Genomic DNA, 56,639 nt, shown 5'->3' on the forward strand with positions numbered 1-56,639 from the left:
CTGCGACGCAGGCGCGACGTGCTGCTGCCGTGTTTCCCCGGGCCGGTGCATGTGCTGCCCTACTTGAACCGGGAAGGCGAACGCTTGGCCAGGGACCTGCGCCTGGAAACAGGCCAGTGGTTCAATGTGATGACCGACGGCCATGTACTCAAGGCCCTCGACCAGGCGCACAGCCTGCCGCGTGCCGAAGCGGTGCAGCGCTTATGCACCGCCAGCCAGTTGGACCTCAGTGGCCAGCCACCCTTTGTCACGTTGTTGCTGCAACTCGATGGCCTCTGCGACGGCCAAGCCTGCACCCGCAGCCTGGTCGTCAGCGGCACAGGCAACACGCCTCTGACCGGCGCCATGGCGGCAGTCACGGTGATGAGTGTGCTCAAAGGCGAAATCCGCCCAGGCTGCCATGACGCCGCTTACGCGTTGCCGCCCGCCGCCAGCCTTGAGCGCCTGCAACGCACTCAGGCGATCCGCGCACTGACCCTGCTGGACCACCCACTCGCACACCTGCAACACGCCGAAGAAGGTTGCCTATGAATACCGCCCTTAACGCACTGGAACAACTGAGCCTGGGTGTCATGGCCGACGTGCTCCTGCGTACCCAGGCCTTACCGATGCAGGTCTGGCGAACCGCCGCACAGCTTAACCAAGCGCTGGGCACCGCACCGCGCCACGCCTGGATCGTGCGGCGCTGGTTCGCGGCGTTGTCGCGTACCGAAGCCGTGCAGGTAGACGGCGAGCGGTTGGCCTGGAATGGCACGCCGCCTCAAGCCGCCCTCGGCGATTTGCCAGGGTTGTATGCCGAGCTGGGTTTCCCGTCGAGCATGGCGCAACTCCATGCCCAGGTCATCGAGTGCCTGCCCGAGTTGCTGCGCGACCGCATCGCCCTGGCGCCGTTGTTGGTGCTCGCCGGGGATCCGGTGGCGGTACTCGGTGCGTACCAGCACAACCACTTCACTGCCGCGATCAACCAGACGCTCGCGGCCCGTGCGCGGGAAACCCGCGCCGCCGACGACGTGTTGCAGGTGCTGGAGCTCGGCGGCGGTGCGGGCTGTACCACGCGTGCCGTGCTGGCAGCCCTGGAGGACCGTGAAAAAGCTTATCGCTTCACTGATATCAGCTCACTGTTCACCGGCGTGGCACGGCGCGAATTGCGCCTGGAGCCCGGTATGCAATTCGACCTGCTCGACCTGGACCGCGACTTCAGCGAGCAAGGCATCGCGCCCCGCAGCCAGGACCTGGTGATCGCCGGCAACGTGCTGCACAACGCCTGCGACCTGCCGCGCAGCCTGGCGCGAATCCGCGCCTGCCTGCGCGACGGCGGCACCTTGCTGTTCAGCGAATCCATCGCCGACAACCCGGCGATGCTGACCTTCATGCACCTGTTGCTCTCACCCCCAGCCGGCGCGCCGCTGCGGGTCATCGATGAGGTATTCATGCCACCCGACGCCTGGCGCCAGGCCTTGTACGTCGCAGGCTTTGAGTTGCTCGACGTATGGCCCGCCGCGACCGACCCGCTGGCCGCCGCCGGACAACGCCTGTTCCATGCCACCGGAGTTTCCCGATGAACGTCGACACCCTGTTGATCGACCTGCCCACTGCGCCCTGGCAACTGCCTGCGTTTACCGACCTGGGCGTTCATCAGTTGGCGCCCGCGCGGCTGCTGGCCTTGCTTGAGCGCCAACGCCCGGCTGTGGTGATGATGAGCGCCGAACAGCTGGAGCGCCTGCTGGATTTCCCCGCACTGGCGTTGAGTGATTTGAGCCACCTGCAACAGGTGCTGTTCGTCAGCCACCGCACGGGTGACTGGCAGCTTGCGGAGCGTGCGGCGGCGCAACTCGATTGCCGCGTGCAAGGTTTCACGGAGCAATGGCACGACTTGGCCAGCGTAAAGCTGGCGCATCAACGCTGGCGTGAGCGCGCTTTGGGCCATCCTCAAGTCAATGCCGTTGCCCTGCACGGCCAGACGCTGTTCGTGGTGCCGCATCCTTGCCCGAGCAGGCCGGTGGACGATCACCTGGCCGCAACCGAGGCCGCCCTCGACCAAGCCTTTGAACCCGCGCAACTGGTGGAGGCGGTGCGACTCAATGACCGATTGGGTCACGCCGCGTTGCTCTCCATGCTCAATGGGCTTGAGCAGTGTGGGTTGCTGCCGGCACCGCTCAATGACGTGGCCCACAGCCTGGCACGGGCGGGTATTGCCCCTGGCCACCGGCCGTTGATTGCGCGCTGGCTGGATGTCCTGCAAGCCCAAGGCCTGTTGCGACGCGTCGCCGATCGGTTGCAACCCACCCTCGACGCGAATGCCTGGAGCGATATCGCCCTGGAAGGTATTTGGGCGCAGTTGAGCGTGGACTGGGCGCGCAATACCGGCGGCAACGGCACCCTCGACTACGCGCGGGAGAATGCGCGGCAGTTGCCGTTGTTGATGCGCGGTGAGTGTGCGGCGGTGCACCTGTTGTTTCCCGAAGGCCGCACCGAGCGAGCGGCGGCGCTGTACCGCGAGAGCCTCGCAGCGCAATACCAGCACCGCGCCGTCGCGCACTGGATCGGCGCCTGGGCCGCACGCCAGCCGGCCGGTGTGCTTCTGCGCGTGCTGGAAGTCGGCGCCGGCACCGGGTCCACCACCCAAGCGGTGTTGCCCGCCTTGGCGAATGCCAGCGTGGATTATCTGTGCACCGACGTGTCGCGCTACTTCAGCGAGCAAGCCGCCGAGCGGCTCAAGGACTGGCCATGGGTACGTCACGGCGTGTTCGATATCGACCGCCCGGCCCTGGCCCAGGGTTATCCCAGCCAGAGCTGGGACCTGATCGTTGCCGGGGCGTGCTGAATGCCGCCCGCGACACCGAGCGGTCCCTGGCCACCCTGCTCGCCTTGCTCAAGCCGGGCGGCTGGCTGGTGTTCAGCGAACCGACCCAGGAGGAATTCTGGGTGATGGCCTCCCAGGCTTTCATGCTCAACCAGGCCAGCGACGAACGCCAGCTCAGCAGCGCCACCTTCCTCGACCTGTCGCAGTGGCAAAGCGCATTGGCGCGGGCCGGATTCCACGGCAACCGCAGCCTGCCCGCCGCCACACACCCGCTGGCGCGCCTGGGCCATCGCATATTCGTGGCCCAGGTCCCGGCCCAACGCCTGAGCCGCGCCGCACTGGCGGCCCATCTGGAAGACCCCGAACTGCAGCTTGAGCTGCTCGACCATTTGCCCGACCTCAGCACCGCCAAGGACTTGCCATGACCCCGCTGGCCTACCCGTTCAACCGCTTCACCGACCTCAAGCTGGCGCAACCCTATTGCCATGCCCAACAGGCACCGGGGCTGTTGCGCATCCAGATGCCCATCGGCGCCCCCGCCTGGCTCGCCACCCGCTATGACGATGTGCGCCTGGTGCTCGGTGACCGGCGCTTCAGCCGCAGCGAAGCGTTTCGCCGCGACGATAGCCCGCGTGCCTTCCCACGCATCGCCGGTGGCATCGTGATGATGGATCCGCCGCAACTCACGCGAATCCGCTCGCGCGCCGCCCAGGCTTTCACCCGCCGCCGCGTCGAAGCCCTGCGTCCCCACGCCCGCGACTACGCCCATCAGTTGATCGACCGCATGCTCGCCGCCGGCCCGCCGGCCGATCTGGTCAACGACTACGCCTTGCCGTTGCCTCTGGCGCTGATCTGCGAGCTGCTGGGTGTGCCGGTGCAGGACCGTGACCGTTTCAAGGTGTGGAACGACTCCCTGCAGTCGACCCGCCCTGAAGACGCGGATCAGACCCAACTTCACCTGGGCGAGCTGGCCGCGTACATCAAAGACCTGGTGGCCGGACGTCGACGCGCGCCACGGGATGACTTCATGACTGCCCTGACCCAGGCCGACGAAAAAGGCGAGTCCCTCAACGAGGAGCAATTGCTGCTGTTGTGCATTGCGATCCTGGTCGCCGGTTACGAAGGCAGTGCCTCGCAGATCCCCAACTTTATCCAGGTGCTGTTGGACAACCCCGCGCAGTGGCAACAGCTCAAGGCCGATCCCGAGCAGATACCGCAGGCGGTCGAAGAGCTGCTGCGCTACATCCCGCTGGCCTCGGCGGCGATGTTTGTGCACTACGCGCTGGAAGACATTCAGGTCGGTGAAACCCTGGTGCGCCAGGGCGACGCGGTGCTCGCCTCGATCGGCGCCGCCAACCATGACCCGGCCCGCTTTGAAAACCCACAGGCGCTGGACCTGCAACGGGATGCCAGCGGCCATTTCGGCTTTGGCCACGGCCTGCATCACTGCATCGGCTCAGCCCTGGCGCGGGTCGAATTGCAGGAGGCGCTGCACGCCCTGGTGGTGCGCCTGCCCAGCCTGCAGCGCTGTGGCGACGTGCAATGGAAAACCTCGACGTTCTTTCGCGGCGCCCACTGCCTGCCGGTGACCTGGTCATGAACCGCCCCATTGCACGCAAACGCGTGATCGTCGCCGGCACTGCGTTTGGCCGTATCTACCTGCAAGCCCTGGCACGCGCCCAGGCCGACTATGAACTGGTGGGCATCCTGTCACGCGGCAATGCCTACTCGCGCGCCTGCGCCGCGCACTATGGCGTACCGTTGTACGAGGCGGTGGAGCAAGTGCCGGATGACGTCGACATTGCCTGCGTGGTAGTGCGCTCCGGCGCCACAGGCGGCGCCGGCAGCGAGCTGGCCCAGCAGTTGCTGCGACGCGGCATCCACGTGCTGCAGGAACACCCGGTGCACCACCGCGAAATCGCGGCGTGCATGCAGGCCGCTCGTCAAGGCCAGGCAGCCTACGCGGTGAACACGCTGTACCCGAACATCCTTGCGATCCGGCGTTTTCTCGCCGTGGCCGAGTATCTGCGCGAACAGCAAGGGCTGGCGTACATAGACGCGGCCTGCAACAGCCAGGTGGCCTACCCGCTGCTGGACATTCTCGGGCGCCTGGCCGGTGGCTTGCGGCCCTGGGTGTTCGCAGCGCCGGCCGCCGGGGTCGGAACGCAGCCTTTCACGCGGCTCAACGCGAGCTTCAACGGGGTGCCAATCAGCCTGCGCATCCAGAACCAGGTGCACCCCCAGGACCCGGACAACCACTCCTTCCTGTTGCATCGCCTCGAAGTGGGCTGCGAAGCCGGCGTGCTGAGCCTGGGCGACACCCATGGCCCGGTGCTGTGGAACCCGCGCCTGCATGCCCCACGGGACAACACCGACCGCCTGATCATGGCCGGCACCGGCAGCGAACGCCTTGCCGGGCCGACGATGGTGGTGCTCGACCCGCAGCTCCCCGCGAGCTACCACCAGGTGTTCAACCAGCTCTGGCCCGACGCGGTCAGCCTTGCGCTGGGTGAACTGTGCCGCGATATCGACGACCCCGCACGCCGCCTGCGCAGCGGTGTGTGGGCGACCGAGGTGTCCATGGCCTGGCGCGAAATGAACGGCCTGATCGGCATGCCTGAACTGATCGAGCCACCGGTGCCGCGTGCGCTGCCACTGGCCGAACTCCACGCGTGTGCCGACGCCGTGCGACCCCCTTGCGGTGACGACACCGCCCAACTGCTGGGAGCCCTGCCGTTTTGAACACTGCTCAACCCTCTTCCGCCTGCAGCCATGTGCTGCTGTGGGTGCGTGACTTGCACCAGGCCGTGGCGAATTTTCGCGCCGCCGGCTTCGAGGTCACTTACGCCACCGCCGAAGCCAGCGCGCAACACGCGCACATCTGGTTCAGCCAAGGGCCGATCATCGAACTGTTGACCACGCCGCGTCATGCCTGGCTGTTCAAGTGGCCCATCGACTGCCTGGCCGGCCGGGGGGCCGGGCGACGCATGTTGCGTTGGGCCGCGCAGGGCGAAGGTTTCTGCGACCTGGCCCTGCTGTGCGAAGACCCGGCCCTGGCGCCACGCCTCAAGGGCCTGGCGGCTTGCGGCGTCAGCATGGGACGTACGGTGAACTGGCGGCGCACCTGCGCCGATGGCAGCCAGACGCGCTTTCGTTTCGTGTACCCGCGCCATGATCGCTTGCCCTTCCTGGTCACGCCCTACTCACCGTCCCAGCACCCGGCGCACAGGGTCCACCCCAATGGCGCTACCGGGTTGGCCGCGATTCACTTGGGCGTACACCCCGACGACAGAACCGCCCTCGACCTGCTGACCGGCGATGACCCGCTGTTGCGCCTGCAACCGGCCACGCACACTGGCGTACAGGCGGTGCAAGTCACCGGCCTTGCGCACCCGCTGAATCTGCACGGTGCCCAGTTGCTGGGCTGCCCGACTGCCCAAGGAGATTGCCATGCTTGATGGATGCACTGACTGGCCCGACGACTTTATCCGCCGCTACCGCGAGCAAGGCTACTGGCGCGGCGCGCCCTTGGGCGAACTGCTGCGCGAGCAGGCCCGGCGCACGCCAAACAAGGAGGCGCTGGTAGACGGCTCGCGGCGCTGGAGCTACGCCGAGCTCGACCAGCAGGCCGACCGCCTGGCCGCCGGCCTGGCCGAGCGCGGGCTGGTGGCGGGCCAGCGGGTGCTGGTGCAGTTGCCGAATATCGCCGAGTTCTTCAGCCTGACCTTCGCCCTGCTGCGCCTGGGCGTGATCCCGGTGTTTGCGCTACCGGCCCACCGCGAACATGAACTGGCGCACCTGGCGCACCTCAGCCAGGCAGTGGCCTACGTGATGGTTGATCAGCACCTGGGCTTCGACTATCGCCCGTTGGCGCGCACGCTGCGCGAGCAAGTGCCGAGCCTGCAACAGGTATGGGTGGTCGGTGCCGCCGAGGAATTCGTGCCGCTGGCGCAGTGCGTGGCCAGCCCGCGTGAATGGCCGCAGCCGGATTCGCGGGAGGTGGCGGTGCTGCTGTTGTCCGGCGGCACCACTGGCCTGCCCAAACTGATCCCGCGCACCCATGACGACTACGCGTGCAATGCGCGCCTGGCCGCCCAGGCGTGTGGGTTCGATGCCGATACCCGATACCTCGCCGCACTGCCGGTGGCGCACAACTTCCCCCTCGCCTCTCCCGGTGCTTTGGGCGTGTTCAGTGTCGGCGCCACCCTGGTGCTGGCCCCGGAACCGAGCCCGGACACCGCCTTTGAGCTGATCGAACGCGAACACATCACCCACACCGCCCTGATCCCACCGCTGGTGTTGCTGTGGCTGGAAGTCGCGCAATGGTCCGATAGCGACCTAAGCAGCCTGCAATGCCTGCAGGTCGGCGGCGCCCGGCTCAAGGCCGAGATCGCCGCACGCATCCGTCCGGTCTTGGGCTGCGGCCTGCAACAGGTGTACGGCATGGCCGAGGGTTTGCTGTGCTTCACGCCATTGGATGATCCGCAGGCGCGGGTGTTCGACACCCAGGGGCTGCCGCTGACCGCCGACGACGAGATCCGCATCGTCGACGCCGATGACCAACCGGTCGCCCCTGGTGCCGTCGGTGAATTGCTGGTGCGTGGCCCCTACACCATTCGCGGCTATTACAACGCCGCCGAGCAGAACCAGCGCGCGTTTACCGCCGACGGTTTTTACCGCAGCGGCGACCTGGTGCGGCGCCTGCCTGAAGGGCATTTGATTGTCGAGGGTCGCAGCAAGGATGTGATCAATCGCGGGGGCGAGAAAATCCCCGTGGAAGAGATCGAGAACCTGCTGCTCGGCCATCCGTTGATTCGCGATGTGGCGCTGGTGGCGCTGGCCGACGAGTTGCTCGGGGAGCGCAGTTGCGCCTGTGTGCTGGCCCACGGCGAGCGACTCGACCTGGCCTCGATCAACGCCTGGCTGCGCGAACGTGGGCTGGCCGCCTACAAGTTGCCGGATCGTTTGCAGGTGCTGCGCGAATTCCCATTGACGCGCCTGGGCAAGGTCAACCGCAAGGCCTTGGCGGAACAGGTGTTGGCGCTATGAGCGGCGCGGCATCACCGTGGCTGCGTGTGCTGCGAGAAAGCCACCAGGCACGGGCACGCCTGGTATGCCTGGCCCATGCCGGGGGCAGCGCGAGTTTTTTCCGTCCGTGGCTGGCGCACCTGCCGGGGGATATCGACCTGCTGGCCGTGCAATCTCCGGGACGTGAAGAGCGTTTCAACGAAACGCATATCCCCTGCCTGGACAGGCTCGCCGAACACATTGCCGCAGCACTGCAAAAGTTGCCCGCCCGGCCCTTGCTGCTGTTCGGTCACAGCATGGGCGCCGCCCTCGCCTACGCCGTGGGAGTGCGCCTGCAAGCGGCGGGCTCTGGCGCCGCCCATGTGTTCGTCTCGGGTCACGCGCCTCCACACCGGCAACCAGACAGTGACCTGCACCGCCAGGACGACGCCGCGCTGATCGCCGATATCCTGCGCCAGGACGCCGACGCCGCCGGCCTGTGGGCCAATCCCCAACTGCGTGCGTTGTTCCTGCCAACCCTGCGCAGCGACTACCAGGCCATCGAAACCTGGCGCCCACAGCAGCTTACCCGCTTGTCGGCGCCACTCGACGTGCTGCTGGCCCGCGATGACGCCGAAGTCAGCCTTGAGCAGGCCCGTGCCTGGGCCGACCTCAGCGACCACACCCCGGATATCCGCCTGTTCGACGGCGACCACTTTTACCTCAAGCATCAGCCGCGACCGGTGATCCATCACCTGTTGCAACGCACTGCCTACCTACAGGGAGACTCGGTATGAAAACCCCGGAACACTGCACTGGCCTTTCGGACATTCGTGAAGCCATCAACAGCCTCGACCAGCAGATAATCGAGGCCCTCGGCCTGCGCATGCAGTACGTCAAGGCCGCCTCCGCGTTCAAGCCCGACCAGGCCAGCATCGCCGCCCCGGAACGCGTCGCGGCGATGTTGCCGCAGCGCCGGCAATGGGCGCAGGAGGCTGGGTTGGACGGTGAGTTTATTGAGGGATTGTTCAACCAAATCATCCACTGGTACATCGCAGAGCAGACCGCCTTCTGGCTGCAGAAAAAGAGCAAGGTGATATGAACGTAGACGCGTTGCTCAAGCTGTTCCAGACCGCGCACCAACGTGCGGTGGCGTATCAACGGCCAGTCATCGCCGTTTCTTCACACCCCGCGCCAGCGCTGGAGGCCCTTGCCCTTTACGAAGCCCACCGGCAGGGTTTCTTCTGGCGCGCGCACTCGCCAGACCTGACACTGTTTGGCCTGGGCTGCGCCTGGCAGATCGAGGCCAGCGGCCCTCGGCGCATGCTCGACGTCGACCGCCAATGGTTCGCCCTGTGCGCCGACGCGGTGATCGACGGACCCAAGGCACCACTGCTGCTGGGCGGCATGCGCTTCGATGAACAGCGGCCATGCGCGCCACATTGGGCCGCCTTCGCTGACGCCAGTTTTCAACTGGCCCATTGGTTGCTCAGCGAGGATGCCAACGGCCGCTGGCTGCGTTGCCAGCGTGTGGTCGAACCCGACAGCGATCCGGCCACACTGGCACGCGAAAGCCTGGCCGCCTATGAGCAACTGCTCAACCCGCCCGCCTCGGCGACCGCTGCGCCCGACGTCATCGAACGCAACGCGCTGCCTTCGCACCAATGGCAGGCAAAGGTCGATACGGCGTTGCAGGCCATTAGGCGCTGCGATTTGAACAAAGTGGTGTTGGCGCGGCATATCGAGTACCAGCTGGACGCGGCCCTCGACAGTGGTGCAGTGATGCAGCGGCTGCACGCACGACGCAACGCGTCCCATCTGTTCGCGCTGCACCGTGGCGAGCATTGCTTCATGGGGGCCACCCCCGAACGACTGCTCAGTTGCCAGGAGGGTCGCCTGACCACCCACGCCCTGGCCGGCAGTGCGCGACGTGGCATCACCGCCGACGAGGATCACGCCATCGGTGAACGGTTACTGGCCGATCCCAAGGAACAATATGAACACCAACTGGTGGTGCAGACCATCACCCAGGCCTTGAACGGCAAGGTCAGCGACCTCCAGGCCGCGTCATGCCCCGGCCTGCTGAAACTAGCCACCGTGCAGCACCTGAGCACGCCGATCGCAGCGCAACTCAACCCCGACAAGCGTTTGCTGGATGGTATCCAGGCGCTGCACCCCACGCCGGCGGTCGGTGGTTTGCCAAGAGCGACAGCCATGAGCTTCATCCGTCGCCACGAAGGCTTTGACCGCGGCTGGTATGCGGCACCCGTGGGTTGGCTGGACTCAAAGGGCAATGGAGATTTCCTGGTAGCCCTGCGTTCAGCGCTGATCACCCCTCAACACTGTCATTTGTTCGCAGGGTGCGGGATTGTTCACGGCTCTTGGCCTGCCGATGAGTATGAGGAAACTCAAATCAAGCTTGCCAGCATGGAACATGCTTTACTGCTCTTCCCACGCCGATCAAAAACGTAGGAACGAAGTTTAGCTACAACTGAACGATGCCCCATTCGATAACTACGCAAATCTTTGTGGAGCACCTGTCTAACTTGAGTGAATTTTCTCCTACGTCCTAAAAGCGACTGAACATACTTCAGATTTTTTACTGAATGAGTAATCTGCTCACTTGATGCTGTCTCCAGACTCACACGGGACAGCATCATGCCAATTAAAAATATCCGCAGTTTGTTGCTACTTCCAATAGCATTGGCCTACAGCAGCTATGCCGCATCTGCCCATGAGCAGGATCAGCTCAGTCTAGTCCAGCGGCAACTCGACATTGTCGAACGCGTTGCAATGCAAGCTGAGGCAGCCAGCACTACTGAACCCGACGATCGCTATCGCTTCGACTATCCCCGCCTGTCTCAGGACATCCAACGCATCCGTCACGGTGTGCAGGGTTACCTGTCCCCTTCCCGCGCTCAACCCTGCGATCCCACTGAATTGGTCGGCGATTACTGCCTCGACGCCCTGCCCGTGGAGCCGTCGCCATGAGCATGACTGACGCTCAGACCGCTGCCTTCCAAAACGCCTCCGGCTTCGCACCGCAGAGCAGCTCGACGCTCTGGCTATCACTAGTTCTGGTTCTGGCTTTGCTTTGGTGCGCGTGGGTGACGTGGACGGCTTACCGGGGTTGGGCCACCGGCAGTGTGCGCTTCGGCGCGCTTGGCGGAAGTACCGCACGCGTGCTGCTCACCTTGTTGGTCCTGATGTTCTTCACCCTGTCCTACCGTCCCACGCAAAGTCATGCTCGTGCTGATGATGTTCGTCATGTGCATGACGATGGTCGTGCTGATGATGTTCGTCATGTGCATGACGATGGTCGTGCTCAAGCGGTTCATGTTGATGCTCGTGGGCATGGTTCTCCATCAGGTGAATCCACACACCGAAGGCCATCAGCGCAGCAGCGAGCAGGAACATCAGGGATACCGATTCCCCCAGCACCATGATCGAGATCACCGCGCCCAGAAAAGGCGCTGTGGAAAAGTAAGCCCCGGTGCGAGCGCTACCGAGCCCGCGAAGGGCGAGAACGAACAGCACCAGGCTGACGCCGTAGCCGAGTAATCCCACCAGCATGATTGAGACCAACGGGCCCGGCGCTGGCAGTTGCGTACCGATACCCCATGCGAGGGCGCAATTGACCACACCGGCCGCCAACCCCTTGCTGCCGGCGATAAACAGCGCGTCCGAGGCCGAGACTTTACGGGTCAGGTTGTTGTCGATCGCCCAACACAGGCAGGCGAAAGCCACCGCCAACGGCCCTGTCCAGTCATGAGCCGTCGCGGTGTCTTGCGGCCACGCCAGCACCACACCGCCCAATACAATCGCGATCATGCCGATCACAATTCGGCGATCGGCGTTTTCCTTGAACACCACCCACGCCAGCACCGCCGTCAGCACCGATTCCAGATTAAGCATCAACGAGGCCGTTGCCCCCGTCGTTCGCGTCAGACCGAACATCAAGGCGGTCGGCGCCAGTACACCGCCAAAGACGATGGCACCGATCAGCCACGGCCACTCTTTTGCCGCAAACCCTGACCGTCGCCAACCCTGATCGCGAACAACACGAACAACGGCCAGCCCCAGACCGCTTCCCAGGTAGAGCAGCCCGGCCAACAGAACAGGATTGGTCTGCACGCCCAGAAGTTTGGCGAGTGGCGTGCTGGCACCGAACAATGCCGCAGCCGCCAACGCATAAAGAACATTCAATTTCATTGTGGAGTCGCCCTGCCAGATCCAATGCTCGTGCATGAACAGCATAGCTTTGCCCGCGTGAGCGTTATGTGAACGACTGAGTGTGCGACTCTGCCAACATCATTGATTGGACGCCTGCGCCGCCTCGGATCTATGCTTCGGGCAATCAGACAACTATCCGCAGGACGCTCATGAACATCTGGCTCGGCGCCGCACTGGCAACCCTCGTTTCACTCTCTGCTCACGCAGCCACTACCGACGTCCCGCCGAGAATCCAGCAGGTCGTCTACAAAAGCGGCTATGGCAGCGTGCAGTTCAAACAGTCGATCAAGGGCTATAAGACCGCGGAGTACAAGCTCGACGCCAAGGCCGGGCAGATGCTGACGGTGGACTTCAAACCCTCCAACACCTCGGCCTACTTCAACATCACCGCCAAAGGTGCTGATTACGCGCTGTTCAACGGCTCGATCATGGGTAATCGCTTCCTCGGCTCGATACCCGCCGATGGCGAGTACACGGTGCAGGTCTATCTCATGCGCAATGCAGCACGGCGCAGTGAAGTGGCCAACTACGACATCACCTTGATCCTTTCCAGCGCCGACACTGTGGACAACAGCCAGCCCTTCGAGCAGAACCTTACGCTGCAGGGCATCGACTTTCATGTGCAAGCCGATCAGGTTGATGGCAAACCCGCTCTGCGCATTGAGCCCAAAGGGCTGGAAATCGATAACTCGGCGATCATCCGTCCGCTCACCGGCAACATCGTCCGCGCCGAAGTCGCCGACCTCAATAACGATGGCTCACCGGAAATCTACGTCTCTACCCGCTCCCCCGGTCGCGGCCTGCCGGGCGAGTTGATCGCCTACTCGGCCAACCACAAAAAATCCCTGAGCGAAATCTACCTGCCAGCCGTCAGCGACAACCCGAAGACGGCCGAGGGTTATCAGGGTGAGGATGCGTTTTCAGTGGTGGAAAACAAGCTGGTGCAGCGGTTTCCGGTGTATGACAGCGCGGATGCCAACGCAGGCCGGACGGGAAAGATGCGGCAGATTGAATACAAGCTGATGGCGGGGGAAGCGGGATGGGTCTTGCGCGAGGATAAAGTCTCGGAGCAGTGAAAACCGCTCGGACGTGTTTAGCGGGCGGCTTTCGCTTCCTACATTTCACGTCCTAGGAAATTTCCCTCAACACGTGTCGGCTTTCATGAACTGGTGAACCGTTTTTCAGGGCGCTAACCTCCACGCTTCGCTGCTATCCAGCGGACGGTTAGACAGGCCGCATCCGCAGAGATGTTCACTCACGGAGCTACGTCATGAAAAAAATCACCCGACTTACACTTGTCGGACCGGTACCTGCCGATGGGCAAACGCCCGGCTTGAAACCGCAACCCGACAGCACCGGTTCGAGCCGACGCCCCCGCCGTACGATACCCCTCAAGCAGATGCTCAGCGTGCGCGACGATGTCGACACGCTGACGCTACTGGCACATGCCAGTGATCTCCTGGATTCTCTCGCCGTCATCAGCGCCAACTTTGCCGACGAGTTCGACGGTTCCAAACGTCATGTCGCTGTGGCTATCAAGCAACTGAGCGCATTGGCCGAAATCGTGATCTGCCGGGCTCGGGATCAAGTGATGCAGCAAGGGTCGCCGACTTCATCCGGCCCTGAAGTTCGCCACTGACCAACGAGGCCTGCATCGGCCGACCTCGTTACCGGAGAATTCTTGATGTGCGGATCCAGCGGCCTCGAGGTCGCGCGGCGAGATGAATTTTTCTTCACTGCTGCCGTTCGGCCAAACCGGTAAAGTCCGCTCGCTCATTCAAGAAACTACGGTTCGCCCGCGGCTCTCCCGCGGGCTTTTTTTTGGTTCTTCACGGAATCCCGGGAAACACAGAAACAAGAACGCCGATTTGCTTGATGATGTTCGTGCGAGCAAACACATCTAACAAACCGGCGTTCTTATGCGCGATATTAATACTTTCCTTCCTTTTTGGGAGGGCTTTTCTGTCGTCACGATCAAGCCTGATGGTGATGCCCTCCAGATCGATCTTACACCCCACGCCACCCGATTCCCTTCCTGTGGTGGGTGCCAAAAACCCTGTTCAACCACGCATGAGTATTGCCAGCGAGTCATTCGTGATTTACCCATTCTCGGTCGCGCAGTACGCCTGAGCGTTTTGCTCCGACGCGTTGGTTGCCGCGACTGTGGCAAACGCATGGAGGCCGTCAGTTGGCTGGATCGCTATGCCCGTATGACACGGCGTCTGGCAGAGGCGGTCATTCAAGCCTGTGAACGCCTTCCCACGTTGCACGTAGCGCAGATGTTTGGGCTGCATTGGGAGACCGTTCGGGTGCTGGAGCGTCGAGCCTTGCAAGCAGCATTGAGCGTTTTGCCAAAGGCGCAACCGCGACGTTTGGTGATGGACGAGTTCGCATTGTTCAAAGGTCATCGTTATGCCAGCGTTGTTCTGGATGCGGATACGCGACGGGTGCTGTGGATCGGCGAAGGCCGCAGCCGGGCGGCGGTCAGGCCATTTTTCGAAGAGCTGGGGCCAGAGGGGTGCGCCCGAATCGAAGCGGTGGCAATGGACATGAACACCGCTTTTGATCTGGAGGTTCGTCAGCACTGCCCAAAAGCGCGAGTGGTCTACGATCTTTTCCATGTGGTGGCCAAATATGGCCGAGAGGTGATTGATCGGGTTCGCGTCGACGAAGCCAATCGACTGCGTCACGACAAGCCGGCCCGAAAGGTCATCAAGCAAGCGCGTTGGCTGCTCCTGCGCAACCCGCAGAACCTGAAAACACCGGAGCAACAGGTCCGCTTGGAGGATTTGCTGGCGGCCAACCAAGCGTTGATGACGGTCTACTTGATGAAAGCTGAACTCAAAACGCTCTGGACGCCAAGTACCGCCTGGGGCTGGAGATCAGCCTGGAAGCAATGGCTGCGCCACGCTGATGAAAGCGCGATACCGGCTCTGATCCTGTTCGCCAAACGGCTAAAGGGTTACTGGCGGGGAATCGTCAGCCGGGTTCGCTGGCCGATGCACACGGGGCAGTTGGAAGGCATAAACAATCGAATAAAGGTTATCAAACGGATGGCGTACGGTTACCGGGATAGCGAATTCTTTTTCATGAAAATCAAGAGCGTCTTTCCCGGTAATCCGTGAAGAACCTTTTTTTTGCCTGGCGTTCAACGTCACTCGTCTCTCTATCACTTGCCGAACGCCGGGTATTACGCGACTCTGCCAGCAGTCTTCTCGCCCACCGGAGCACCCGATGCCGCTGCTGACCCTGCCCTGCCAACGTCTGACGCTCGCCATCCTTGCCCCGGAGCAGGCAGAACTGGAAAGTGATTTCTACCGACGCAATCAGCGTCACCTGGCGCCGTGGTCGCCGATTCGTACCACCGACTACTTTTCCACCGAGCAGATACGTCGACGCCTCGACATCCAGGCCAGTGCCTTCGACGCCGGGTTGGCGATGCATTTTGCCCTGCTGACAGCGGACGGCCAGCAGATGATCGGTGCGTGCAACTTCAGCGGCATCATTCGCGGGGCGTTTCAGGCGTGTTACCTGGGCTATCACATCGACGAAGCGCATCAGGGCCAGGGCTTGATGCAGGAAGGGCTGGTGGCCGGCATCGGCTATATGTTCGAGACCCAGAACCTGCACCGGATCATGGCCAATTACGTGCCCGGCAACGAGCGCAGTGCTCGCCTGCTTGAGCGACTGGGCTTCGAACAGGAAGGCTACGCCAAGGCGTATCTGAACATTGCCGGGCGCTGGCAGGATCATGTGCTGACGGCACTGGTCAATCCGGGCTTCGAAACACCGGATCAGCGTTGGTCGCGCCGACTGGGGTGATGTTCACAATTTGTTCAGCAATGGCGATTTATGCTCAGGCCTCCCGCCCTTGCCGGTTGCCTGAAACCCATGTCGCGTGCCGCCACTTCGCTGTTTGTGCTTGCTGCCCTGCTGTTTTTCTTCGCGCTAGGCAACCATCAATTGCAAGGCTCCACCGAAGCCCGCGTCGCCGGGATCGCCATGGAGATGCACCTGGACAATGACTGGGTGACGCCCCGTCTGTTCGGCGAGCCGTTTCTGGAAAAACCACCCCTGAGCCTGTGGCTGGATGCCGGCGCCATGCGCGTGTTCGGCGTTTCGCCGTGGGCGGTGCGACTGGCGTCGGCGCTGGCCGGGTTGCTCAGCGTGATGTTGCTCTACGGTATGTTGCGGCGCTTCGAACGGCCCAAGGCAATTGCGTGGACGGCGGGAATTCTGCTGGCAACCATGGCCAGTTATTGGAGTAACGTGCGCGGTGTGGGCGAGGATGCGCTGCTGGCCCTCGGTGTGACGGCGGCGTTGCTGGCATTTTTCCAGGCGCAACGTGCAGCGACCTTCGGCAGTTCGCTGCTGTTTGTCGTCGGCATTGCCATCGCCACGCTGAGTAAAGGCGTGCTGGGCCTGGCGATGCCGGGGGTGGTGATTTTCGCTTATCTGCTAGCCGATAACCTGATGGACAAACGTCTTAAAGTCGGTGACTGGCTGAGGCCGGGATTGCTCACCGTGGTCGGGCTGATTCCACTGCTGATCTGGCTCGTCGTGCTTTATCAGCATGGCGGTGCACAAGCGCTCAAAGAAGTGCTGCTGACCAACAGTGTCGGGCGTTTCAGCGGATCATTCGTCGAGGCAGGGCACTACGAGCCATTCTATTACTACCTGGCGAAACTGCCCGAAGCCTTCCTGCCGTGGAACATTCTGGTGTACCTGGGGCTGTGGCATTTGCGTAAACAGTTGAAGGCCAATCGTTACCTGCTGTTTTTCAGCCTGTGGATCATCGCGCAATTCATCATGCTGACCCTCGCGTCGAGCAAGCGCACGGTGTACCTGATGTCGATGACGCCGGCGGCTGCAGTCATAGCGGCGGAGTATGCGGGGGTGCTTTTCGAGCGATTGAGAAGGCATGAAACCACCAATCGATTTGTCGGACGAATCGCCCGTCATCGTCAGACGCTGGCAATGAGCATCCTCACACTGGTGATCGTCAGTTATCTCGGCGCCGCGCAATGGGCGCTGCCCCAAGCAGATAAAAAGCTCTCGTTCCTGCCGCTGACCGAACACATTCAAACGCTGCAGGCCGAGGGGCAGCAAGTGGCACTGTTTCAAGCCAATGAGCGGGTCGGCGGTGCCAGCGTGTTCTACACCCGGCAGGTGCTCAAAGGCCTGGATACCGAGGCGCAGCTAGGGGAATACCTGGCCGCCGCCTCATCGCATGTTGCGGTGATGGCCGCAGACAAAGAACCCGCCGCTCCGTTGAAAGTGCTCAAGACCTTGATGGTCGGGCGGCAGGCTTATTACTTCGTCAGCTACTAAAACACTGTGGCGAGGGAGCTTGCTGACGCTTGCGCGGCTTTGGAGTAATCGCAGCGCTCGACGTGGCGCACCAGCACGATCATGTCGCCCTTGGCCCACCCAGCCGCCATCGCCTGCGCGCCAGCCGTGTGGGCAGGCCGTGACCCCCCATGTGAAAAAAGTCTTGGGAGCCCTTATTACAAATTCCGTAGGACAAAACCCTTTCAGCTCTCGCATTTGCGGCCGATACAGTGCTGCTAAGACCCTTGCTGGCTCAAAAAAACAACAATCTTCCAGCCAAACCGACGATCAAGATGCACAACGTTTCTGGAGGAATTGTGATGAATAGCTGGTTCGGCAACATCAGCGTGAACATGAAATTGGGGCTGGGCTTTGGCCTTGTCCTGGCTCTGACTTGCGTCCTGGCCCTGACCGGCTGGACGAGCCTGGGCGGCCTGATTGACCGCAGCAACTGGATGAGCGACATCACCCAGCTCAACGCCGGCCTGACCAAACTGCGCGTGGTGCGCCTGCAATACATGCTGACTAACGGCGATGAAACCGCCGCGCAGAATGTGCAGACCACCCTTGAAAGCTTCGCCGCACAGCAGCAAGCGCTAATCAGCAAATTCAAGAGCCCGGAAAACGTCAAACTGCTCAAGGAGCAGGCGGCAACTATCGCCGAATACCAGACGTCGCTGAACAAAATGCGCAACGCGTATCGCACCGGCAACAGCGCGCGCGACGTCATGAACACAAACGCCGAAAGCGCTTACAACCTGATCGAGTCGATCAGTAAGCGTGTTCAGCAGATGCCGCTGAGCGATCAGCGTTTCGAACAGTTCCAGACCATCACTGCCGCCAAGGAAGCGTTCATCCTCGCGCGCTATGAAGTGCGTGGCTACACCGCCAGCACCAATGCCGAAACCGAGCAGAAAGCCGTCGGCCAGATCGACCTGGCCATTGCCAGTCTCAAGCAACTGAACGTGCATTTTGCCGATACCCAGCAAGACGCCTTGCGTCAGCTGGAAACGGCACTGACCAACTACCGCAGCGCATTGATGGCCTATAAAAACGCCAACAGCGAAGCCGTGCAGGCACGTAAGGAAATGACCGATCAGGGCGCAGCGATCGTCACCACCAGCGAGCAGCTGTACCAGATCCAGCTTGATCGTCGTGACATCGAAAGCGCCCAGGCGCGCACCTTCCAGTTGATCAGCACCCTGCTGGCCCTGTTGGTTGGCGTGATTGCCGCCGTGATCATCACCCGTCAGATAACCCGTCCACTGCAAGAAACCCTGGCCGTGGTCGAGCGCATCGCCAGCGGCGACCTGTCGCAAAACGTCGTCGTCACCCGTCGCGACGAACTCGGCGTGCTGCAACAAGGCATCGCCCGCATGGGCGTGACCCTGCGTGACCTGATCAACGGCATCCGCGACGGTGTGACCCAGATCGCCAGCGCCGCCGAAGAACTGTCGGCCGTGACCGAACAGACCAGCGCCGGGGTGAACAGCCAGAAGATCGAGACCGATCAGGTCGCCACCGCCATGCACGAGATGACCGCCACCGTGCAGGAAGTCGCGCGCAACGCCGAAGAAGCCTCGCAAGCTGCGGCCGCCGCTGACGGCGAAGCCCGTGAAGGCGACAAGGTTGTGAATGAGGCCATCGCTCAGATCGAACGTCTGGCCAGCGAAGTGGTGCGCTCCACTGAAGCCATGAGCGTGCTGCAACAGGAAAGCGACAAGATTGGCAGCGTCATGGACGTGATCAAGGCTGTTGCTGAACAGACCAACCTGCTGGCACTCAACGCCGCAATCGAAGCGGCCCGTGCCGGTGAAGCCGGGCGTGGTTTTGCCGTGGTGGCCGACGAAGTCCGTGGTCTGGCCCAGCGCACGCAGAAATCCACCGAAGAAATCGAAGGTCTGGTCGCCGGTCTGCAAAACGGCACCCAGCAAGTCTCGGCCGTAATGAACAACAGCCGCGCCCTGACCGACAGCAGCGTCGCCCTGACCCGCAAGGCCGGGGTATCCCTGGAAAACATCACCCGCACGGTGTCGAACATCCAGTCGATGAACCAGCAGATCGCCGCCGCTGCCGAACAGCAAAGCGCCGTGGCTGAAGAGATCAGCCGCAGCATTATTAATGTGCGCGACGTGTCTGAGCAGACCGCAGCGGCCAGCGACGAAACCGCCGCCTCCAGTGTTGAACTGGCGCGGTTGGGTGGTCAGTTGCAGCAGATGGTGAGCCACTTCCGCGTTTGATCCTGATTTAGCGCTGAAGCTACAACGCATCGCGAGCAGGCGAAGGCCTACAAGAAATGGTGTTGATCACAGATTATGTGAACGACGCCAATCCCCTGTAGGCCTTCGCCTGCTCGCGATTGCGTTAGACCTGTCACGGCATCCCGTCAAACCACACCGTGCATAAAAAACTCGACCGGCACTTTAAAGAACTCGGCGAATCCCTTTATCTGTGCAACGGTCATTTTTCGCTTGTTATTCAATATCTCTGAAACGGCACTCTGGGTCGCAATCTCAGACAAGTCCTTCTGTTTGACGCCTCTTTCCGACAGCAGAAACGCCAGCGCTTCAGATTGGGACGAATAAGCAATCAACACCGTTTCATTTTCGTACTCATAAACCCGATCAGCCACAAACTCCGCAAATCTTGCTGCTGCATGATCTTCGGTGCTTGCGTGGGAATAAAGCTCATCAATCAAGGCCATTCGCACTTGCAGATCGTCATCATTTTTTATCGGATCATGGCAGGCAGACAACAACTTGGACAAAGTCGCTAGCTGATCGCCCAGTCCCTCAAGCATGGGTGAAATATCGGCTATGAAGGAATCCAGTCCTGTCGCTTCGACTTTATTACGCTTCATTGAGATCACCTTTATTTTCGTTAAACATAAATAGCGTATTTCATTCTGGCCAACTACTTGACATCACCCTTCCACCATTTGTCATATCCGGCATGGGGAAGAATGTCTTTGATATAGATAGTGCCAGTCTTCGTGTTGATCCACGTAATGACACGGCACTCGTTTTTCTTGATATCAAAAACGTAAATATCAAGCGGACCTTTCTTGCTCGTCAGCCTCAGTTTCGAGTGAGGGATACGATCGACGTTCCAACCTGAGGCGCTGGCCCAGTCTTGACGAAGCTTCTCAAACGACTCGAAGCGCAGCGATGCTCTGTCGAAGATGGTTAGCCACAAGGTGAGAGGATCTCTCCACTGGCCATGAGTCTCAATGGCCCGCGCAACCGCCGCTTTTGTGATCACTCTCATACAATTATCGGTTCTGGTATCCCTACATGCGGCAAAATTATCTCAAATACATATATCTGTAAAGCAGATATTTTTAGCTCCACAGAACAAACCCGAAGCTAAATGTATCAGTGGCTTCGGGCTTTTTCTGTCAGTGGTGGACCTAGACTTCAGCCATTACCGCGTCCCACGCTGCCGCAACGCCGACGGCATGAAGTACGCGTCCTCAGGCACAGGCTGGGCGAAGTCGACGGTTTCCGATTCTTCGTTGTCGAGGTTCTGCACGTAGTAACGGCGCGCCTGCAAGTCGTGGAAAACGTCGAGCGCACTCCAGGTGGTGGGCAGGTCGTAGAAGTTTTTCAGGTAGGCCATCGACACGCGCCACAACTCCCCTCGCCCGTCGTATTGATCGACCAGCGCAGCCCCCCAGCTGTCCTCATCCAGAAACAGCACGCGCTTGGAATAGATGTGCCGCGAACCGGGTTTGAGGTTGCCTTCCACCACCCACACGCGGTGCAGCTCATAGCGGGTGAATTGCGGGTTGAGGTGACCGGGGGTAAGCAGTTGCGCGTACTTCACGTCGGGGCTGGCGACTTTGTAGTTGTTGTAGGGGATGTAGATTTCCTGCTTGCCCTTGAGCTTCCAGTCGTAGCGATCCGGCGAGCCGTTGAACAGGTCGGTGTCGTCGGCAGTGCGCAGGCCATCGGACGAGGCGATTGGCGTGTCGTACGCAAGGTTCGGCGCGCGGCGCACACGGCGTTGGCCGGCGTCGTAGATCCAGGCCTGGCGCGCATCCTTGAGCTGATCGAGGGTTTCGTGCACCAGTGCGGCGCCGCCGGCCAGCCGTGCCGGGCTTTTCACAAATGCCACGTAGTAGAAGAGGATGTTCTTCAGATCGGCGAACTGCCCGCCGGGACGGTAATAGTTGAACAGCGCTTCCTGCTGCGAGGTCACCAGCGCGAAGCTGCCGTTGCGCTGGACCGGCGCTTCGGAGGCACGCCGTACAACGTAGATGCCGCGATACCGGGTGATGTGATTCCACAGCACTTCGACGCCATACTTGGGCACCGGAAACGGCACGCCGCCATAGGCATCGGAGAACCCGCTGCCACCTTCGAGCAGCTTGGCCGAAGTCGCGTTTTTCAGGGTGTTGTCGTACAGCCATTGCGGCGCCGAACCTGATCGACGCGAAGGATAGACCGGCATCTGGAAGGTGTCGGGGTAGCTGTTGAAGAGCGCAATCTGGCCCGGGCTGAGATGGGATTTGTACTGGTCGAGGTTGGCTTTGGTGATGGTGAACAGCGGTTTGTCCGCCGCAAACGGGTCCGGGTGATGCTGGCCCGGTTTGTAGCCGGCCGGGGCCTGGGTGATGCCGCCGGTCCACGCGGGGATGGTGCCGGCGGCGTTGCCGGCACGCTCGGCGCCCATGGGGGTCAGGGTAGTTTTCAGTTGTTCGGCTTGTTGCGGGGTGATGGCGGCTAGAGCGGTGCTGGCAGCCAGGCCCATAACGAGCGCCAGCGTGGTCTTGGTCAATCGTGAAGTGTGAAACATGATCTTCTCCAGAATGCAGAAACCTGTGGGAGCTGGCTGGCCAGCGATTACGGTGGATCAGCCACCATTGATGTCGAATGTGCTGCCGTCATCGCGGGCAAGCCCGCTCCCACAGGGGGCCGGGGTGCCGCAAGATTTGTTCTGGGCAATCAAAGGAAATACTTGAGGTTGAACCCGACGTTGTCGCGATCGCGAATGCCGTTGTTCTGCCCGCCGCCGTAGAACTCGGTGTATTGCAACTCGGCCTCGAGCTTGTTCTGGTAGTTGGCCTTGATCCCCAGCGTGTAGGCCTTGCGACCTTCGATGGTGTTGCCGGCCTGATAGCTGTTGCCCTTGAAGTCGTCCTTGTAGACGACGTAAGGCGAAACGTTGACCCCGGCATACACGTCGTTCCACGTGCCGTTGAGCATCGCTGTGTAGCTGTAGGAATCGCGGTTGACCTGATCGTCACGCTCACCGCCGGACACATAGGAATAGTTACCGGTGCCGGCGTAATAACGATTGCTGCCGTCGAAAGCGGTGTATTGCAGGTTGCTGCCGCGCAGGTGTTCGGAGGCCAGTTCGAAGATGCCGAACAGCGAGTCGAACGAAGCCGTGGGGCCGAAGTTGTAGATGGTGCCCAGCGAGGTGTTGAACGCTTCGACGCGCTCGGCGTTGTTGATCTGGCTGTCGAGGGTGACCATTTGCCCGCCGACATTGATCGACTGGCCCGTTACCGCCGCAGCCGCACCGTTGGCCAGATCGCCGATCAGGTCGTTGGTGGCCGCAACGCCAATGGGCAAGTTCGGTCGATAAGCCACTTCACCGAACACCGAGGCCTCGCCCAACGTGGTGTTGAAGCTGAAACCGTACATGCGAATGTCTTCGGCATAGCGCCGATGCGCCTGGATATTGCCCATCACATCCGCCGTGGCCAGACCGTTGGCCAACGCCCCGGCCTGACTGCCGGCAACGCCCGTCAGCAGATTGGTCAGCGCATCCATGTCGATGCCGTTGTACCCACCCAGATCCGCCGCGATGGTCGGTTCCTTGGCGTGGTAATTGACCATGTACAACCCAAACTCGGTGCTGTTGAGCTGCTCGGCGATGTAGCGAAAGGCAAAGCCGAACTGGCCATCGTTGCGCGCGTTGTAATCCTTGCCGATGCTCGCCACTTTCAGCGTGTTGCCATACGCCGGCGTCACGCCGTTGGCGTACAGGCCAGTGGTTTGCAGGGCGGAGTTGAGCAACGGGTTGTTGCCCAGCGCGCTGTACAAACCGATGACGTTGCCAAAACCCGGCACCGGAGTATCAAGCGCGGTGCCGCTGAAATTGTTGTAACCGGTGTTGCCACCGTCGGCGAACAGGTCGGTCTGCGAGTAGAACGTGCCGACCGGATCGATGCGGGTTTCCTTCCAGTTGGTCTGGTAGAAACTCTCCAGGGTCAGGCTGTCAGTCAGGCCGATGTTGAAGCTCAGCGCCTCCACCGGTACCAGCACTTCCTTGACCTCGGCGCCGGGCAAACGGTACTTCGCCGCGTCCACCGGATTGGTGGTGTTGATGCCGCCGCGATAGAAAATCCCCTCGCCCCAGTTGAACACCTGACGACCGACGCGCGCCGTCACCGGCATCTGCGCGACGTCCCAACTGCCGTGGACGTAAGCGTCGAGCATCTCGATCCGGCTGCCGGCGATGTCTCGGGTCTGACTGGTGAAGCGGTCGTCCTGCGGGTAGCTCTGACTCGGTTGCGACGGATTGTTGTTGCGGTAGTAATCGTTGCGCTTGTCCATCAGTTGGGTGTCGTAGAACGCGGTGCCGCGCACGAACAAGCCGTAGTTCTGATAGTTGGCCTCAAGCTCGGAGGTGATCTTGTACACCTCGGAAACCAGCCCGGTGTCGAAGTTGCGATTACCGTCGTTGGTATTAACGTCATCGTTGGTTTTGTCGCGACCCTGCACCCGCCATAAGCGACCATAAGACAAGGTCGTGTCGAACGAGCCGGTGACCTGTTTATCCAGCACACTGAACTCGGCGGCCTGCACCCCGTCGACCGCGCAGAATTGCAGCAGCCCTGCCAGGCCGACACCGGGTAGCGCCGCGCCGGACAGGCGCAATCGAGTACTGATCATCTATTCCTCCTTCCCTTTTTTTATTGTTTTTTGTCCTGCCGCGATGGCTAGGGCACGAGTCCCGCACTGACATAAATCCGGCTGTGTGCGCCGAAATGGCCGAGCAGTCTGAACAGTTGTTGATTGAGTGCCGGATGGTCGAAATCTTCGCGGCGTAACTGATTGCCGCTGCTGAAATCACTGGTGACCGGCGCCGTTTCCAGCCACTGGCCGATGGCTTCATCGAACGCGGCGGAGTCATCAACAGACTCGGCGCTGACCACCTCACGCAGGTAGTCCACGGAGTACGGCGGATACTGTTTGTCTTGGGAAAAATCGGTGTAAGCGTCGAGCATCGGATGCGCTTGCCCGGTGCGCAGCAAGCGTCGCAGCCAGGTCGATTGGTATTTCTCGATTTCCATATGTCGGGTGGCAACACGCTCGATTGACGCTTGTTTGTCGCCCGAAAAACCGGCCAGCGCCTTACCTTCCAGCAGCAGAAGACTGGCAAGATCGACGCCGGGTAATGGCTTGGCGTGATAAGGCTGGGTCAGGTCCTGGACGTGGTGCAGGCCCCAGCCGAGAAAGCGATAACCCCAATAAGGATGACCGCTGGCAAACGCCAGTCGCGCCAGGCCCATGTACTGATACGCACGCCAGTCTGGCCAGCTGCGCTCGAGGAAACCGGCAGCCGCATACACCACCGCGCTTTCATGGAAGAAGCCCATATGGAACGGCGCCTGCGAGCTGTACTGGAAACGCGCATCGCCGAACGGTTGCGGGCCGAAACCGTACAGCGCGCCGACGTCGCCAGGGTTGTCGCTGAACAGATTGATGTCGTGGCCGTAATCCGGCTCATCAGCAGCGCTGGCGAGCACCGCAAGAGGCACGACTTTTTCGCCTTCAGCGACAACGATGAAGCGCTGGCGATTCCACGGCGAGAGCGTCTGCTCGACCATGACTTGCTCGGCGCTGAGGTGTTCGCGCTCCGGCAGATCCTTGCCTGGCATTGGCTGGATCACCATCGCCAGATGAATCTGTGGATTGATGCGCAGCGCGGTGAAGAAATCGTGGCGCAGATTGTCCCCCGGCACGGCGGGCAATTGCAGATTGTCGGGGCGCGGAGGGTATTGGGCGAAGTGCTCGCGGGCGAAGCTTTCCTGTTGCTCGAGCAGCGCAACCACGGCCGGATATTGCTGCACAAGAAACTGCTCCAGCGGCTCGACTTCAATGCCTGAAGCGTCACGCAGCGCTGGCAAATCCTGCAACGCCAGGTAGCTGCCCACCGTATGGTTCGACCAGCCCCAAGCAGTCGGGGCCGTTGCAAAAAGCAGCAACAGGAGGAATGTCAGCTTCATTGCTTGTGATTCTTATTGGAGATGCCGAGGGGGATGAGCCTAACAACCGCCCCCGCCGCTGACACTGTCCAATCTCACCAGAAAAGGTCTCCGATGGCGCCATTTACCCGTTATCAAAAACACCACCGTCCCCCTGTGGGAGCGAGCCTGCTCGCGAATGCGGTGGGTCAGTGAAGTCATTAGTGACTGACACTCCGCTTTCGCGAGCAGGCTCGCTCCCACCGGGATTTACAGTGTTCTGTCAGGCGGGGTAACCGGTGATTTTGCGGATGCTCTGATACAGAGGCTTGAGTTGGCGGTACATGCGCAGGTAGACCTCTTTGTACAGTTGCTCGTAGATTTTTTGCGCCTCGGGTTGCGGCATGAACACCGCGCCCACCCGAGTCATCGCCGCGATTGCGGTAGGGAAATCCGCATGCAGCCCCAACCCTACCGCGCAGCAAATCGCCGCGCCCAGGCCGGACGCTTCGTACACGTGCGGACGCTCGGCGGGCAGGCCAAAAATGTTCGCCGTCAGCTGCATCGCCGCATCACTTTGCGAACCGCCGCCAGCAACACGCAGCCGTTTGACCGACACCTTCGAACGCCGCTCGATGTTCTCCAGGCCCTGACGCAACGCATACGCCAGCCCTTCCAGAATCGCCCGGTAAATATGCGCGCGGGTGTGCACATCGCCGAAGCCGATCATCGCGCCTTTCGCCTCGACACCTGGCTCACGAATCCCCGGCGACCAATACGGTTGCAGCATCAAGCCCATCGACCCCGGCGGCACCGCATCAACCAGTGCATCGAACAACTGCTCAGGCTCGATACCCTGCTCTTTCGCCTGCTGCATCTCGCGCAAACCGAACTCGTTCTTGAACCAGCTGACCATCCAGTAACCGCGATAAATCATCACCTCGCAGTTGTACTGATCCGGCACCGCCGATGGATATGGCGGGATCAACGGGACGATTTCCAGATAGCGCGAGCGGGTGCTGGTAATCGTCGCCGTGGTGCCGTAGGACAGGCACACCGTGCTCGCATCGACCACGCCAGAGCCGACCACTTCGCAAGCCTTGTCGGCGCCGGCAGCGATCAGCGGCAGCCCTTCGGGAATCCCGGTGTGGCGGCTGGCTTGCGCGGTGATGTAGCCGAGGGTTTCACCGGGTTTGTGCAGGGTCGGCAGTTGCTCGGGGCGCACGACCAGGGCCTGCCATTTCCAGTCACTCGGCGCAGCCCATTTCAGGCGTTTGAAGTCGAACGGCAGGTAGCCGACGCAGCAACCCACAGAGTCGACAAAACGCCCACACAAGCGATGGGTGAGAAACCCCGAGAGCAGCAAAAACTTGTCGGTCGCCGCCCACACGTCAGGTTGATGCTTGGCGATCCAGTTGGCCTCGGCCTGGGCGCGAAAATGGTCCACGGTGGCCTGCGCACCGACCAGTTTGAACAGCCACCCCCACGGCCCTTTTATTCCACCTTCGACCTCACTCTGGCGTTGATCAAGCCACAGAATCGCCGGGCGCAACGGTTTGCCTTCGGCATCGACATTGATCACGGTGCCGCGCTGTGTGGTCAGGGAAACGCCGGCAATCTCTGAGCGATCAATGCCGGTTTGTTGCCAGACTTGCTGGCAGGCCTCGCCGAGTTTCGCCCAGTAATATTCCGGATCCTGCTCGGCCCAGCCCGGTTGCGTCGAGTAATAGGCCTGCAACTCGACTTTGCCTTTACCGAGCAAATTACCCTGCAGATCGAAGAGCAGCGCGCGCACGCTCTGGGTGCCGTTGTCGATGGCCAGCAGGTAACGCTTGTTCGGGTGGTTATCCATGGAGCTCTCTTCTGGGGGCATCAAGGCGTGACATCCGGCAAACCGTGATGGCGTTGCCACAACGCCCGATAACGCTGTTCTTCCTGCTGCCAGTGTTCGTCGCTCCAGCCCAGTCGAGGCTGGCAGAGTTGGCGGATGGCGGCGAAATATTCTTCGCCACCGCGCGGCAACAGCAGGCCCAGACGCGTGCGGCGCAGCAGCAGATCGTCGAGGTGCAAGACCAGTTCTGCTTCGCAGGCGAAGGCCAGTTCGGCCCACAAGGTGTCGGTGTTGCCGACCGTGTCGTGGCCCAGTTCCGTGAGCCGTTGCGCCAGTCTTGGCAAGTCTCGTCCATGCCGCCCGGCCAGACGCCGCCACTGCTGCGCGCCAAGTCCGGGGATCGCCAGCGGCGGCACGGCGGCGAACACCGGCGCGGCGTCATCATCAAACGGCCGATCAAGTATTGCCGCGCAAGCCTTGAGTACTTCGATGGCTTGCGGGCGAAACGTCGTCAGTTTGCCGCCGGCCAGGGTCACGCAACCCGGTTCCTGCCACAGCACGTGCTCACGGGTTTCGTTAGAGGGTTTGTCTTGATTCGCCCCCACGCCACCGACCACCGGACGCACGCCCGACCAGGTCGAAAGCACATCGGCGGCAACCACTTCGGCGCCGGGGAACTGTTGCGTGCAAGCCGCCAACAAATAGTCGAGTTCTTCAGCGCTGATGCTCGCGCTTTGATCCAGATTTTCGTGATGATCCAGATCCGTGGTGCCGACCACTGTCGCGCCTTCCCACGGAAAAACAAACACCGGTCGCCGATCACGCTCATGCAAAAAGGTGAATGCCTGCGCCACCGGCAGACGCCAGCCCGGCAACAACAAATGACTGCCGCGCAACGGGCGCAATTGCCGTGGTGCCTCGGCGGGTCGTAGGCGTTCAGCCCAAGCGCCGGTGGCCACGGCCAGCACGCCACAGCGCAACTGCAGGGACGCGCCAGCCTCGCAGTCCTCAACCTGAACCCCGCACACGCGCCCGTCTTCACGCAGCAAATGCTCAACGCGCACGCCGTTTAGCATCACCGCGCCGTCGGCCCGCGCCTCGCTCAATACACGCATCACCAGCCGCGCATCATCGGTCAGCGCATCGACAAAACAGGTGCCGCCGAGCAACTCGGGTTCCTTCACGCCCGGCGCCAGATATCGCAGTTGCTGCGCGTCATGAAAACGGTGGCTGCGCCGCCCGGCCAAGGCGTCGTACACCGACAACAAACCACCCAAAACCCGAGGCCCGGGAAAGCCGCCGCGATAGTGCGGCATCATGAAACTCATCGGCTCGACCAGCCCCGGCGCTTCGTCGAGCAAACGCTGACGTTCGCGCACCGAGTCGCGGGTCAGGCGCCACTGGCCTTTGGCGATGTAACGTAAACCACCGTGGACCATTTTCGACGATCGACTGGAGGTGCCCCAGGCAAAATCGCGCTGTTCCAGCAGCAGACAGCGCCAGCCTCGACGCGCCGCTTCGCGCAGGATGCCGGCGCCGCTGATACCGCCGCCGATGACAATCAGATCCCAGGTCTGATCGGCCAGCGTCGGCAAAACCTGCTGGCGCCACGCGGCGTTCCAGTCCGGACTCATGGCCGTCACTCCGGCAACAGCGTGCCGGGGTTGAGGCGCCCAGCCGGATCGAAGTGTTTGCTCAACGCCTGCAAGGTGTCCATCGCCAGTGCGCCCTTCTCACGCAACAGATACGGCGCGTGATCCTTGCCGACACCGTGTTGGTGACTGATGGTGCCGTGGTTGTCGACGATGGTCTGGCTGGCCGCATGCTTGAGCGCCTGCCAGCGCGCCAGCGTCGCGGGGTAATCCGCCGCCGGGCGAAACACGTAGGTGGTGTAGATGCTCGACCCTTCACCGTAAACGTGGGACAGGTGAGTGAACACATGCACCCGCTCGCCTTCAGCGGCCAAGGCCTCGCGCAGGCTGTTTTCAACGAGGTTGAGCAGGTGGTCGACATTGCTCCAGTCGGTGGCGGTTTCGAGGGTGTCGACCACGTAACCGGCGTTCCACAGGTTCTCGCGCAGGTAGGGGAAACGGAAGCGGTTCTGCGCCCATTTCTTGCCGAGCAAGGTGCCAGTGAACACGCCGCCGAAGGCCTTCAAATGTTGCCGTGCCTGTGTCAGCGACAATGCGTTTTGTCGGCGATTGCCGGTCACGCCAAAGGTCAGCAAGCACTTGCCCGCACCGGCGCCGCGCAGCTTCAGGTACTTTTCCAGCCAGGCGATTTGTTGCGGATGACCGGCCAGTGCCAGTTGCGTTTCGGTTTCCACGGCGTTGGACAGGCGCAGCATCGACAGCGGCACGCGCGCCTGAGCCAATTGACGGATGGCTTGCAGTGCCTTGGTCCAAGAGGGCAGAAATACACCGTAGAAACGCTCATCGGCAGGCAGCGCGCTGACCCGCACCTTGACCTCAGAGATGATCCCGAAACGCCCCTCGCAGCCCAGCACCACTTCACGCAGATCGGGGCCGGCGGCCGAGGCCGGGAACGTGGGGATTTGCAGAGGGCCGGCGAACGTTTCCAGCGTGCCCCCGGCGAACAATTGCTCGATCCGCCCATAACGCAGTGATTGCTGACCACTGGAACGGCTGGCAACCCAACCGCCCAACGTCGACAGCTCCCACGACTGCGGAAAATGCCCCAGCGTGTAACCCCGCGCCCGCAGCTGACTTTCCACCTGTGGACCACTGGCACCGGGGCCGAACGTTGCCAGCAAGCTTTGTTCATCAAGGTCGATCAGACGATTCATCCGCGCCAGCGACACCGTCACCACCGGCCGCGCGGAATCCGGCGGGTTGATGTGCCCGACCACCGACGTGCCGCCGCCGTAAGGAATCAGGCACAGGTCTTGTTCATGGGCGAGCACCAGCAATTGGCGGATCTGCTCGGCTGTCTCGGGGAATGCCACCGCATCGGGATAATTGCCCAACGTGCCTTCGCGTAACGCCAGCCAATCCGGCAGGCTCTGGCCGCGAGCGTGCAGTAACCGGTCATGAGCATCGACGCTGTACAACGTGTGAGCCCGCAACCGCGATTCAGGCACGCGGGCCAGCGCCGTTTCCAGCGTCGCATCGGGCAGCGCTCGACCGTCGCCCAACCGTTCGGCGAGAAAACTCGCGCCCTGGGCCGGCAGTTCGACCACCGTGGTTGCATCTCCCCAGCCGTTCCAGCGTCGCATGCGTGTGTCCTTTTTCGGTTCTTATCAGCGATATTTCAGGCGTCCATACTAGTCGGCGGCCGAAAAGTGTCACGGTCGCATCCGGCCAGTTCGTGTAGCCAATTGAGTCAAACGTCGCGCAAGCGTCAGCCATTTACTTTAGCCGTGGTTTCAAATTACCTTTCAGGCATTCATCCGCTCATGCACGCTTTGATCAAGGGAATACGATCATGCAATCGCTCGGCTACACCTCGGTTCCGCCCCTGCTCAAATACCTGCGCCACGCCGAACAACTGGGCATGGCCATCGAGCCGGCGTTGGCAGCAGCGGGTTTGCAGGCGCAGCAGTTGAGCGACAACACCCTGCGTTTGCCCGGTGAGGCGCATGAACGGTTGCTGGAGTATTTCTGCGAGCACTCGGGCGATCCGTTGTTCGGGCTCAACGCGGCGAATTTCGTCCTGCCCAATTCGTGGAGCGTGCTCGGTTACATCACCATGAACTGCGCGACCCTCGGCGATGCGATGAGCCGGATCATGCCGTTCGAGAAACTGGTCGGCGACATGGGCGTCAGCCGCGCCGAGGTTCAGGACGGTCACGTGCATCTGATCTGGACTTGCCGTTATCAGCGCCCGCGCATTCGTCGGCATCTGGTGGAGAACGTGTTGGGGTCATGGCTGCAATATGCGCGCTGGATTGCCGACACGCAGATGTCGCCGGCCGCGGTCTGGCTGGAGCACTCATGCCCGGCGGAGGCCACGCCAGCGCAGTACGAAGCGTTTTTTGATTGCCCGGTGTTGTTCGATCAGCCGTATTCGGCGCTGGTCGTGCCGCTGGCTTATTTGCAGTTGCCGTTGCGCCAGGCCGATGCGCAGTTGCTGCGCACGCTGGAAGAACATGCGCTGGGCTTGATGGCGACACTGGAGGATGCGTCGCTGGAACAGCAGGTGAAGAACATTCTGCGGCAGTTGCTCAAGGAAGGCCTGCCACGCAAGGAACAGGTCGCCGAACAGCTCGCTGTTTCCGTGCGGACGTTGCAGCGGCAGTTGCATCAGGCGGGGACATCGTATCAGCAGATTCTCGATGATTTGCGTCAGGAGCTGGCTGAGCATTACCTGTTGAACAGTACGTTGCCGATTCAGGACATAGCCCTGTATCTGGGGTTTACCGAACCGCGTTCGTTTCATCGTGCGTTCAAGAGTCGGCGCGGGATGCCGCCAGGGGAGTTTCGGCAGACGCATCGGGGGTGATTGTGCGGGCCCCTTCGCGAGCAGGCTCGCTCCCACAGTTGAACTGTAGTGGACTCAGGTTTTGTGGACAGCACAACTCACTGTGGGAGCGAGCCTGCTCGCGAAGGCGTCCGTCGCCGCACCAAAAACCCGACAGGCAAATCCCCAATTTCCGATCGCAATAAACATCTTTTAGCGCAGACGTTTAAGGACACTCAGCGTTACGCGAAACCACCCACAAATCCTTGCGCCGCTGCCTACGCCTAAGCCAGAATCCGCCGGCTTGTGCGCCCTGGCCATGCTGCGTAACTTCAATCGGGTCACTGATTCCCAGTGATCGGGTTTAGTAGCCCGGATTAGTTGACTTACGGTTGCACAAGAAGCATCCAGTCGGGCTTTGGCTTGCACTTGATGGTAGCTGTGCGCATGGCATCTTCGGGTGCGCCGGATCTTGAGTCTTCTACCGGTCTACTAACTTGCGCACAGCTGCCTCCCCTTTCGTTTAGTAGCGAGATGGCTGCAGCTCTTCTGGAGAAAGACTCAATGTTCAAAGTAACGCCAAACCCGCCGGTCACCGACCCGGCCTCGCCCTACGAATCGTCTGATTCAAAGAAATTCCACGAAGCCGCCGAACGCGCCCTCGACCATTACCTAGGCCCACCAACCGCCGAGATCATGGCCGCGCCCTACAAACCCAACGCGCTGTACATGGCACACCCCGAGTCCGATAACGAATCCCTGTTGGTGGATGCCAGTGAAACACTGGGTTCGGCCACCGTCATGATCAACAACCACATCGCGCTGGTTGAAGGCACCCACCGCAAGACCCTGCAAGGCATCGCGCAGGTGGTGATGCTTGCGGAGTTGGCGGTTAATCGCGTGCTGGATCGATTAGTGCCGACCGAGTAACGAAAAAACCCGCAGTCAAACCGTGATGGTTTGGCTGCGGGCTTTTCTGGGCGGCTTGAAACTGCTTCAAACACTGATCGCGTTGGTAAACACCAACCGATTGCCAAAGGGGTCAGCAATGGTCATGTCCTGACTGCCCCACGGCATCGCCTGAATCTGCGGGTGCGAAAACTTGTAATCCTTGGCCACCAACTGCTGCTGAAACGCTTCCAGCTCATCGGTCTCGATGCGCAGCGCCGAACCGGGCGTGGCATCGCCATGGTGCTCAGACAAATGCAGCACACACTCCCCCCGCGACACTTGCAGATACAACGGGAAGTTCGCTTCGAAACGATGCTGCCAGTCGATCTTGAAGCCAAGGAAGTCGACGTAGAATTCTACGGCTTTGGCTTCATCGAAAATCCGCAGGATCGGAGTGGTTTTGCCGAAGCTCATGGGGTGCTCCCTGACTGGTTGGCCCAAGAGTGTAGCCGGGCTGGATGTCAGCAATTCGGCCTGTTGATGACTTTCTTTAATCTCAGAGTGCCACTATGAGACGTGAATCAAAAGATCGCAGCCTTCGGCAGCTCCTACAGGGATATACGTTCCACTGTAGGAGCTGCCGAAGGCTGCGATCTTTTGGCGCCATCAGAATCAATGAAACCCTTGGCGCAAATCACCTTCGCGTGCCAGAAAACGCCCCTCCCTCCGGCCATTCGCCTGACCATCGTGATAACTCAACACGCCGTTAATCCACACGCCATCAATACCCTGTGCCGCGCGTTGCGGATCACTGAAATCCGCCACATCACGCACGGTCGCCGGATCGAACAACACCAGATCAGCCCAATGTCCTTCACGGATCTCGCCCCTTTCCTTCAAGCCAAATCGCGCTGCCGACAGACCGGTCATCTTGTGTACGGCGGTGTGCAGCGGAAACAGCCCGACGTCGCGACTGAAATGTCCGAGCACCCGTGGGAAAGCGCCCCACAGGCGTGGGTGCGGGAACGGGTCTTCCGGCAGTCCGTCAGAGCCCACCATCGACAACGGGTGCGCGAGGATTCTTCGTACGTCCGCCTCGTCCATGCCGTAGTACACCGCGCCCGCCGGTTGCAGGCGTTTGGCGGCGTCGAGCAGCGGCATGTTCCATTCGGCGGCGATGTCGATCAGGTCGCGGCCGCTGACTTCCGGGTGCGGCGTCGACCAGGTGATGGTGATGCGGTGGGCATCGGTGACTTGCTTCAGATCCAGCGTCGAGGAGCTCGCCGCATACGGATAGCAGTCGCAGCCGACCGGATGGGTTTTCGCCGCTTCTTCGAGTGAGGCGAGCAACTGCGGACTACGCCCCCAGTTACCGACACCGGCGCATTTGAGGTGGGAAATGATCACTGGTGACTGTGCGTGTTTTCCGATGCGAAACGCCTCATCCATCGCTTCCAGCACCGGGGCGAATTCGCTGCGCAGGTGGGTCGTGTACACCGCGCCGAATGCCGTGAGTTCTTCGGTCAGTTGCATGACTTCATCGGTGGAAGCGTTGTAGGCGCTGGCGTAGGCCAGACCTGTGGATAACCCCAGTGCACCGGCCTCTAGACTTTCGCGCAACTGCTCGCGCATGGCGGCAATTTCGGCAGGCGTCGCGGTGCGGAACAAGTCATCGAGGTGATTGCTGCGCAGCGCCGTATGCCCGACCAACGCTGCCACATTCAACGTGGTGTTGGCCGCTTCGACTGCGGCGCGGTAATCGCTGAAGCGTGGATAAACGAATGCCGCTGCCGTACCGAGCAGATTCATCGGATCCGGCGGATTGCCTTTCAGACTGACCGGCGACGCGCTGATCCCACAGTTGCCGACAATCACCGTGGTCACGCCCTGGCTGAGCTTGGGCAGCATCTCGGGTTGGCGGATGACCACGGTGTCGTCGTGGGTGTGCACGTCGATAAAACCCGGCGCCAGCACACGCCCGGCGGCGTCGATTTCTTCTTTGGCGGTGGCGTCATGCAAGTCGCCGATCCGTTCGATGCGACCGTTGAAAATCGCCACATCGGCGCAGTAGCCGGGCGTGTTGCTGCCGTCGATGATCAGGGCGTTGCGAATCAGCGTGTCGTACAGCATGTCAGTCTCCCAGCGGCAGGTGATCGTCGCCGCCACGGTATTCGTCGAGGGCGAGTTTAATCCGCCGAAGACGTTCTTGATTGTCTTCAGGATTGGCCAGCGCCAGCTCGGTCGCGAGCACGTCGATGGCAAGCAACATGCCGTAACGCGCCGCCGTCGGTTTGTAGATGAACGATGTCTCTGCGCCTTGCAGCGGCAGGACGATGTCGGCCAGTTCCGCCAGCGGCGAGTCGGCACGAGTGATGGCGAGGATGCGCGCGCCGTAGTTGCGCGCCAGCTCGACAGTCTCCAGCAATTCCGGGGTGATGCCGGTCAGCGAGCAGACGATCAGCACCTGTTCGGCGTTGAGGCTGGCGGCAGTGACACGCATCATCACCGCGTCGTGACACACCGCAATCGGGTAGCCGAGGCGCACCAGACGTACCTGCAATTCATCGCTGCACAGGGTCGAGCAACCGCCCATGCCGAACGCGTGAATCATCCGCGCCTGGCCGAGCAATTTCACCGCATCGGCGAAGCGTGATTCGTCGAACCCGGCCAAGTGCTGACGCAACGTGGTTTCGATATCGCCGACAATCTGCCCGTAAAACGCCGACTGTTCAGGCGTGCCCGCCGGGTCGAGAAAACGACTGCCGACGCCGCTGGCCTGGGCCAGTTGCAGACGCAGATCGCGCAGGTCACGACAGCCGACGGTGCGGGCAAACCGCGACAGTGTGGCGGTGCTGACTTCGGCGCGTTGCGCCAGATCTTCGAGGCTGGCGGAGGCGGCAAAGCCGACGTCGTCGAGCATCAGCCGGGCGATGCGCCCTTCGCCGGCGCTGAAGGAATCCTGGCGGGCGCGGATCTGGTAGAGGATGTCCATGGCGGCGGGCTCCGGTTACAGCAGGTAAGAAAGGCCGACGGTCAGACCGAAAGCGACCAGCGAGATCAGCGTCTCAAGCACGGTCCAGGTCTTGAACGTCTGCGCGACCGTCATGTTGAAGTATTCCTTGATCAACCAGAAGCCGCCGTCGTTGACGTGGGAAAAGATAACCGACCCGGCACCGGTCGCCAGCACCAACAGTTCGGGGTGTGGATAACCCAGACCGATGGCAACGGGCGCGACCACGCCAGACGCCGTGGTCATCGCCACCGTGGCCGAACCGGTGGCGACCCGCATTAGCGCCGCAAACAGCCAGCCCATGATCAGCGGCGACAGGTGAAATTCGTGGGCGAGGCCGACAATCTGATCGGTCACACCGGCATCGACCAGAATCCGGTTCAGACCACCGCCCGCGCCGACCAGCAAAGTAATGCTGGCGGTCGGCGCCAGACATTCGTTGGTGAACTTGAGGATCGATTCACGGTTGAAACCCTGCGCAATCCCAAGCGTCCAGAAGCTCAGCAATGTCGCCAGCAAAAGCGCAATCACCGAGTTGCCGATGAACAACAGGAACTGGTTGAAACCGCTGCCCGGTGTGGATATCAGGTTGGCCCAACCGCCGATCAGCATCAACACCACCGGCAACAGAATGGTCGCCATGGTGATGCCAAAACCCGGCAGTTTGTCGCGCGGTTCGCGGTCGAGGAATTGTTTTTCCAGCGGGTTATCCGCCGGCAATTGAATACGCGGCACGATGAATTTGGCGTACAGCGGGCCAGCGATGATTGCGGTCGGAATGCCGATGGCAATCGCATACAACAACGTCTGCCCGACCGACGCCTGATAGGCCTGCACCGCCAGCATCGCCGCCGGGTGCGGCGGTACCAGCGCATGCACCACCGACAGCCCCGCGACCATCGGCAAACCGACCATCAGAATCGACACGCCGACGCGCCGCGCCACGGTAAAGGCAATCGGCACCAGCAACACGAAACCGACTTCGAAGAACAGCGGCAGCCCCACCAGAAACGCGATGCAGACCATCGCCCAGTGCGCGTTCTTTTCACCAAACTTATCGATCAACGTGCGCGCCATCTGATCCGCGCCACCGGACTCGGCCATCATCTTGCCGAGCATCGTCCCCAGCGCCACCACCAGCGCAATGTGCCCGAGCGTCTTGCCGACCCCGGCCTCATACGCCCCCACCACACCCGACGGCGGCATCCCCGCCACCAGTGCCAGACCAATGGAAATCAGCGTGATGACAATGAACGGATTGAGCCGGTAACGGGCGATCAGCACGATCAAAGCAATGATGGCGACGGCGGCGTAGACCAGCAGCCAATAGCCGAAGGAAGGCGTCATGCGGTACTCCTCGCAAGGGTCACGTTCGAATGGGTTGTGAAACTCATAAATCATTTCGAGATCGAGATTTCAAACCACATGAAAGTAATTTTCGTGGAGAGGCAAGGCGTGTCGCGGATGGATATGTCTTGTCGTGATTAATGAAAATCGTAGGCCGGGATTTACATGGCTTTTCGGTGAACGAGAAACCAATGTGGGAGCGAGCCTGCTCGCGAAGGCGACTTCACATTCAACATCTTTGCCGACTGATCCACCGCTTTCGCGAGCAAGCTCGCTCCCACAGTTTTGATCGCAGTCCTCCAGACAGGATGCGCAAAACCTGCGGGAGCTGGCTTGCCAGCGATGATGGCTGCACATTCAACTTAAATGCTGACTGACCGACCGCTATCGCTGGCAAGCCAGCTCCCACCGGTTCGGTGTCCAGCCATACGTTATATTTTTCAAATCCAGCCAAGCGCTATACTCGCCTGACAACCTCCGCGGAGTCCCTGCCATGAGCCCCACACCTCGCACCAAAAAAAAACTGACAACCGAAACGTTGATCCGCGCAGTTGCCAGTTCGACAGCCATCGAGACGGGTCAAAGCGTGGAGACCATTGAGCGCAAACTCAAACTCAGATCCAGTAAATTTCTGCATTTGTCCCTGGCCAAGTAGCCCCGCCTCAAGTCCACAACGCCTGTCGTACCCAATACTCCATGGGTTCGTAGTTGCATTTCAGCCCTTGGTTGATGGCTGCAGAATAAGCCTCTTTATTCCGCTCCCAACTGCTGTAGTCCAGCGGCACGTAGCCCGCCTGCACGGCCATGACATCCGCCAGTAATCGCGACAAGCGTCCGTTACCTTCACGAAAGGGATGAATCAGGATGAACTCGACGTGCGTGACAGCAATGGCGCGAATCAGGTTCTCGTCCAGATCGGGCCGACATGGCGTGTATTTGGCAAGACAGTCCCTTTCAAATACGTCGAGCAACCGAGGAATTTGCGGCGCAGCGGCGAAGAAAAATCCATCCTTGCCCAAATTTACCGCACGGACATCGCCCGCCCATGGATAGATGTTCCCGAGCCAGTGTCGATGCCAATCCTTCAGATCCTGAACAGTGATTGACCGATCAGGCAAATGCTCGATGAGCACAGATTGGTAGAGCTTTTCCAACAAAACCAGCTCTGCATCATCCATGTCTTCGGGTTCGATAACTCCCAGTTTATTGCTCAGCACTTGCTCATTCGAGCCGGGCTGAAAGCTGCTTTGCGCCCCTTCTGCGTCATAACGGTTAATCATCCTTGTACCTGCTGAACTGGCAATGTTCAGAGCACCATAGGTCTGACGTGACACAAGCGCAAAGCCCGAAACGAAAACGGCTGCACGATGGCAGCCGTTCTAAAGGGTGATCACAAAGCCCGGCGGGGCTCAAACTGCAATCACACCATTTCGTTACGAATCCATTCAACCACCGAGGTGCGCTTCGGCACCCAACCCAGCAGTTCGCGGGCGTGTTTGCCGCGCACTCGGCTGTTGGAGCCTAGGCCGTAGTTGGCCATTTCGTAGCCCCACTCCGCTTCGGCGTCTTTCAGTGGCCAGTCTTGTGGTTGGCCCAGGTTCAGGGCTTCGGCCATGGCGGTGGTCATGTCGATGAACGAGGCTTCGCCGCTTTCGACAAAGTAGAACGTGCCCGGGACGTTTTTGGTCAGCGCCAGCAGGTAGAGGGCGACGACGTCTTCGATGTGCACGTTGGACCAGATGTTCTGGCCTGTGCCGACATGGCGCACTACGCCGCTTTTGCGTGCTTGTTTGAGCAGTCGCGGCAATTGCACGCTGTCGCGATTGACGCCTAGACTGTGACCATAGATCAGCGTGTTGCAGATCACTGCCGAATTCACGCCGTCCTGCGCCGCGGCGAGGATCAGGTTGTCGATGGCCACGCGGGCGGCCTTGTCGACGGTCGGCTCCGGCAGGTTGTCTTCGAAATAGATGACGTCGCTGGACTTGCCGCCGGATGCATCGCCAACAATGCTCGAACCGCTGGTGTGCAGGAATACTTTGTTGGAACCGCGCAAGGCATCAAGCAACGCTTCAACTGCACCGCGATGGTCGCTGCTGGCGGCGTTGATCACCGCATCGGCAGCGCGGGCCTGTTCGGCGAGCAGGGCTTTGTCATCAAGGGTGCCGATGAGCGCAGTCATGCCGAGCGCTTTCAGTTCTTCAGCCTGTTCGACGCTGCGCACCAGGCCTGTGACTTTGTGCCCGGCCTTGACCAGACCGGTAGCGATCGAGCCGCCGATAAAACCGGCAGCGCCGGTGACGAATACGTTCATGGAATAACTCCCTGCGTGAATAAGTGATGGGACGAGTATCGGCCTGTGGATCCGAGGGAAAAACCCGCCCTCGCCCAATTCACTCTTGCGCAGAGATCACGAATCAGCCCTTGAAGTCGGCGCTGGCGTAGGCCGCGAGTTTGCTCTGGATGAAGTCGAGGAAGCACTGAATGCGCAGCGCCAGTTGCGAATTACGGTAGTACACGGCGTTGATCGGTTGGCGATAACCGCTGTTGAATTCCGCCAACACGACCTGCAAACGCCCGGCGCGAATGTCGTCGATGGTCATGAAGTGCGACAGGCAGGCGATGCCTTGCCCTTCCAGCGCCAGGTGCCGCACGGTCTCGCCGCTGGAGGCGCTGATGGCCGCGGTGATCGGCCAGCGATCACCGTGCACATAGCGCAGCGGCCATTGGTTGAGGCCTTCGTTCTGGGTGAAGCCGAGCAAGGTGTGTTCGCTGAGGTCAGCCACTTGCTGCGGCGTGCCGTGTTTTTTCAGATACGCGGGACTGGCGACGATCAGCAGCGGACTGCAACCGAGCGAACGTGCGTGCAACGTGGAATCGGCGAGGGTGCCGATACGGATGGCGATATCGGTGCTTTGTTCCAGCAAGTCAATGATCAGGTCATTGCTGTTGAGTTCGAGCTGGATGTCCGGGTAGAGCCGGCGGAATTCGTCGATGTACGGGACAACGGCGTGGAGCATGAATGGCGATGCGGCGTTGATCCGCAAGCGCCCGGACGGGGTTTGCTGGCGCGAGGACAGCCGCTCTTCGAGTTGCTCCATCTGGTCGAGAATCAGCTTGGCCTGTTCGAAGAAATACTTGCCCTCCTCGGTCAGGTCCATGCGCCGCGTGGTGCGGTTGATCAGCGTGGTATCAAGCTTGGCTTCCAGCCGCGACAGCGTGCGACTGACCGCCGACGGCGTCTGCCCGACCTGCTCGGCAGCAGCGGAAATCGAACCGCACTCGATCACACAGACGAAAATCTGCAACTCATCGGATCTGGCTTTCACGGGTGTCCTCTTTGAAATCGCCAAGATCGCAGCCTTCGGCAGCTCCTACAGTGAAATGCGTTCCCCTGTAGGAGCTGCCGAAGGCTGCGATCTTTTGCTGTTACAACCGATAGTAGCCCGAAACCACTCAAGCCTTGAGGCCAAACACCTCGCTCAAATGCTGCTCGTAGCGCGCCACATCATTTTCGATGTTCGGGCGTTTCATCACGTCCACACAGAGGAAGGTCGGCAAAGCAGTCATGCCCAAAAATTCATTAGCCTTGTGAAACGGGAAGTACACCGCGTCGACGCCTTTGGCTTCGAAGAAATCATTCGGATCATCGAAGGCTTGCTGCGGCGCGTTCCAGGTCAGCGACAGCATGTATTGCTTGCCCTGAATCAGACCGCCGCTGCCGTACTTCTGCGAGGCATCGGAACGGGTACGACCATCGCTGGCATAGAGGCTGCCGTGGCCTTCGGTGAAGACTTCGTCGAGGTACTTTTTTACCGTCCACGGCGCGCCCATCCACCAGCCCGGCATCTGATAAATGATCACGTCGGCCCAGAGAAATTTCGCCACTTCTGCGGCGACGTCATAGCCCTCGTCGATGAAAGTGGTTTTGACGTCGACACCGCCACGATCCAGCACGCTCAGCGCGGCCTCATGCAGGGTGGTGTTGTAGCGACCGTCGGAGTGGGCGAACTTTTTACCGCCATTGAGCAACAGCACTTTTTTCATGAGAAAGCCTCGGCGCAGCCCTTGGGCTGGATGGAGAAGGGAAAATTGAATGGCCGCAGATTAACGATCCGCCTCACGCGGAATAAGCCAGGGTTGCGCAAAATACATTTGAGTAAAACGCACGAATCGACAGTGGATTGTTGCCGTAGCATCCGCAGCCATCTGAATCCGAGGAGTTGTTGTGATGAGTGAACGCCAGGGTTTCATCCTGCACGCCAAGACCCGCCCGGAAAAAGCCGAGGCTTTCGAAGCGCTGTTTCGCGCCTATGTCGAGCCGAGTCGCGCCGAACCGGGCTGCATCGAGTACCACATGCTGCGCGATAAAGAAGATCCGACGCTGTTCATCTTCTACGAGATCTGGGAATCCCAGGCCCATCTCGATGTGCATTCGGCGCTGCCGCACATGAAGCAGTTTTTCGAGCAGCGCATGGACTATCTGGAGCGCGACTTCGATATCCGCCTGATCGACATGCTCAGCGAAGCATCGGCTAACCGCTGATCAGCAAGTGGGCGCCGAGCGCGCCCAGACCGACGAAGAACACGCGCTTGAATAGGATGGCGCTGATTCGCTGCCGCAGCCATTGGCCGAGCAGCATGCCGAGTACGGCCGGAATCAGCGCCAGCAGCGAGGCACTCAACTCGCCGCCACCAAGGGCGTCGCGCCAGAACAGGCCGCCGGCCAGCGCCAGGGTCGAAACGGTGAAGGACAGGCCGAGCGCTTGCACCAGTTCATCGCGACTTAAATTGAGCGCCTGCATATACGGCACGGCCGGGATGACAAACACGCCAGTGGCCGACGTAATAGCGCCAGTGATGACACCGCAGACCGGGCCAAGCCAGGGTTCATGGCGAGGCTTGATGTGCAGCGTCGGCAGGAACAATCCGCTCAACGCATACAGCAACAGCGCCGCGCCCAGTCCGCGCACCACCCAATGTCCGCCCGCCATGCCGATCCACAATGTGCCGACGCCGGTGCCGAGGAAGATCATCAGCAGCATCGGCCACAGGCGTTTGATCAGCCCTTTCAAATGACCACCGAATGCCAGTTGCCACAGGTTGGTCAGTGTTGCCGGGATGATCAGTAACGCCGCTGCCTGCGAAGGTGCCATAGCCAGACCGAGCAGGCCCATGGCAACGGTGGGCAGGCCGAGGCCGATGATGCCTTTGACCAGACCGGCCAGGATGAAAGTGGCGATCACCAGTAACGAAAGGGCCAGGCCGAGGTTTTGGTAGAAATCTGCGAGTGTGTTCATGGCGCTAATGTGCGCCGGTCGAGGGCGGTTGAAAATCTGCCATATACTGAGGAAGCCTCTCTTTTAACAAGAGGCTGATATTTTCATTAGGCGACTGCCCCCTTCGCGAGCAGGCTCGCTCCCACATTGGATGGGTGTCGTACACAATTCCCCTGTGGGAGCGAGCCTGCTCGCGAAGGGGCCAGCCCAAACCCACTAAAACCAGAGGCCACCCTCATGCACTTCGACCTCACCGACCTGCGCCTCTACCTGCACATCCTCGACACCGGCAACATCACCGCCGGCGCAGCCCGCAGCCATTTATCCCTGGCCGCCGCCAGCGCCAGAATCCGCGCCATGGAAGCCTCGCTTGGCGTCGATTTTCTTGAGCGCGGCCGCCGTGGCGTCACACCGACGGCCGCCGGAAAGGCGCTGGCCCAGCACGCGCGCATCCTCCTGCAACAGGCCGAGCGCCTGCAGCAGGATCTGGCCGACTATGCCCAAGGCGTCAAAGGTCAGGTGCGTTTGCTGTGCAACACCACGGCGATCACCGAATACCTGCCGGAAGTACTCGCGGACTTCCTGCGCGATCATCCCAATCTCGACATCGACTTGCAGGAACTGCCCAGCGCGCGCATCACTCACGCCTTGCGCCAGGGCGCGGCGGACCTGGGGATCGTCTCCGATGCGGTCGACACCCACGGCCTGCAAACCCGACCCTTTCGCGACGATCCATTGGTGCTGATCCTGCCCCCCGAGCATGTTTTGGCGAGTCAGGCGTCGCTGACGTTTGGTGAAACCCTGGCGCACGACTACGTGGCGCTTGGCAGCCACAGCGCGCTGGCGATTCACTTGGAGGAACAAGCGCTGCACATCGGCCAGCGCATGTCGATCCGGATCCGTGCCGATGGCTTCGAGGCCGTCATGCGCATGGTGGCGCGAGGTGCGGGGCTGGCCATCGTGCCCAAGGTGGCCATCGAGCGCTGGGCGGCGGTGCACTCGATAACGTGCCGGCCGCTGGACGAAGTCTGGGCGCATCGCACTCTGCAATTGTGCGCGCGGGACTTCGACCACCTGCCCGGTTACGCCCGGGCCTTGTTTGATGCGCTGGTGCCTTGACTCTACCGCTAGGGGCAGACTCTATCCTGTGCGCTTCATTTCAGGAGTACACACAATGAGCAAACGAATGCTCGTGATACTGGGTCACCCCTCCACCGACAGCTTTTGCGGGGCATTGAGTGAGACTTACGTTCAGGCCGCCAAGGACGCCGGGCATGACGTGCGGCTGCTGCGTCTGGATGCGCTGGAGTTCGACCCGGTCCTGCACGAAGGCTACAACAAGGTGCAGCCACTGGAGCCGGACCTGCTGCAAGCGCAGGCCGATATCACCTGGGCCGAGCACCTGACATTCGTCTATCCGATCTGGTGGGGCGGGATTCCGGCGCTGTTGAAAGGCTTCGTCGACCGGATTTTCCTGCCGGGTTTCGCCTTCAAATATCGCGAAGGCAAAGCCTTCCCCGACAAGCTGCTCAAGGGCCGCACCGCGCATTTGCTGGTGACCATGGACACGCCGTACTGGTACTACAAATGGATCTATGGGATGCCGGGGCTGAATCAGATGCGCAAGACCACGCTGGAATTCTGCGGCATCAAGCCACTGAAGACGCTGACCTTCGGGCCGATCCTTGGCTCCAAGCCAAACCAGCGCGATGCCTGGCTGGAAAAGGCGCGCGTGACCGCCGCCGTCTAGGGTTTTCCAGCCGCCTCAACTGACGGCGCACCCGCCGCCGTCAGTGCCTCTTCGGGTTCCCTTCACGAGCCCGTCCGTCGCCTGTGCACGTCATTTACGCGCAGTTGCAATTTTCCGATGGTATTGGACATATAATCGCCGCCGATCCGGCATGACGCCTGATCGCGCTACGCTATGTTTGACCATCGAGACGGACCTTATGTATATCGGCAAAGCCGCCCAGCTGTCGGGCACCACAGTCAAAAGCATTCGCCATTACGAAGAAATCGGCCTGTTGCCAGAGCCCAAGCGTGAAGGCAAATACCGCATCTACAGCCAGCAAAGTGTCGAGGTGTTGACGTTCATCAAGTGCGCCCAGCAACTGGGTTTCAAGCTCAAAGAGCTGCAGGTGATCCTCAACAACTACCGCGGCGACGAATTCCCATGGGACATGGCGCAACGAGCCATTGCCGAAAAAAAAGCCGAACTGGTGACCCAGATCGGCGATTTGCAGCAGTTGCACGACGGCCTCGAAGCGTTCGAAAACAACCTCAACGATGCGCGACAGGAATGTCAGTTCGAGCGCATTGCCCGTTATGGCGAAAAAAACCCGGGCACTACCCTGAACTGAAAACCCTGCTGCGCCGCATGACCGGGTTCGCCTGTCGTCTCAGGGCAGGCGCGCCCGGTCGTTGGCGAGTCAGCCCGGCACCGCCTCCCCTTCTGTGCGCAGCGCTTGAACCGGCGCATGCACCGGCGTAATCGCCGCAAAGAACCACGGCGATACCAGCGTCACCAGGACAATGGTCATGACCCCGCTGGAAAACAGCGCCATCGCCACCAATGCGCCGAGATCGACAATCGGCTTGAAGTCGGAAAACAGCAGCGCCATGAAGCCCACGGAGAAGATCACCACGTTGATCACCGTCGAACGGCCGACGCTGTGCATCGCCTGCAAGATAGCCGCGTCGATCTCAATGCCCTGCTGCACCAGCAACTTGATCCGCGACAGCAGGTGCACGGCGTAATCGACCACCCCGACCACGAGGAACGTCACCAGCGTCGTGCCGATGTTCAGCTCGATGCCGAACAGGAACATGAAGCCGTAGACCGTCACCGACGTGGTCAGCAAGGTCAACATGCCGAGCACCCCGAGGCGTACCGATTTGAGCCAGTACATCATCATCAACGTGACGACCAGCAAGGCGAGGGAAAAACTCAGCACCTGACCCTGAGTGATTTCCTGCAACACCCCGGTCCAGATCAACGGCGTGCCGGCGTGGGTCACCTCAAGGTTGGCCGGTTTGTTCACCAGTAGCCAGGCGTCTAGGCGGTCGAGCATGCCCTGATAGTCGCTGGCGACCGACGAGGTCATGGTGTACAGGGTCAGGGCCTTGGAGAAGTCGGCATTGAGCACGTTGTTCAGGTCCGAACCGCCACCGTTTTCGAACAGCATCACGTGCTGCTCGATCAGCGAATTGCCCGGCACTTCAAAGCGCTCGATCTGCCCGTCATCATTGACCGACGTTACTTTCTCCACGGCATTCGGTACCCGCAGATATTCCGGGTTCATGTCGTTGAGCACCAGGTTCATGCGCTTGACGTAAGTCGCCAGCGAGTAGCCGTAACTGACGTTCGGCTGCTGTTTGATGAAGTGGTCGAGCTTATCGATGAACTGCACCACTTCGGTGGTCAGCACGCCGCGTGGTTCTTTGCTGTCGATGGCGATCCAGCCCGGCGCCGTGCCCGCTACTTTGGCGTGGTTGATGAACTGATCGGACACGCGAATGTGGCTTTCCGGCTTGAAGTAAGCAATGCCGGAGTCTTCAATATCGACGCGGAAGGTGAACACGGTGGCCAGTGCCAGCAACGGCAGCATGACCATCAGGATCGGTTTGCGAAAGCGGATCATCCAGGCACAGAACGCCACCAGATACCGCGAGATGATCGATTCCTTGTGCACTTCAGCCTTGGCCTGCTGCGGCTGATCCTTGCCCCAAATGGAAATCCACGCCGGAATCAGCAACAACGAAATGATCAGCGCCGCGGTCAGACCGATCGACATGAACACGCCGAAATTGCGGATGCTGACAATGTTGTTGGTGGTGGAAATCATGAACGTGGCGATGGTCGTCACGGTCGTCAACACCACCGGCACCACCATCAAGCGCTGGGTTTCGCGGTTGGCCTCACGATTGCTCTTGCCCGCGTTTTTCTGCTCGTAATATTCAGCCATCACATGGATCGCATCGGAGCAGCAAATGGTGAACAGGAACACCGGCAGCACACTGGTCAGCAGGTCGAACGGCACCCGCAACAGCGCCATCAGGCCCAAGGTCCAGATGGTGCAGAACAGAATATTGAACAGCGGCAGCAGCACGCCCAGTGGTTTGCGGAAGAAGAAAATCAGCAGCAAGGTAATCAGCAAAAACACGATCGGGAACAACACCGCCAGGTCGTGATCGATGATCTCCTGCTGCGCGGCGATGAAGATCGGCATGCCGGCAATGAAGATTTCGTCCTTGTACTCCGGGTGCTCGGCCTGATACTGCGCGACGATGCCGCGCACGATCTGATAGGCGCGCAATTGCGCCTGGGCGTCGTCCTGCTTGGTGCCGAGTTCAGCCACCAGCATCGCGACTTTCTTGTCCTTTGACACCACCCCGTCGACCATCAACTCGTTGCCCATGATCTGCGACTCGACCAGCGCCGGGTCCATGTCATAGGCATTGAGGGTTTTGTGGATCAACAACTCGCCGTCGTCGGTCAGGACGATGTTTTCCAGGTCGCCCATCGAGGCCATTTCGCGGATCGGGTTGATCCGCTCGGCGAGAAAGGTCAGGAACAGCTGATCATGGGAATCCCAGTTCTGGCTCTGGGCATGATCACGCAAGGCCTTGGCGTTGGCGTAATCGTTCTGCGAAAAACCACCCTCGAGAATGTCCCGGGTCAACAACTGCGCACGACTGTCGTCCGGGTGCCGGGCAACGATCTGCGCCAACTGATCCTTGTCGGCATCGTTGGCCAGGATCATCTTGCGCACCGACTGCGACATCGAAAACAGCGCGTTGAGCGTGTTTTTGTTGAACACCGTTTGCGGGTTGTTCAGCGCCACCATCACCGAGTCGAACGTGCCGGTGAACTCACCCTGCAAATCGATGATGGTCTTGCGCGCCGGGTGGCTTTCCTTGAGCAGATAAGGGTTGGTGTCGGACACCAGCGCGCCCAGCGTATAAGTGAAATACGCCGTAATCGCCACCAGCAGGAAAACAATCGCCCGCGCATAGCGCTCGACGAAATTCAGATATCTTTCCATGATCATGCGGTTCCAGGTCGTCGGGGTCGGCGCTTAGCGGGCAGACACGGCAAAGTCCGGCAGGTCACCGGTTTTCAGCCCGCGTTTGATGGCGGTCTGGGTGAAGAGGCGGTCTTCCAGAGAGACGTTGTACTGCAACTGGTTGAAGCGCATTTCCGAGCGCGTGCCGTCGATAAAGTGTTCGGTCTCACTGAGCACGATGCTGTCGATCGAATCGATGGTCGCGACTTTCTGCGTGCGCATCTGCTTGATCAGCACACCTTTGACGTCGAAGAAGTCCTGACGCATGACCAGGAAATTCTGCTTGTCGATCCACACCTTCAGCTTGTTGTAACCGGTCTTGGCCAGCACTTCGGGGGAGGCGGGTTCGCGCTCGATCACGTAGCAGTCGCGGCCCTTGATCTGTTCTTCGCCGACGAGTTTCTGCGAGTAGTCCTTGACGCGGATCTTGTCCAGATCGGCGTACGAGTACTCACTGCCCATGAACGAGCCGCGCTTGTCGGTGGTGGAGATGCGGCGGGTTTGACGGCTGACCGGCAGGTACATCCACTGGCTGTCTTCCAGGCCGAGGGGTTCGTGCGGGTTTTCGATGTGGAAGGCCACGTCACGGACATCGGTCGGCGCGGAAAAGTACATGCTGAACTTGTCGCTGTCCGGGTAATCCTTTTGCAGGTAGGTGAACTCGCGAACCCGGGTATTGCCTTTCTTGTCATGCAGGATCAGCGAAACCTGGGACATGAAGCTGTTCCCGTCATTGCGATCGCGCACCTGACGGATGATCTCATCGGCATTGCCGGCCTCGGCGGCACTGGCGCAGGCGCTGCCGAGGATCAGTGCGGCGGTGGTCAGACTTTTCAAAAACGGCAACATGACAACTTCCTTTTCGTTGGATGAATGCACCTGCGCACGAGAGCGGCAGGCGTGATGGGTCAGAACAGATAACCGGCCGACAGCCGCACTTGATCGCGCTTGCTGTACTCGCCAAAAGTCTTCTCGGGCTTGCCGAAAAACACGTCGACTTCCAGGCCGAGCTTGATGTAGTCGACCGGCTTGTAGGTGAAGATGCCTTGCAGCAAGGCGTCGTCCTGAAACGGCGGTGAGCCACCGACCACCAGACGACTCTTGAGACGGTCCTGCCAATGGGTGCCCTCGGCCGACAGGGTGAACAGCGGCTCATACTTGTCCTGCAACATGCCGTCCTGCCAGTCGAGCAGCACTTGTTCCTGCCATTGCGCGGAGATCAGCCAGTCGCGCAGCAGGTAGTCGACACCCAGCAGCGACTTGACCATGGGCGTGCTGTCGGCACCGTAGGCTCGCGTCGGATTGGTCACGCGCCAGTTGTCGAAATACGCGACCTCGCTGCGCACCACGATGCTGTGCCCGGCGTCGATCGCCAGCCCGGCACCGCCCATGGTGTAACGGGGAAACTGCCGTTCCAGCCGCGTGCGACCGTCGTCGGCGAGGCCTTCGACCGCGTACACAGGATCTTGCTGACGGGCGCTCAAGGCTACAAAACTGGTGTCCACCGCGCCGATCCGGCCATTGGCGCTCAGGCCATAGGAATAGCCCTTGTCGCCGTCATAACCGGGCTTGGAGTCGAGCAGGAAATACTGCGGATCCGGCGTGGCAAACAGCGGCGCGGCAAATTCACTGCCCTCCACCGGCGCCCGGTTTTTCAAGAAGTCAGTGATCCACAGCGCCTCCAGTTCCCACTCGCCCACCGGTTGTGCAAAACGCACCATGGGCACGGCGATGCGACTGTCTTCGAGCAGCGGCGTCAGGCCATCGCGATAGTCCAGCGGGTTGATCTGATCGAGCACGCGCAATTCATCCGCACGGCCCCAGACCACTTGCTGCCAGCCCACCGTCACTTCGCCGTCACCCAGCGAATGGCCAACGTAGAGGTGCCGCCAATCGGCGTCGAAACGGTACTTGTCCCGCGCCCGTTCGCTGTACGGATTGTTGCCGTCGTAGCGCGCGTCATAACGCACGCGGCCCTTGGCCTTGTAGTAACCGCCCTCCCAGTTGTCTTCCAGATTGGCCTTGAAATACACGGCTTTTTGCGTGACCTGATCGTCGCCGTGCAGGCGCAAAGCCGTGGCCACGCCGACTTCACCGTCGGCGTAATCGGGCTTCAGATCATCGATGGTCAATTCGGCCATCGCGGTGGGCGCAGCCATGCACGCCCACACCGCATACACGATGTGACTGTTGTGAAATCGAGGCATCGCTACATTCCCAACCCGACACCGCCATCGATCACCAGACTCTGCGCGGTCACCCCGCCAGCCTCGGGGCTGGCCAGGTAACGCACCATCGCCGCCACTTCTTCGCTCTGGATGAAACGGCGCATCGGCAGTTTCTTCTTCGCGTTGCGAACGATCTGTTCCTGGGTCAAACCGGCAATCGCCGCTTGCGTCGCCAGTTCACCCTGCAACATCGGCGTATCGATCCACGCCGGCAGAATCGCATTGACGGTGATCTGCCGCGAAGCGAGATCCAGCGCCAGCGCCTTGGTCATGCCGACGATGCCGTGTTTGGAGGCGCAGTACGCGGTGTTGCGCACCTTGCCGGCACGGCCGAGGATCGACGACATGTTGATGATTCGCCCACGGTCGGGCATCAGCGCCAGGCACAACGAGGTCACGTAGAACGTGCCGTTGAGGTTGACCGAAATCACCTTGTGCCAGTTGTGCAGATCCTCCGGCTCGTTCTCGTTGCAGATGCCGGCACTGTTGACCAGCACATCAACGTATTCGACTTGCGAACCGAGTTTCTTGAACAACGCCTCCATGGCCGGCAGGTCGGCAATGTTTGCTGCATGGGTTTCGACCCGCGCCTTGATCTGCTTCTGTTGCTCGTCGACCCAGCGTTGCAGTTCGGCCAGATCGAGATCCAGCAGGATCAGGCGATTGTCGGCGTCGGCGGCAAAGTTCTCGGCAACCGCGCGGCCGATGCCTTTGGCCGCACCGGTGATCAGAATGGTCCGGCTCATGGCATTTTCAACCCGCCGTTGACCGACAGGACCTCCCCGGTCAGGTACAAACCGCGATCGGCGAGGTACAGCACCGCTTCGGCAATTTCTTCCGGTTCCGCGTAGCGCTTGATCAGCAGACGCGACTGGATTTCTTCCTCCTGACTGCCGATCAGCGCCGTACTCATCTCGGTCTTGACGATGCCCGGCGCTACCGCGTTGACGCGAATATTGCGTGGCGCCAGCTCCACCGCCAAGGCACGGGTCAACGATTCGACCCCGCCCTTGGCGGCGGCATAGTTGCTCTGCCCTTTGCCAGGCTTCTGCGCCGCCACCGAACTGATGTTAACGATGCAACCTTTGCGCTGGCGCAACATGCCCGGCACCACCTGCTGACAGCAAAGCATCGTGCCAATCAGGTTGGTCTGGATCACGTCGACCAGGTCGCGCGCCGACATCGTCGCCAGCAGACCGTCGCGGGTGATGCCGGCGTTGTTGACCAACAGATCGATACGCTGAAAATGCTGATCGACCCGCTCGAAAAACGCCTTGATGCTGTCGCCGCTGCTGACATCGCACTGCAATGCCAAGCAATCGATGCCCGACGCCTGAACTTCATCGCGCAAGGTCATTGCCGCGACTTCATCGCGCACGTAACTGAACGCGATCTGATAACCCGCCCCGGCCAGGGCCAGGACAATCGCCCGACCGATGCCACGACTGCCACCGGTCACCACTGCTACTTTATTCGGCATGACCGTTCCTTAGAGCGAGTTGTCGGTTTTGAACTGCGCGAGGCTGAAGCCGTGAGTCGCCGCCAGTGCACGAATCTGCTGCACCTGCTCACGACTGATGTCGCCATAGGAGTAGTGCTGTTTCATCCCGGACAGGCCCATCAACACCGATTCGGCCATGCACGCGTACAACTGACCTTGCTTGAGATAGGCCCGAACGTTTTTCACCAGGCCATCGCCCAGCGGCGTCTGCACGATGCCGCCGTGCATGTAGAGCACGTCGGAGCGCTGACTGGCGAGGTTCTGGTCGACGTTCAGCGGCACGGCGATGTCGCAGATCACGCCGTTTTCGGCGAAGTGCTCGGCAAAGAGAAACGGCTGCGGTGCGTTCGCCGCGCAGAGCACGATGCGCGCCTGTTTCAGCACATCAAGATCGTTACTGACGGTGATGAAGGCGTTCGCGCCCAAGCGTTCCTCGACCAGTTTCGCCACGCGCTGCCCCAGATCGGCACTGCTGCCATGGGCCTGCAACAGCGCATCGATGCCGTCGATTTTCTGCAGGCGACGGGCGAGGCGATCGTGCTCGGCCACGCCCTTGAGAATCGCGCGGGCGGCTTCGGCGTAAATCTGTTGCGCGGTTTTTTCCAGACGACGCAGGGAACCGTCGCGGCCGCTACCGATGAGGATCAGGTGCTCGACACTGGTCGACAGCAGCGAGGCGTAGGTCGAGGCGATGTTGCCGGCGGCACCGACCACCGCAGCGGTTTGCTCGCTCAGTTCCAGGCCTTGCTGCTTGCAGCCCTGTTCGATGGCTTCCAGGCCCATGCCGATGGTCAGCGCGTTACCGGAAGTCAGCGCCATGTCGGGAATCTGCAAGGCCTGGCAGTTGTTGGTGACGATCGAGGTGTACATGCCCAGCCCGGCGACGGTGTAGCCATCGGCGCGGGCGTCCTTGATGCGATTGCCGACTTCTTCGCGGATGGTTTGCAGATCACCGCTGGCGATGTACGCCGCCATGGCGTCGGAATCCATGCACAGCGGGTACAGGGTGAACTCCACGGCGGTGCCGAGTTTCGAGCGAATCAGCACCGGGCCGATCGGCGCGGCACGGCGCTCGGGGGCCATGCGCTTGATGAATTCGCGTTTCTGCTCAGCGCTCAGGGTCGACAGTGAAGGATCGACGTCACTGAGCATGTCCGAATCAATCAGATGGTTGATGAACGCCACGCGCGCCACCACGCGCACGTTCTCATCAGACTTTGGGAGGCTTTCATCCTCCTTGAAGCTGACCTCGCGGGCCGGCACTTGCGCGATGCTGTCGGCACACACACCGGCGGCCAGCGGGAAAGCATCGCGGCGGCGCAGCATGTCGCAGACTTTCTGCAAAGAACCGATCAAGCCGTCGATTTCTTCGAAGGTGATGCACACCGGCGGTTCCAGACGGATCACATTGGCGTTGCTGCCCGACGGCGCCACGCGCAGGGATTCGAATTGCAGCAGGTAGCCGGCGATGATGTAGCCCAGCGCATCGTTGTACTGCGCCGATGCCTGAACCAGTGAGCTGGTGCCGGTCAGATCGTGCAGTTCGAAGCCCAGCAACAAGCCACGCCCGCGCACGTCGGCGATCACGTCCGGATAGGCCGCTTTGAGTTCCAGCAGCGAAGACTTGAGGTATTCGCCCTTCTTGTTCACGTCCTTGAGCATCGCGCTATCGTTCTCGAACAGACGGCGCAGGGCCGACAGGGCGATATGGCAGGACGCGTCATCTTCGGCAAAGGTCGAACTGTGGATGTAGCTGAAATCGTTTTCGTAGTGGCTGGCGCGAATCACCGTCGCGGCAATCTTCATCAGGCCACCGCCCAAGGCTTTCGACAGGCAGTAATAATCACCCTGCAAGTTGAAATGGCTGGCGCCGAGCAAGGTGCCGGTGCGGCCGAAACCGGATTGCACTTCATCGATGATCAGCGGGCATTGCTGCTCGTTGCACAGACGCCGCAGGCCCAGATAGAACTCATTGGCGAACTCGTTGATGCCGCCCTCGCCCTGAATCGGCTCCAGCAATACCGCCGTGATCGCGCTGAATGCTTCGCGGCGGACCTGCAGGGTTTCGCCGCTCCATTCCAGGCTCAGCCAGTGACGAATATGACGGGCCGGCAGCTCTTGCAATTGCTGGGGTTGCTGCGGGTCGATGAACTCGACGTTGAGGCCGAAACGGGCGAACGGCTTGCGGTACTGCTTGCCGTACGTCAGTTGAACGGTGTTCACCAGTTTGCCGTGAAAGCTGCCGCGCACAGCGAGGAACACCGGCTCGACATGCAGTTGCGCCAGGTTGTGCTGACGCACCGCTTCGGCCACTTGGCGCACGGTGACGCAGGACAGATTCTGCGGTAGCAGACCGGCGGGCAAATCGAGATCGTCGATGTCCAGTTCGACGTAAGCCTTGTCGCTGGCAACCAGATTGGCGAGGGCGAAATCACGCTCGTCGAATTGCTTCTGCAGGTTTTTCTGACGACGGTATTCGGCGTGCTTGACGGCGATTTCCACCGACTCGGCGCCACTGTTGGAGAAGGTCGAGATGTAGCGTTCGCTGTTGTTCAGTTCACGATTGAACGCTTCACTGAGTTCACGCCCCAACTGCCCCGCCGCACCGCGCACCGACATCTGCGCGTTGAACGGCACATCGGCACGCAGCAGGTCGACGAGTTGATCGACAAATTGCGGATCGTTGTGGCCATACAGCGCGGCGCCGTAACCGCCGAGGAAGTCAGTGACAGTCACCTCTTCGCCCTGGCGGTCGCGGTAAAACAGTTTGCTGCCCAGCGCTCTGTGGAACTGGCATTCGAGGCCCAGGGCCTGCATCAATTCTACGAATTTCGGCCGTACGTAATCGCGGTAATCCATGACAGTTCTATCCCTTAAGTAAAAAATCAGATGCGTTTCGTTGCGTGCCGACGGTCAGTCGGCCGCGTGAAATTCGAGTTGGTAACCGGCGCTGAAACCGTTGTCGTCGCGGTTGATCACCAGGCAATCGTGGAGCACGGCATCGCGCGGACCGCCGAGCACAAACGGCAGGTGCGCATCCAGCGGTTGCTGCAGACCACTGACCGGCGGGATGCTTTGCGCCTGCAAGACCTGCCGGGCAAAGATCAGATCAACCAGGCTCGGTGCACCACTTAGAATGCCGGTCAGCGGCGTGCTGCTGGTGATGTGCGCAGCGCCGGTTCGCGCCAGCGTGCGGGCCAGATCGGCATCCTTGTGCGGATCGCCAGTGGCGCTGCTGATCAGCAGATCCACCTGTTTGTCGGGCAGGTTCAGCGAGTCCAGACGCGGATGGGCGAAGAGCGCCGTCAGGCAGGTTTGCGGGCCTGCCGGCAGATCATCGGCGCGGCGCAGTACCAACGCTGCCGCGCCTTCGCCGGCAATACCACCACGGCCCTGGCGATCAAAGGCACGCAGGCTTGGCGTTCCTTCGGTACTGATCACCCCCGCCTCGGCCAGTGCGGCGAGCGCCAACGGATCCAGTTCACTGCCCGCGCCCACCACAATGGCCGCATCGATCCGACCGCTCTGCAACGCCGCGCAGGCTTCGCGCAGCGCCGCCAGGTTGCCGGCCACGCCTTGCATGTAGGCGTTGCATTCGCACTCAAGCTTCAAGGCCAGACTGACGACGCCGAGCAAACCGTTGCTCAGGCTTTTGAGGACCAGAAACGGATCGAGCGCGCGCTCCTGCAACACGCGTTTGGCCAGACGCTGCATGTCGGCACCGCTCTCGGTCTGACACTCGTGCAACAGTTCGCCGTAGGACGCGAGCGAGGGATGGGTGTAACCGCCCTGGCAGCAATAGAGACCAAAACGCACGTTGTCGCGGCCCGGTTCAAGCCCGGCCTCGGCCAACGCCTGGCGCACGGCACTGACGCCCCAGATCACTGCCGGCGGACAGTAGCGCTGGAGGTTTTGCGCAACGTCCTGACGGCTACGTTGATGGTCTCGATCAGCGATGTGTCCGAATGCAGTGACCCGCTCGCTGTGGAACAACGACGAGTTCAGAGGCGAGATCGCGCTACGTCCTTCGCGGGCCGCCGACCAGAAGCCCTCAACGCCCCAGCCGGTGGGCAACACACAACCGCTGCCGGCGATCGCTACACGTACAGTGGCGTCAGTCATTGTCCATGCTCCCGATATTTGCCAAGGGCCAGCGAGGTATTGAGGCCACCGAAACCGAAGGAATTGCTCAACGCGTAATCCACTCGGCGGCTGACGGCTTGACCGGCGCAGTAATCCAGATCGCACTGTTCGTCAGCGTCATGCAGGTTCACCGTGGGTGTGACCAGATCGTTGAGGCAGGCCAACGCGGTGACGATGCATTCCGGTGCGCCAGCCGCGGCGATCAGGTGACCGAACTGTGATTTGTTGGCGCTGACGGCCAGGGTTCGATAATGCTTGTGCTCGGCGAACACACTTTTGATCGCCAGGGTTTCGGCGACGTCATTGAGTGGGGTCGAGGTGCCGTGGGCGTTGATCAGATCAATCTGCTGCGCGCGCAAACCGGCGTCATCCAGCGCGGCCTGCATCGCCAGTGCCGCGCCACGTCCTTCCGGTTGCGGTGCGGTGACTTTGTAAGCGTCCAGACTGCTGCCGAAACCCAACACTTCGGCATACGGCGTGGCGCCACGGGCCAAGGCATGTTCGAGGCTTTCCAGCACGACGAAACCACCACCCTCGCCGGCAATCAGACCGCTGCGGTCACGATCGAACGGACGGCACAGATCCGCGCCCCAGCGCTGCTCGCTCGACGCGGCACCGAGTAAATACAACGCGGCCATGGTGTCGAGGTTGAGCACCGAGTCGGCGCCACCCGCCAGCGCAACGCTGACTTCTCCGCGACGAATCATCTGAAAGGCATTGCCGATGGCTTGTGAAGCGCCGGCACAGGCACTGCTGATGTTGATCACCGGCCCTTCACAACCCAGGTCGTCGGCGATTACCCGCGCCAGACGGTCGTTGCTCTGACGCAGCGAGCCATCGGCATTCACTTGCCCGGCCCGCGACATCAGGTACGACCAGCTCGGGGTGCCGCCATTCGGGGCTTCGCTCAGCAGCATGTCGGCGAGCATGTGCTGCGGTGCTCCCGAGGCACACAGCACCGCCGCGCCCCGCAACTGTTCTGGCTGCAAGCCGCTGTCACCGACTGCCTGCGTGGCAGCCACCCAGCCAAAGCGACTGCGCTTTTCCAGCGGCATCGTCCAGGCCGGATGGCTTTGCAGTTTTTCCGGCAACAGGCGCATGTCGACAGGCGCTGCATAACGCACCGCGAACGAGGCCTCTTGCAGGTCGTCCGGCTGCCATGGCCGTACGCAATGTTCGGCGCCGAGCATTTTTTCCCAGAGGGTCTGCCATTCGAAACCGAAACCGGTGACGGCGCCCATGCCGGTGATCACAATCCGTGTCGCACTCATGCGTGCTTCTCCATGGTTTCACTGGCCAACAGCAATGCGCCCCAGTGACCGGCGCGAGTGTGGCTGACAAGCAACGTGT

The 56,639-nt window shown here is 60.9% G+C and carries 51 protein-coding genes and 4 pseudogenes (2 of these 55 cut by a window edge); 26 read left to right on the plus strand and 29 right to left on the minus strand.

The window, feature by feature from the left end; all coding sequences use genetic code 11:
- From ATI02_RS11280 to ATI02_RS11335, 13 genes and pseudogenes are all read left to right on the plus strand, one after another.
- A protein-coding gene (locus ATI02_RS11280; protein WP_100846298.1) for a saccharopine dehydrogenase NADP-binding domain-containing protein crosses the window boundary here: on the plus strand, positions 1-531 show its 3' portion. Its footprint begins 573 nt before the window's first position; only the last 531 of its 1,104 coding nucleotides appear in the window; its start codon lies beyond the left edge, outside the window; the stop codon is at positions 529-531.
- Positions 528-1,562: a class I SAM-dependent methyltransferase gene (locus tag ATI02_RS11285; protein ID WP_095190713.1), complete on the plus strand. Its 1,035-nt coding sequence runs from the start codon at positions 528-530 to the stop codon at positions 1,560-1,562. The genes ATI02_RS11280 and ATI02_RS11285 overlap by 4 nt, the downstream gene beginning before the upstream one ends.
- The gene (locus ATI02_RS11290) at positions 1,559-2,824 is read left to right on the plus strand and encodes a class I SAM-dependent methyltransferase (RefSeq protein WP_238156175.1); all 1,266 of its coding nucleotides are present in this window, start codon (positions 1,559-1,561) and stop codon (positions 2,822-2,824) included. The genes ATI02_RS11285 and ATI02_RS11290 overlap by 4 nt, the downstream gene beginning before the upstream one ends.
- Entirely contained in the window at positions 2,818-3,228 is a 411-nt protein-coding gene (locus tag ATI02_RS32650; RefSeq protein ID WP_238156174.1) for a hypothetical protein, read from the plus strand. Before ATI02_RS11290 ends, ATI02_RS32650 begins: the two co-directional genes overlap by 7 nt.
- Positions 3,225-4,403 (plus strand): cytochrome P450, encoded by a 1,179-nt coding sequence (locus tag ATI02_RS11295; RefSeq protein WP_095190715.1) that lies wholly within the window; start codon positions 3,225-3,227, stop codon positions 4,401-4,403. Before ATI02_RS32650 ends, ATI02_RS11295 begins: the two co-directional genes overlap by 4 nt.
- Positions 4,400-5,545: a Gfo/Idh/MocA family oxidoreductase gene (locus ATI02_RS11300; protein WP_095190716.1), complete on the plus strand. Its 1,146-nt coding sequence runs from the start codon at positions 4,400-4,402 to the stop codon at positions 5,543-5,545. Before ATI02_RS11295 ends, ATI02_RS11300 begins: the two co-directional genes overlap by 4 nt.
- Positions 5,542-6,261 carry a VOC family protein gene (locus ATI02_RS11305; protein WP_100846299.1) on the plus strand — a complete coding sequence of 240 codons (720 nt, stop codon included), beginning with the start codon at positions 5,542-5,544 and terminating at the stop codon, positions 6,259-6,261. The genes ATI02_RS11300 and ATI02_RS11305 overlap by 4 nt, the downstream gene beginning before the upstream one ends.
- Positions 6,254-7,852: a (2,3-dihydroxybenzoyl)adenylate synthase gene (locus ATI02_RS11310; RefSeq protein ID WP_100846300.1), complete on the plus strand. Its 1,599-nt coding sequence runs from the start codon at positions 6,254-6,256 to the stop codon at positions 7,850-7,852. Before ATI02_RS11305 ends, ATI02_RS11310 begins: the two co-directional genes overlap by 8 nt.
- Positions 7,849-8,607: a thioesterase II family protein gene (locus tag ATI02_RS11315; protein ID WP_095190719.1), complete on the plus strand. Its 759-nt coding sequence runs from the start codon at positions 7,849-7,851 to the stop codon at positions 8,605-8,607. The genes ATI02_RS11310 and ATI02_RS11315 overlap by 4 nt, the downstream gene beginning before the upstream one ends.
- Positions 8,604-8,912: an isochorismate lyase gene (locus ATI02_RS11320; protein ID WP_095190720.1), complete on the plus strand. Its 309-nt coding sequence runs from the start codon at positions 8,604-8,606 to the stop codon at positions 8,910-8,912. The genes ATI02_RS11315 and ATI02_RS11320 overlap by 4 nt, the downstream gene beginning before the upstream one ends.
- On the plus strand, positions 8,909-10,282 hold the full coding sequence (locus ATI02_RS11325; protein WP_095190721.1) for an isochorismate synthase: 1,374 nt from the start codon (positions 8,909-8,911) through the stop codon (positions 10,280-10,282). Before ATI02_RS11320 ends, ATI02_RS11325 begins: the two co-directional genes overlap by 4 nt.
- Positions 10,283-10,468: 186 nt before the next feature.
- Positions 10,469-10,801, plus strand: coding sequence for an integrative conjugative element protein, RAQPRD family (locus ATI02_RS11330; RefSeq protein ID WP_095190722.1), 333 nt, complete (start codon positions 10,469-10,471; stop codon positions 10,799-10,801).
- Positions 10,798-11,034 (plus strand): annotated as a pseudogene (locus ATI02_RS11335) (TIGR03758 family integrating conjugative element protein); the annotation flags it as partial. The gene ATI02_RS11330 and the pseudogene ATI02_RS11335, both read left to right, overlap by 4 nt.
- Here ATI02_RS11335 and ATI02_RS11340 read toward each other — a convergent pair.
- A complete protein-coding gene (locus ATI02_RS11340; protein WP_100848455.1) occupies positions 11,024-12,022 on the minus strand; it encodes a DMT family transporter in 999 nt (332 codons plus the stop codon). The pseudogene ATI02_RS11335 and the gene ATI02_RS11340 overlap by 11 nt on opposite strands.
- 170 nt (positions 12,023-12,192) lie before the next feature.
- Between ATI02_RS11340 and ATI02_RS11345 the strand changes: the two genes are divergently transcribed.
- Positions 12,193-13,119, plus strand: a complete 927-nt coding sequence (locus ATI02_RS11345) for a hypothetical protein (protein ID WP_095190723.1) — start codon at positions 12,193-12,195, stop codon at positions 13,117-13,119.
- 194 nt (positions 13,120-13,313) lie between these two features.
- Positions 13,314-13,682 carry a DUF6124 family protein gene (locus ATI02_RS11350; protein WP_095190724.1) on the plus strand — a complete coding sequence of 123 codons (369 nt, stop codon included), beginning with the start codon at positions 13,314-13,316 and terminating at the stop codon, positions 13,680-13,682.
- A gap of 190 nt (positions 13,683-13,872) precedes the next feature.
- Here the strand turns inward: ATI02_RS11350 and ATI02_RS32655 are convergent, their stop codons facing one another.
- Positions 13,873-14,094 (minus strand): hypothetical protein, encoded by a 222-nt coding sequence (locus tag ATI02_RS32655; RefSeq protein WP_238156161.1) that lies wholly within the window; start codon positions 14,092-14,094, stop codon positions 13,873-13,875.
- On the opposite strand from ATI02_RS32655, the gene ATI02_RS11355 reads away from it, so the two are divergent.
- The 3 genes from ATI02_RS11355 (at position 14,017) to ATI02_RS11365 (ending at position 17,374) form a co-directional block, all read left to right on the plus strand.
- The gene (locus tag ATI02_RS11355; protein ID WP_238156162.1) at positions 14,017-15,168 is read left to right on the plus strand and encodes an ISL3 family transposase; all 1,152 of its coding nucleotides are present in this window, start codon (positions 14,017-14,019) and stop codon (positions 15,166-15,168) included. The genes ATI02_RS32655 and ATI02_RS11355 overlap by 78 nt on opposite strands.
- Before the next feature lie 109 nt (positions 15,169-15,277).
- Positions 15,278-15,865, plus strand: coding sequence for a ribosomal protein S5-alanine N-acetyltransferase (gene rimJ / locus ATI02_RS11360; protein ID WP_100846301.1), 588 nt, complete (start codon positions 15,278-15,280; stop codon positions 15,863-15,865).
- 30 nt (positions 15,866-15,895) lie between these two features.
- Positions 15,896-17,374, plus strand: coding sequence for an ArnT family glycosyltransferase (locus ATI02_RS11365; RefSeq protein ID WP_100846302.1), 1,479 nt, complete (start codon positions 15,896-15,898; stop codon positions 17,372-17,374).
- 32 nt (positions 17,375-17,406) lie between these two features.
- Here the strand turns inward: ATI02_RS11365 and ATI02_RS32660 are convergent.
- Positions 17,407-17,505: pseudogene (locus tag ATI02_RS32660) on the minus strand (lipopolysaccharide core heptose(II)-phosphate phosphatase PmrG); the annotation flags it as partial.
- A gap of 222 nt (positions 17,506-17,727) precedes the next feature.
- On the opposite strand from ATI02_RS32660, the pseudogene ATI02_RS33265 reads away from it, so the two are divergent.
- Both ATI02_RS33265 and ATI02_RS33270 read left to right on the plus strand, forming a co-directional pair.
- Positions 17,728-18,756: pseudogene (locus tag ATI02_RS33265) on the plus strand (methyl-accepting chemotaxis protein); the annotation flags it as partial.
- A 261-nt stretch (positions 18,757-19,017) separates the two neighbouring features.
- A pseudogene (locus tag ATI02_RS33270) lies at positions 19,018-19,614 on the plus strand (methyl-accepting chemotaxis protein); the annotation flags it as partial.
- A gap of 146 nt (positions 19,615-19,760) precedes the next feature.
- On the opposite strand, the gene ATI02_RS11380 reads toward ATI02_RS33270, so the two are convergent.
- The 8 genes from ATI02_RS11380 to ATI02_RS11415 form a co-directional block, all read right to left on the minus strand.
- The gene (locus tag ATI02_RS11380; RefSeq protein ID WP_100846304.1) at positions 19,761-20,234 is read right to left on the minus strand and encodes a helix-turn-helix domain-containing protein; all 474 of its coding nucleotides are present in this window, start codon (positions 20,232-20,234) and stop codon (positions 19,761-19,763) included.
- 53 nt (positions 20,235-20,287) lie between these two features.
- The gene (locus ATI02_RS11385) at positions 20,288-20,641 is read right to left on the minus strand and encodes a type II toxin-antitoxin system HigB family toxin (protein ID WP_228759094.1); all 354 of its coding nucleotides are present in this window, start codon (positions 20,639-20,641) and stop codon (positions 20,288-20,290) included.
- A gap of 156 nt (positions 20,642-20,797) precedes the next feature.
- Positions 20,798-22,171 (minus strand): DUF1329 domain-containing protein, encoded by a 1,374-nt coding sequence (locus tag ATI02_RS11390; protein ID WP_100846305.1) that lies wholly within the window; start codon positions 22,169-22,171, stop codon positions 20,798-20,800.
- Positions 22,172-22,320: 149 nt separating this feature from the next.
- Positions 22,321-24,279 (minus strand): DUF1302 domain-containing protein, encoded by a 1,959-nt coding sequence (locus tag ATI02_RS11395; protein ID WP_100846306.1) that lies wholly within the window; start codon positions 24,277-24,279, stop codon positions 22,321-22,323.
- 47 nt (positions 24,280-24,326) lie between these two features.
- The gene (locus ATI02_RS11400) at positions 24,327-25,616 is read right to left on the minus strand and encodes a phospholipase C/P1 nuclease family protein (RefSeq protein ID WP_100846307.1); all 1,290 of its coding nucleotides are present in this window, start codon (positions 25,614-25,616) and stop codon (positions 24,327-24,329) included.
- A gap of 241 nt (positions 25,617-25,857) precedes the next feature.
- Positions 25,858-27,426 (minus strand): FGGY-family carbohydrate kinase, encoded by a 1,569-nt coding sequence (locus ATI02_RS11405; RefSeq protein WP_095190732.1) that lies wholly within the window; start codon positions 27,424-27,426, stop codon positions 25,858-25,860.
- 20 nt (positions 27,427-27,446) lie between these two features.
- Positions 27,447-29,039 (minus strand): glycerol-3-phosphate dehydrogenase/oxidase, encoded by a 1,593-nt coding sequence (locus tag ATI02_RS11410; RefSeq protein ID WP_100846308.1) that lies wholly within the window; start codon positions 29,037-29,039, stop codon positions 27,447-27,449.
- Positions 29,040-29,044: 5 nt separating this feature from the next.
- Positions 29,045-30,640: an FAD-binding oxidoreductase gene (locus ATI02_RS11415; protein WP_100846309.1), complete on the minus strand. Its 1,596-nt coding sequence runs from the start codon at positions 30,638-30,640 to the stop codon at positions 29,045-29,047.
- Between the two features lie 209 nt (positions 30,641-30,849).
- Between ATI02_RS11415 and gliR the strand changes: the two genes are divergently transcribed.
- The gene (gliR, locus tag ATI02_RS11420; RefSeq protein WP_095190735.1) at positions 30,850-31,866 is read left to right on the plus strand and encodes an AraC family transcriptional regulator GliR; all 1,017 of its coding nucleotides are present in this window, start codon (positions 30,850-30,852) and stop codon (positions 31,864-31,866) included.
- 522 nt (positions 31,867-32,388) lie between these two features.
- A complete protein-coding gene (locus ATI02_RS11425; RefSeq protein ID WP_095191408.1) occupies positions 32,389-32,754 on the plus strand; it encodes a DUF6124 family protein in 366 nt (121 codons plus the stop codon).
- Between the two features lie 66 nt (positions 32,755-32,820).
- On the opposite strand, the gene ATI02_RS11430 is transcribed toward ATI02_RS11425, so the two are convergent.
- From ATI02_RS11430 to mdaB, 8 genes are all read right to left on the minus strand, one after another.
- Entirely contained in the window at positions 32,821-33,189 is a 369-nt protein-coding gene (locus tag ATI02_RS11430; protein ID WP_095191407.1) for a glyoxalase superfamily protein, read from the minus strand.
- Positions 33,190-33,387: 198 nt separating this feature from the next.
- Positions 33,388-34,845 carry an N-acyl-D-amino-acid deacylase family protein gene (locus ATI02_RS11435; protein ID WP_100846310.1) on the minus strand — a complete coding sequence of 486 codons (1,458 nt, stop codon included), beginning with the start codon at positions 34,843-34,845 and terminating at the stop codon, positions 33,388-33,390.
- Position 34,846: 1 nt separating this feature from the next.
- A complete protein-coding gene (locus ATI02_RS11440; protein ID WP_095191405.1) occupies positions 34,847-35,707 on the minus strand; it encodes a MurR/RpiR family transcriptional regulator in 861 nt (286 codons plus the stop codon).
- Positions 35,708-35,722: 15 nt separating this feature from the next.
- The gene (locus ATI02_RS11445; RefSeq protein ID WP_095191404.1) at positions 35,723-37,072 is read right to left on the minus strand and encodes a GntP family permease; all 1,350 of its coding nucleotides are present in this window, start codon (positions 37,070-37,072) and stop codon (positions 35,723-35,725) included.
- Positions 37,073-37,734: 662 nt separating this feature from the next.
- Positions 37,735-38,352, minus strand: a complete 618-nt coding sequence (locus ATI02_RS11455) for a Fic/DOC family protein (RefSeq protein WP_100846311.1) — start codon at positions 38,350-38,352, stop codon at positions 37,735-37,737.
- Between the two features lie 140 nt (positions 38,353-38,492).
- Complete coding sequence (locus ATI02_RS11460; RefSeq protein ID WP_100846312.1) at positions 38,493-39,386, minus strand: NAD-dependent epimerase/dehydratase family protein; 894 nt, start codon at positions 39,384-39,386, stop codon at positions 38,493-38,495.
- A gap of 103 nt (positions 39,387-39,489) precedes the next feature.
- Positions 39,490-40,401, minus strand: a complete 912-nt coding sequence (locus ATI02_RS11465; RefSeq protein ID WP_100846313.1) for a LysR family transcriptional regulator — start codon at positions 40,399-40,401, stop codon at positions 39,490-39,492.
- Positions 40,402-40,528: 127 nt separating this feature from the next.
- On the minus strand, positions 40,529-41,119 hold the full coding sequence (gene mdaB, locus ATI02_RS11470) for an NADPH:quinone oxidoreductase MdaB (RefSeq protein ID WP_100846314.1): 591 nt from the start codon (positions 41,117-41,119) through the stop codon (positions 40,529-40,531).
- 184 nt (positions 41,120-41,303) lie between these two features.
- On the opposite strand from mdaB, the gene ATI02_RS11475 reads away from it, so the two are divergent.
- Entirely contained in the window at positions 41,304-41,618 is a 315-nt protein-coding gene (locus ATI02_RS11475; protein WP_095191400.1) for a putative quinol monooxygenase, read from the plus strand.
- Here the strand turns inward: ATI02_RS11475 and ATI02_RS11480 are convergent.
- Complete coding sequence (locus tag ATI02_RS11480) at positions 41,608-42,372, minus strand: sulfite exporter TauE/SafE family protein (protein WP_100846315.1); 765 nt, start codon at positions 42,370-42,372, stop codon at positions 41,608-41,610. The two genes, ATI02_RS11475 and ATI02_RS11480, sit on opposite strands and share 11 nt — an antisense overlap.
- 216 nt (positions 42,373-42,588) lie before the next feature.
- Here ATI02_RS11480 and ATI02_RS11485 point away from each other — a divergent pair, with 216 nt between their 5' ends.
- From ATI02_RS11485 to ATI02_RS11495, 3 genes are all read left to right on the plus strand, one after another.
- Positions 42,589-43,470, plus strand: a complete 882-nt coding sequence (locus ATI02_RS11485; RefSeq protein ID WP_016984259.1) for a LysR substrate-binding domain-containing protein — start codon at positions 42,589-42,591, stop codon at positions 43,468-43,470.
- A gap of 55 nt (positions 43,471-43,525) precedes the next feature.
- Positions 43,526-44,101 carry an NAD(P)H-dependent oxidoreductase gene (locus ATI02_RS11490; RefSeq protein ID WP_016984258.1) on the plus strand — a complete coding sequence of 192 codons (576 nt, stop codon included), beginning with the start codon at positions 43,526-43,528 and terminating at the stop codon, positions 44,099-44,101.
- 199 nt (positions 44,102-44,300) lie between these two features.
- Positions 44,301-44,711, plus strand: a complete 411-nt coding sequence (locus tag ATI02_RS11495; RefSeq protein WP_100846316.1) for a MerR family transcriptional regulator — start codon at positions 44,301-44,303, stop codon at positions 44,709-44,711.
- A 69-nt stretch (positions 44,712-44,780) separates the two neighbouring features.
- Here the strand turns inward: ATI02_RS11495 and ATI02_RS11500 are convergent, their stop codons facing one another.
- The 9 genes in view from ATI02_RS11500 to ATI02_RS11540 are tightly spaced (at most 59 nt apart) and all read right to left on the minus strand, a layout consistent with a single transcriptional unit that may run on beyond the window.
- Entirely contained in the window at positions 44,781-47,396 is a 2,616-nt protein-coding gene (locus ATI02_RS11500) for an efflux RND transporter permease subunit (protein ID WP_100848456.1), read from the minus strand.
- Positions 47,397-47,429: 33 nt separating this feature from the next.
- Positions 47,430-48,266, minus strand: a complete 837-nt coding sequence (locus ATI02_RS11505) for an outer membrane lipoprotein-sorting protein (protein ID WP_100846317.1) — start codon at positions 48,264-48,266, stop codon at positions 47,430-47,432.
- A 59-nt stretch (positions 48,267-48,325) separates the two neighbouring features.
- Positions 48,326-49,624, minus strand: coding sequence for a DUF1302 family protein (locus tag ATI02_RS11510; protein WP_100846318.1), 1,299 nt, complete (start codon positions 49,622-49,624; stop codon positions 48,326-48,328).
- 2 nt (positions 49,625-49,626) lie between these two features.
- Positions 49,627-50,391 (minus strand): SDR family NAD(P)-dependent oxidoreductase, encoded by a 765-nt coding sequence (locus tag ATI02_RS11515; RefSeq protein WP_100846319.1) that lies wholly within the window; start codon positions 50,389-50,391, stop codon positions 49,627-49,629.
- Positions 50,388-51,125 (minus strand): 3-oxoacyl-ACP reductase family protein, encoded by a 738-nt coding sequence (locus ATI02_RS11520; RefSeq protein WP_100846320.1) that lies wholly within the window; start codon positions 51,123-51,125, stop codon positions 50,388-50,390. The genes ATI02_RS11515 and ATI02_RS11520 overlap by 4 nt, the downstream gene beginning before the upstream one ends.
- A gap of 9 nt (positions 51,126-51,134) precedes the next feature.
- A complete protein-coding gene (locus ATI02_RS11525) occupies positions 51,135-54,005 on the minus strand; it encodes an aminotransferase class III-fold pyridoxal phosphate-dependent enzyme (RefSeq protein ID WP_100846321.1) in 2,871 nt (956 codons plus the stop codon).
- Between the two features lie 54 nt (positions 54,006-54,059).
- Positions 54,060-55,268: a beta-ketoacyl synthase N-terminal-like domain-containing protein gene (locus tag ATI02_RS11530; protein WP_100846322.1), complete on the minus strand. Its 1,209-nt coding sequence runs from the start codon at positions 55,266-55,268 to the stop codon at positions 54,060-54,062.
- Entirely contained in the window at positions 55,265-56,560 is a 1,296-nt protein-coding gene (locus ATI02_RS11535) for a beta-ketoacyl-[acyl-carrier-protein] synthase family protein (protein ID WP_100846323.1), read from the minus strand. Before ATI02_RS11535 ends, ATI02_RS11530 begins: the two co-directional genes overlap by 4 nt.
- Positions 56,557-56,639, minus strand: the 3' portion of a protein-coding gene (locus ATI02_RS11540; RefSeq protein WP_100846324.1) for a beta-ketoacyl-[acyl-carrier-protein] synthase family protein. It continues 976 nt past the right edge of the window; only the last 83 of its 1,059 coding nucleotides appear in the window; the start codon falls outside the window, past its right edge; the stop codon is at positions 56,557-56,559. The genes ATI02_RS11535 and ATI02_RS11540 overlap by 4 nt, the downstream gene beginning before the upstream one ends.

The organism is Pseudomonas baetica (genome assembly GCF_002813455.1).
GTDB lineage: Bacteria > Pseudomonadota > Gammaproteobacteria > Pseudomonadales > Pseudomonadaceae > Aquipseudomonas > Aquipseudomonas baetica.

What these genes read in the sequence shown, in the direction of transcription:
- ATI02_RS11315 (WP_095190719.1), top strand. Translation starts at nt 7,849, where the DNA reads ATGAGCGGCGCGGCATCACCGTGGCTGCGTGTGCTGCGAGAAAGCCAC.
- ATI02_RS11395 (WP_100846306.1), bottom strand. Translation starts at nt 24,279, where the DNA reads ATGATCAGTACTCGATTGCGCCTGTCCGGCGCGGCGCTACCCGGTGTC.
- ATI02_RS11365 (WP_100846302.1), top strand. Translation starts at nt 15,896, where the DNA reads ATGCTCAGGCCTCCCGCCCTTGCCGGTTGCCTGAAACCCATGTCGCGT.
- ATI02_RS11435 (WP_100846310.1), bottom strand. Translation starts at nt 34,845, where the DNA reads ATGCTGTACGACACGCTGATTCGCAACGCCCTGATCATCGACGGCAGC.
- ATI02_RS11330 (WP_095190722.1), top strand. Translation starts at nt 10,469, where the DNA reads ATGCCAATTAAAAATATCCGCAGTTTGTTGCTACTTCCAATAGCATTG.
- ATI02_RS11445 (WP_095191404.1), bottom strand. Translation starts at nt 37,072, where the DNA reads ATGACGCCTTCCTTCGGCTATTGGCTGCTGGTCTACGCCGCCGTCGCC.
- ATI02_RS11510 (WP_100846318.1), bottom strand. Translation starts at nt 49,624, where the DNA reads ATGCCTCGATTTCACAACAGTCACATCGTGTATGCGGTGTGGGCGTGC.
- ATI02_RS11430 (WP_095191407.1), bottom strand. Translation starts at nt 33,189, where the DNA reads ATGAGCTTCGGCAAAACCACTCCGATCCTGCGGATTTTCGATGAAGCC.
- ATI02_RS11340 (WP_100848455.1), bottom strand. Translation starts at nt 12,022, where the DNA reads ATGAAATTGAATGTTCTTTATGCGTTGGCGGCTGCGGCATTGTTCGGT.
- ATI02_RS11480 (WP_100846315.1), bottom strand. Translation starts at nt 42,372, where the DNA reads ATGAACACACTCGCAGATTTCTACCAAAACCTCGGCCTGGCCCTTTCG.
- ATI02_RS11350 (WP_095190724.1), top strand. Translation starts at nt 13,314, where the DNA reads ATGAAAAAAATCACCCGACTTACACTTGTCGGACCGGTACCTGCCGAT.
- ATI02_RS11475 (WP_095191400.1), top strand. Translation starts at nt 41,304, where the DNA reads ATGAGTGAACGCCAGGGTTTCATCCTGCACGCCAAGACCCGCCCGGAA.
- ATI02_RS11290 (WP_238156175.1), top strand. Translation starts at nt 1,559, where the DNA reads ATGAACGTCGACACCCTGTTGATCGACCTGCCCACTGCGCCCTGGCAA.
- ATI02_RS11300 (WP_095190716.1), top strand. Translation starts at nt 4,400, where the DNA reads ATGAACCGCCCCATTGCACGCAAACGCGTGATCGTCGCCGGCACTGCG.
- ATI02_RS11345 (WP_095190723.1), top strand. Translation starts at nt 12,193, where the DNA reads ATGAACATCTGGCTCGGCGCCGCACTGGCAACCCTCGTTTCACTCTCT.
- rimJ (WP_100846301.1), top strand. Translation starts at nt 15,278, where the DNA reads ATGCCGCTGCTGACCCTGCCCTGCCAACGTCTGACGCTCGCCATCCTT.
- ATI02_RS11390 (WP_100846305.1), bottom strand. Translation starts at nt 22,171, where the DNA reads ATGTTTCACACTTCACGATTGACCAAGACCACGCTGGCGCTCGTTATG.
- ATI02_RS11525 (WP_100846321.1), bottom strand. Translation starts at nt 54,005, where the DNA reads ATGGATTACCGCGATTACGTACGGCCGAAATTCGTAGAATTGATGCAG.
- ATI02_RS11490 (WP_016984258.1), top strand. Translation starts at nt 43,526, where the DNA reads ATGAGCAAACGAATGCTCGTGATACTGGGTCACCCCTCCACCGACAGC.
- ATI02_RS11500 (WP_100848456.1), bottom strand. Translation starts at nt 47,396, where the DNA reads ATGGAAAGATATCTGAATTTCGTCGAGCGCTATGCGCGGGCGATTGTT.
- ATI02_RS11455 (WP_100846311.1), bottom strand. Translation starts at nt 38,352, where the DNA reads ATGATTAACCGTTATGACGCAGAAGGGGCGCAAAGCAGCTTTCAGCCC.
- ATI02_RS11520 (WP_100846320.1), bottom strand. Translation starts at nt 51,125, where the DNA reads ATGCCGAATAAAGTAGCAGTGGTGACCGGTGGCAGTCGTGGCATCGGT.
- gliR (WP_095190735.1), top strand. Translation starts at nt 30,850, where the DNA reads ATGCAATCGCTCGGCTACACCTCGGTTCCGCCCCTGCTCAAATACCTG.
- ATI02_RS11410 (WP_100846308.1), bottom strand. Translation starts at nt 29,039, where the DNA reads ATGAGTCCGGACTGGAACGCCGCGTGGCGCCAGCAGGTTTTGCCGACG.
- ATI02_RS11285 (WP_095190713.1), top strand. Translation starts at nt 528, where the DNA reads ATGAATACCGCCCTTAACGCACTGGAACAACTGAGCCTGGGTGTCATG.
- mdaB (WP_100846314.1), bottom strand. Translation starts at nt 41,119, where the DNA reads ATGAAAAAAGTGCTGTTGCTCAATGGCGGTAAAAAGTTCGCCCACTCC.
- ATI02_RS11460 (WP_100846312.1), bottom strand. Translation starts at nt 39,386, where the DNA reads ATGAACGTATTCGTCACCGGCGCTGCCGGTTTTATCGGCGGCTCGATC.
- ATI02_RS11400 (WP_100846307.1), bottom strand. Translation starts at nt 25,616, where the DNA reads ATGAAGCTGACATTCCTCCTGTTGCTGCTTTTTGCAACGGCCCCGACT.
- ATI02_RS11485 (WP_016984259.1), top strand. Translation starts at nt 42,589, where the DNA reads ATGCACTTCGACCTCACCGACCTGCGCCTCTACCTGCACATCCTCGAC.
- ATI02_RS11295 (WP_095190715.1), top strand. Translation starts at nt 3,225, where the DNA reads ATGACCCCGCTGGCCTACCCGTTCAACCGCTTCACCGACCTCAAGCTG.
- ATI02_RS11535 (WP_100846323.1), bottom strand. Translation starts at nt 56,560, where the DNA reads ATGAGTGCGACACGGATTGTGATCACCGGCATGGGCGCCGTCACCGGT.
- ATI02_RS11310 (WP_100846300.1), top strand. Translation starts at nt 6,254, where the DNA reads ATGCTTGATGGATGCACTGACTGGCCCGACGACTTTATCCGCCGCTAC.
- ATI02_RS11515 (WP_100846319.1), bottom strand. Translation starts at nt 50,391, where the DNA reads ATGAGCCGGACCATTCTGATCACCGGTGCGGCCAAAGGCATCGGCCGC.
- ATI02_RS11325 (WP_095190721.1), top strand. Translation starts at nt 8,909, where the DNA reads ATGAACGTAGACGCGTTGCTCAAGCTGTTCCAGACCGCGCACCAACGT.
- ATI02_RS11495 (WP_100846316.1), top strand. Translation starts at nt 44,301, where the DNA reads ATGTATATCGGCAAAGCCGCCCAGCTGTCGGGCACCACAGTCAAAAGC.
- ATI02_RS11530 (WP_100846322.1), bottom strand. Translation starts at nt 55,268, where the DNA reads ATGACTGACGCCACTGTACGTGTAGCGATCGCCGGCAGCGGTTGTGTG.
- ATI02_RS11425 (WP_095191408.1), top strand. Translation starts at nt 32,389, where the DNA reads ATGTTCAAAGTAACGCCAAACCCGCCGGTCACCGACCCGGCCTCGCCC.
- ATI02_RS11385 (WP_228759094.1), bottom strand. Translation starts at nt 20,641, where the DNA reads ATGAGAGTGATCACAAAAGCGGCGGTTGCGCGGGCCATTGAGACTCAT.
- ATI02_RS11415 (WP_100846309.1), bottom strand. Translation starts at nt 30,640, where the DNA reads ATGCGACGCTGGAACGGCTGGGGAGATGCAACCACGGTGGTCGAACTG.
- ATI02_RS11405 (WP_095190732.1), bottom strand. Translation starts at nt 27,426, where the DNA reads ATGGATAACCACCCGAACAAGCGTTACCTGCTGGCCATCGACAACGGC.
- ATI02_RS11440 (WP_095191405.1), bottom strand. Translation starts at nt 35,707, where the DNA reads ATGGACATCCTCTACCAGATCCGCGCCCGCCAGGATTCCTTCAGCGCC.
- ATI02_RS11320 (WP_095190720.1), top strand. Translation starts at nt 8,604, where the DNA reads ATGAAAACCCCGGAACACTGCACTGGCCTTTCGGACATTCGTGAAGCC.
- ATI02_RS11505 (WP_100846317.1), bottom strand. Translation starts at nt 48,266, where the DNA reads ATGTTGCCGTTTTTGAAAAGTCTGACCACCGCCGCACTGATCCTCGGC.
- ATI02_RS11380 (WP_100846304.1), bottom strand. Translation starts at nt 20,234, where the DNA reads ATGAAGCGTAATAAAGTCGAAGCGACAGGACTGGATTCCTTCATAGCC.